Origin of the sequence: Amnibacterium sp. CER49, from assembly GCF_029846255.1 — a bacterium.
GTDB lineage: Bacteria > Actinomycetota > Actinomycetes > Actinomycetales > Microbacteriaceae > Amnibacterium.
This window is the reverse complement of sequence record NZ_JARVWQ010000002.1, coordinates 285,958-342,351: the sequence shown is the minus strand read 5'-3', so window position 1 is coordinate 342,351 and position 56,394 is coordinate 285,958. Positions and strand designations below refer to the sequence as shown.

The 56,394-nt window shown below is 72.4% G+C and carries 49 protein-coding genes and 1 pseudogene (2 of these 50 cut by a window edge); 23 read left to right on the top strand and 27 right to left on the bottom strand.

Annotated elements, in window-relative coordinates; translation table 11 throughout:
* Positions 1–690, bottom strand: partial view of a M36 family metallopeptidase gene (locus QDR37_RS11545; RefSeq protein ID WP_279713919.1) — the 5' portion only. It extends 378 nt beyond the left edge of the window; the window shows 690 of its 1,068 coding nt (coding positions 1–690); it begins with the start codon at positions 688–690; the stop codon falls past the left edge of the window.
* A 200-nt stretch (positions 691–890) separates the two neighbouring features.
* Between QDR37_RS11545 and QDR37_RS11540 the strand changes: the two genes are divergently transcribed.
* Together QDR37_RS11540 and QDR37_RS11535 are read left to right on the top strand one after the other, a co-directional pair.
* Positions 891–1,298: a TIGR03618 family F420-dependent PPOX class oxidoreductase gene (locus QDR37_RS11540; RefSeq protein WP_279713918.1), complete on the top strand. Its 408-nt coding sequence runs from the start codon at positions 891–893 to the stop codon at positions 1,296–1,298.
* The gene (locus QDR37_RS11535) at positions 1,295–2,320 is read left to right on the top strand and encodes an NADP-dependent oxidoreductase (RefSeq protein WP_279713917.1); all 1,026 of its coding nucleotides are present in this window, start codon (positions 1,295–1,297) and stop codon (positions 2,318–2,320) included. Before QDR37_RS11540 ends, QDR37_RS11535 begins: the two co-directional genes overlap by 4 nt.
* Before the next feature lie 64 nt (positions 2,321–2,384).
* Here QDR37_RS11535 and QDR37_RS11530 read toward each other — a convergent pair whose 3' ends face one another.
* From QDR37_RS11530 to rlmN, 4 genes are all read right to left on the bottom strand, one after another.
* Positions 2,385–4,121, bottom strand: a complete 1,737-nt coding sequence (locus tag QDR37_RS11530) for a hypothetical protein (RefSeq protein ID WP_279713916.1) — start codon at positions 4,119–4,121, stop codon at positions 2,385–2,387.
* Positions 4,122–4,203: 82 nt separating this feature from the next.
* Complete coding sequence (locus tag QDR37_RS11525; RefSeq protein ID WP_279713915.1) at positions 4,204–5,070, bottom strand: alpha/beta hydrolase; 867 nt, start codon at positions 5,068–5,070, stop codon at positions 4,204–4,206.
* Between the two features lie 52 nt (positions 5,071–5,122).
* Entirely contained in the window at positions 5,123–5,491 is a 369-nt protein-coding gene (locus QDR37_RS11520; RefSeq protein ID WP_279713914.1) for a VOC family protein, read from the bottom strand.
* 90 nt (positions 5,492–5,581) lie between these two features.
* On the bottom strand, positions 5,582–6,790 hold the full coding sequence (gene rlmN / locus QDR37_RS11515; RefSeq protein WP_279713913.1) for a 23S rRNA (adenine(2503)-C(2))-methyltransferase RlmN: 1,209 nt from the start codon (positions 6,788–6,790) through the stop codon (positions 5,582–5,584).
* Positions 6,791–6,872: 82 nt separating this feature from the next.
* Here rlmN and QDR37_RS11510 point away from each other — a divergent pair, with 82 nt between their 5' ends.
* Complete coding sequence (locus QDR37_RS11510; RefSeq protein WP_279713912.1) at positions 6,873–7,595, top strand: alpha/beta hydrolase; 723 nt, start codon at positions 6,873–6,875, stop codon at positions 7,593–7,595.
* A 25-nt stretch (positions 7,596–7,620) separates the two neighbouring features.
* On the opposite strand, the gene QDR37_RS11505 is transcribed toward QDR37_RS11510, so the two are convergent.
* Entirely contained in the window at positions 7,621–8,109 is a 489-nt protein-coding gene (locus QDR37_RS11505) for a hypothetical protein (RefSeq protein ID WP_279713911.1), read from the bottom strand.
* A gap of 94 nt (positions 8,110–8,203) precedes the next feature.
* On the opposite strand from QDR37_RS11505, the gene QDR37_RS11500 reads away from it, so the two are divergent.
* From QDR37_RS11500 to QDR37_RS11485, 4 genes and pseudogenes are all read left to right on the top strand, one after another.
* Positions 8,204–8,593: an ester cyclase gene (locus QDR37_RS11500; protein ID WP_279713910.1), complete on the top strand. Its 390-nt coding sequence runs from the start codon at positions 8,204–8,206 to the stop codon at positions 8,591–8,593.
* Positions 8,594–8,641: 48 nt separating this feature from the next.
* A pseudogene (locus QDR37_RS11495) lies at positions 8,642–11,586 on the top strand (glycoside hydrolase family 38 C-terminal domain-containing protein).
* Entirely contained in the window at positions 11,586–12,359 is a 774-nt protein-coding gene (locus QDR37_RS11490) for a hypothetical protein (RefSeq protein WP_279713908.1), read from the top strand. The pseudogene QDR37_RS11495 and the gene QDR37_RS11490 overlap by 1 nt, the downstream one beginning before the upstream one ends.
* Positions 12,360–12,417: 58 nt before the next feature.
* Positions 12,418–13,329: a LysR family transcriptional regulator gene (locus tag QDR37_RS11485; RefSeq protein ID WP_279713907.1), complete on the top strand. Its 912-nt coding sequence runs from the start codon at positions 12,418–12,420 to the stop codon at positions 13,327–13,329.
* A 29-nt stretch (positions 13,330–13,358) separates the two neighbouring features.
* Here QDR37_RS11485 and hisD read toward each other — a convergent pair whose 3' ends face one another.
* Positions 13,359–14,681 (bottom strand): histidinol dehydrogenase, encoded by a 1,323-nt coding sequence (hisD, locus tag QDR37_RS11480; RefSeq protein WP_279713906.1) that lies wholly within the window; start codon positions 14,679–14,681, stop codon positions 13,359–13,361.
* A gap of 231 nt (positions 14,682–14,912) precedes the next feature.
* Here hisD and QDR37_RS11475 point away from each other — a divergent pair, with 231 nt between their 5' ends.
* The 4 genes from QDR37_RS11475 to QDR37_RS11460 all read left to right on the top strand — a co-directional run bounded on the left by QDR37_RS11475 (position 14,913) and on the right by QDR37_RS11460 (position 18,317).
* Entirely contained in the window at positions 14,913–16,361 is a 1,449-nt protein-coding gene (locus QDR37_RS11475) for an APC family permease (RefSeq protein ID WP_279713905.1), read from the top strand.
* On the top strand, positions 16,358–17,185 hold the full coding sequence (locus tag QDR37_RS11470; RefSeq protein WP_279713903.1) for a nitrilase-related carbon-nitrogen hydrolase: 828 nt from the start codon (positions 16,358–16,360) through the stop codon (positions 17,183–17,185). Before QDR37_RS11475 ends, QDR37_RS11470 begins: the two co-directional genes overlap by 4 nt.
* A 78-nt stretch (positions 17,186–17,263) precedes the next feature.
* The gene (locus QDR37_RS11465) at positions 17,264–18,091 is read left to right on the top strand and encodes an alpha/beta hydrolase (protein WP_279713902.1); all 828 of its coding nucleotides are present in this window, start codon (positions 17,264–17,266) and stop codon (positions 18,089–18,091) included.
* Positions 18,092–18,146: 55 nt separating this feature from the next.
* Positions 18,147–18,317: a hypothetical protein gene (locus tag QDR37_RS11460; RefSeq protein ID WP_279713901.1), complete on the top strand. Its 171-nt coding sequence runs from the start codon at positions 18,147–18,149 to the stop codon at positions 18,315–18,317.
* 14 nt (positions 18,318–18,331) lie between these two features.
* Here QDR37_RS11460 and QDR37_RS11455 read toward each other — a convergent pair whose 3' ends face one another.
* The gene (locus QDR37_RS11455) at positions 18,332–19,768 is read right to left on the bottom strand and encodes a fibronectin type III domain-containing protein (RefSeq protein ID WP_279713900.1); all 1,437 of its coding nucleotides are present in this window, start codon (positions 19,766–19,768) and stop codon (positions 18,332–18,334) included.
* A 181-nt stretch (positions 19,769–19,949) separates the two neighbouring features.
* Between QDR37_RS11455 and QDR37_RS11450 the strand changes: the two genes are divergently transcribed.
* Positions 19,950–20,210, top strand: coding sequence for a hypothetical protein (locus tag QDR37_RS11450; RefSeq protein WP_279713899.1), 261 nt, complete (start codon positions 19,950–19,952; stop codon positions 20,208–20,210).
* Positions 20,211–20,280: 70 nt separating this feature from the next.
* Positions 20,281–21,267 carry a DMT family transporter gene (locus tag QDR37_RS11445; protein ID WP_279713898.1) on the top strand — a complete coding sequence of 329 codons (987 nt, stop codon included), beginning with the start codon at positions 20,281–20,283 and terminating at the stop codon, positions 21,265–21,267.
* Here QDR37_RS11445 and QDR37_RS11440 read toward each other — a convergent pair.
* Complete coding sequence (locus tag QDR37_RS11440; protein WP_279713897.1) at positions 21,186–21,719, bottom strand: GNAT family N-acetyltransferase; 534 nt, start codon at positions 21,717–21,719, stop codon at positions 21,186–21,188. The genes QDR37_RS11445 and QDR37_RS11440 overlap by 82 nt on opposite strands.
* Before the next feature lie 89 nt (positions 21,720–21,808).
* On the opposite strand from QDR37_RS11440, the gene QDR37_RS11435 reads away from it, so the two are divergent.
* Complete coding sequence (locus QDR37_RS11435; protein ID WP_279713896.1) at positions 21,809–22,348, top strand: hypothetical protein; 540 nt, start codon at positions 21,809–21,811, stop codon at positions 22,346–22,348.
* Positions 22,349–22,355: 7 nt separating this feature from the next.
* Here QDR37_RS11435 and QDR37_RS11430 read toward each other — a convergent pair whose 3' ends face one another.
* On the bottom strand, positions 22,356–23,009 hold the full coding sequence (locus QDR37_RS11430; protein ID WP_279713895.1) for a TetR/AcrR family transcriptional regulator: 654 nt from the start codon (positions 23,007–23,009) through the stop codon (positions 22,356–22,358).
* Between the two features lie 106 nt (positions 23,010–23,115).
* On the opposite strand from QDR37_RS11430, the gene QDR37_RS11425 reads away from it, so the two are divergent.
* Positions 23,116–24,699: an MFS transporter gene (locus QDR37_RS11425; RefSeq protein ID WP_279713893.1), complete on the top strand. Its 1,584-nt coding sequence runs from the start codon at positions 23,116–23,118 to the stop codon at positions 24,697–24,699.
* Positions 24,700–24,746: 47 nt separating this feature from the next.
* On the opposite strand, the gene QDR37_RS11420 is transcribed toward QDR37_RS11425, so the two are convergent.
* Together QDR37_RS11420 and QDR37_RS11415 are read right to left on the bottom strand one after the other, a co-directional pair.
* Complete coding sequence (locus QDR37_RS11420) at positions 24,747–24,995, bottom strand: SCO4226 family nickel-binding protein (RefSeq protein WP_279713892.1); 249 nt, start codon at positions 24,993–24,995, stop codon at positions 24,747–24,749.
* Between the two features lie 71 nt (positions 24,996–25,066).
* Positions 25,067–25,351, bottom strand: a complete 285-nt coding sequence (locus QDR37_RS11415; RefSeq protein WP_279713891.1) for a DUF1905 domain-containing protein — start codon at positions 25,349–25,351, stop codon at positions 25,067–25,069.
* 81 nt (positions 25,352–25,432) lie between these two features.
* On the opposite strand from QDR37_RS11415, the gene pepN reads away from it, so the two are divergent.
* Complete coding sequence (gene pepN, locus QDR37_RS11410) at positions 25,433–27,871, top strand: aminopeptidase N (protein ID WP_279713890.1); 2,439 nt, start codon at positions 25,433–25,435, stop codon at positions 27,869–27,871.
* Here pepN and QDR37_RS11405 read toward each other — a convergent pair.
* From QDR37_RS11405 to QDR37_RS11395, 3 genes are all read right to left on the bottom strand, one after another.
* Positions 27,868–28,695, bottom strand: coding sequence for a universal stress protein (locus tag QDR37_RS11405; RefSeq protein WP_279713889.1), 828 nt, complete (start codon positions 28,693–28,695; stop codon positions 27,868–27,870). The genes pepN and QDR37_RS11405 overlap by 4 nt on opposite strands.
* Positions 28,696–28,750: 55 nt before the next feature.
* Positions 28,751–29,140 (bottom strand): VOC family protein, encoded by a 390-nt coding sequence (locus QDR37_RS11400; protein ID WP_347882105.1) that lies wholly within the window; start codon positions 29,138–29,140, stop codon positions 28,751–28,753.
* A 97-nt stretch (positions 29,141–29,237) separates the two neighbouring features.
* Positions 29,238–30,209 (bottom strand): plastocyanin/azurin family copper-binding protein, encoded by a 972-nt coding sequence (locus QDR37_RS11395; protein ID WP_279713888.1) that lies wholly within the window; start codon positions 30,207–30,209, stop codon positions 29,238–29,240.
* Between the two features lie 399 nt (positions 30,210–30,608).
* On the opposite strand from QDR37_RS11395, the gene QDR37_RS11390 reads away from it, so the two are divergent.
* Positions 30,609–32,006: an FAD-binding oxidoreductase gene (locus QDR37_RS11390; protein ID WP_279713887.1), complete on the top strand. Its 1,398-nt coding sequence runs from the start codon at positions 30,609–30,611 to the stop codon at positions 32,004–32,006.
* A 31-nt stretch (positions 32,007–32,037) separates the two neighbouring features.
* Here the strand turns inward: QDR37_RS11390 and QDR37_RS11385 are convergent, their stop codons facing one another.
* The 3 genes from QDR37_RS11385 to QDR37_RS11375 form a co-directional block, all read right to left on the bottom strand.
* Positions 32,038–33,282, bottom strand: a complete 1,245-nt coding sequence (locus QDR37_RS11385) for a sigma-70 family RNA polymerase sigma factor (protein WP_279713886.1) — start codon at positions 33,280–33,282, stop codon at positions 32,038–32,040.
* A gap of 24 nt (positions 33,283–33,306) precedes the next feature.
* A complete protein-coding gene (locus QDR37_RS11380; protein ID WP_279713885.1) occupies positions 33,307–34,008 on the bottom strand; it encodes a YciI family protein in 702 nt (233 codons plus the stop codon).
* A 91-nt stretch (positions 34,009–34,099) separates the two neighbouring features.
* Complete coding sequence (locus QDR37_RS11375) at positions 34,100–35,533, bottom strand: HNH endonuclease signature motif containing protein (protein ID WP_279713884.1); 1,434 nt, start codon at positions 35,531–35,533, stop codon at positions 34,100–34,102.
* An 82-nt stretch (positions 35,534–35,615) separates the two neighbouring features.
* Between QDR37_RS11375 and QDR37_RS11370 the strand changes: the two genes are divergently transcribed.
* Positions 35,616–36,086 (top strand): group II truncated hemoglobin, encoded by a 471-nt coding sequence (locus QDR37_RS11370; protein ID WP_279713883.1) that lies wholly within the window; start codon positions 35,616–35,618, stop codon positions 36,084–36,086.
* Between the two features lies 1 nt (position 36,087).
* On the opposite strand, the gene QDR37_RS11365 is transcribed toward QDR37_RS11370, so the two are convergent.
* Positions 36,088–36,744 carry a response regulator transcription factor gene (locus QDR37_RS11365; protein ID WP_279713882.1) on the bottom strand — a complete coding sequence of 219 codons (657 nt, stop codon included), beginning with the start codon at positions 36,742–36,744 and terminating at the stop codon, positions 36,088–36,090.
* The gene (locus tag QDR37_RS11360) at positions 36,741–37,874 is read right to left on the bottom strand and encodes a histidine kinase (RefSeq protein ID WP_279713880.1); all 1,134 of its coding nucleotides are present in this window, start codon (positions 37,872–37,874) and stop codon (positions 36,741–36,743) included. The genes QDR37_RS11365 and QDR37_RS11360 overlap by 4 nt, the downstream gene beginning before the upstream one ends.
* Positions 37,875–37,981: 107 nt before the next feature.
* On the opposite strand from QDR37_RS11360, the gene QDR37_RS11355 reads away from it, so the two are divergent.
* Together QDR37_RS11355 and QDR37_RS11350 are read left to right on the top strand one after the other, a co-directional pair.
* The gene (locus QDR37_RS11355) at positions 37,982–38,950 is read left to right on the top strand and encodes a hypothetical protein (RefSeq protein WP_279713879.1); all 969 of its coding nucleotides are present in this window, start codon (positions 37,982–37,984) and stop codon (positions 38,948–38,950) included.
* A 4-nt stretch (positions 38,951–38,954) separates the two neighbouring features.
* Positions 38,955–39,173, top strand: a complete 219-nt coding sequence (locus QDR37_RS11350) for a hypothetical protein (protein ID WP_279713878.1) — start codon at positions 38,955–38,957, stop codon at positions 39,171–39,173.
* 4 nt (positions 39,174–39,177) lie between these two features.
* Here QDR37_RS11350 and QDR37_RS11345 read toward each other — a convergent pair whose 3' ends face one another.
* On the bottom strand, positions 39,178–40,641 hold the full coding sequence (locus tag QDR37_RS11345) for a glycoside hydrolase family 3 protein (RefSeq protein ID WP_279713877.1): 1,464 nt from the start codon (positions 40,639–40,641) through the stop codon (positions 39,178–39,180).
* Positions 40,642–40,734: 93 nt separating this feature from the next.
* Positions 40,735–41,391, bottom strand: coding sequence for a HEAT repeat domain-containing protein (locus QDR37_RS11340; RefSeq protein ID WP_279713876.1), 657 nt, complete (start codon positions 41,389–41,391; stop codon positions 40,735–40,737).
* A gap of 138 nt (positions 41,392–41,529) precedes the next feature.
* Between QDR37_RS11340 and QDR37_RS11335 the strand changes: the two genes are divergently transcribed.
* Complete coding sequence (locus QDR37_RS11335) at positions 41,530–41,976, top strand: hypothetical protein (protein ID WP_279713875.1); 447 nt, start codon at positions 41,530–41,532, stop codon at positions 41,974–41,976.
* Between the two features lie 9 nt (positions 41,977–41,985).
* Here the strand turns inward: QDR37_RS11335 and QDR37_RS11330 are convergent, their stop codons facing one another.
* Positions 41,986–43,017, bottom strand: a complete 1,032-nt coding sequence (locus tag QDR37_RS11330) for a diacylglycerol kinase family protein (protein ID WP_279713874.1) — start codon at positions 43,015–43,017, stop codon at positions 41,986–41,988.
* A gap of 230 nt (positions 43,018–43,247) precedes the next feature.
* Between QDR37_RS11330 and QDR37_RS11325 the strand changes: the two genes are divergently transcribed.
* Positions 43,248–44,474: an FAD-dependent oxidoreductase gene (locus tag QDR37_RS11325; RefSeq protein WP_279713873.1), complete on the top strand. Its 1,227-nt coding sequence runs from the start codon at positions 43,248–43,250 to the stop codon at positions 44,472–44,474.
* Positions 44,471–45,355: an RNA polymerase sigma-70 factor gene (locus QDR37_RS11320; RefSeq protein ID WP_279713872.1), complete on the top strand. Its 885-nt coding sequence runs from the start codon at positions 44,471–44,473 to the stop codon at positions 45,353–45,355. Before QDR37_RS11325 ends, QDR37_RS11320 begins: the two co-directional genes overlap by 4 nt.
* Before the next feature lie 882 nt (positions 45,356–46,237).
* Here QDR37_RS11320 and QDR37_RS11315 read toward each other — a convergent pair.
* The 4 genes from QDR37_RS11315 to QDR37_RS11300 form a co-directional block, all read right to left on the bottom strand.
* Positions 46,238–46,507, bottom strand: a complete 270-nt coding sequence (locus QDR37_RS11315) for a hypothetical protein (RefSeq protein ID WP_279713871.1) — start codon at positions 46,505–46,507, stop codon at positions 46,238–46,240.
* Positions 46,508–46,606: 99 nt separating this feature from the next.
* A complete protein-coding gene (locus QDR37_RS11310; protein ID WP_279713869.1) occupies positions 46,607–49,963 on the bottom strand; it encodes a DUF499 domain-containing protein in 3,357 nt (1,118 codons plus the stop codon).
* Between the two features lie 77 nt (positions 49,964–50,040).
* Entirely contained in the window at positions 50,041–52,863 is a 2,823-nt protein-coding gene (locus tag QDR37_RS11305; RefSeq protein WP_279713868.1) for a DUF1156 domain-containing protein, read from the bottom strand.
* Between the two features lie 166 nt (positions 52,864–53,029).
* On the bottom strand, positions 53,030–56,394 hold the 3' portion of the coding sequence (locus tag QDR37_RS11300; RefSeq protein WP_279713867.1) for a helicase-related protein. Its footprint extends 61 nt past the window's final position; the window shows 3,365 of its 3,426 coding nt (coding positions 62–3,426); its start codon lies beyond the right edge, outside the window; it ends in the stop codon at positions 53,030–53,032.

The window sequence follows — 56,394 nt, the reverse complement described above, 5'->3', positions numbered from 1 at the left end:
CGCGGCGGCGAGCCCGACGGTCACGCCGAGGTAGTCGCCGAAGGCCTCGCCGATCGCGCCGGCCTCCTCGCTCGCCCCGAAGCCGGGCACCTGCGCCGCGTGCACCGCGTGGCCGTACTCGTGCACGATCACCTCGGCGTCCTCGGCGTCATCGACGCCGCCCTTGCCGTAGCGGATGCGGAACGGCTGGTCGGTCTGGTACGAGTTGTCGCCGCCGTACTGGTCGACCTTCACGTCCTGCTGCTGCGCGTTCACGGGCGGCAGGGTCGAGCCGAACCCGAGCGACTGCAGGTACTCCTGCGCCTGGTTCACCCAGAAGTAGGCCATCACCTGCTCGAACTGGTCCTGGCTGCGGTCGTAGAGGAACGTGTTGGTCGCGCTCGTCGCGGGCGCACCGGTCGCGGACTCCACCTTCACCCATCTGCCGGTCAGGGTGCCGCTGCCGTCGAGGTTCCGCAGCTGCACCGTCGCGTAGGCGGACGACGGCACGGCGGCGGCGCTGTCGCCCGAGTCCGTGAGCGACTCGTCCCCCGTCGACTGCACGGGGTTCACCTCGAAGACCCGCGCGGTGCCGGTGGACCCGGCGGCGCCGACCGTCGACGGCTTCGTTCCGGCGTGCGCCGGCAGCGCGGCGGTCAGCAGCAGGCAGGCGCCGAGCGCGGCGGCGGGGAGGAGACGGATGGGGGTCAATCGAGCTCCTTTGCTCACGTGATCCGGACGCTGCCGGACGAGCGGCGCCGCTGCCGACGATCCGACGGCACACGGGCACGGTCTGTCAAATCCCGCTGACACGGATCGCACGCATGCTCCCGCTCCCGGGCGGCGCCGTGGACGATGGGCACTCGCAGCGCTGCGGCACCTCGCAGGCGGCGCGCAGCAGGATGCCCGTCATGGAACCCCTGCCGCAGGACGTCCTCGAGCTGCTCGCGAAGCCCAACCCGTGCGTGATCGCGGTCCTCCGCGCGGACGGCGCACCCGCGGGGGCCGCCGTCTGGTACCTGTTCGAGGACGGCGAGATCGTCACGAGCATGAGCGCGTCGGGTGCCCGGCGGCGCCGGCTCGAGCGCGACGCCCGCGTCTCGGTGACCGTGCTCGACGAGGCGGACTGGTACCGGCAGGTGACCCTCCACGGCGAGGTCGTGGACCTGCGTGACGACGTGGACGCCGCGGACATCGACCGCATCTCGCGCCACTACACGGGCGAGCCCTACGCGGACCACGCCTCCGGCCACGCGACCGCCCGTATCCGGATCACCGGGTGGAACGGGTTCGGCCTCGGCGTCGAGGGCGCGCGGTGACCGTGCCGACGACCGCGACGAGCCGGCAGTGGCGGCTCGTCGCCCGGCCCGTCGGCTGGCCAACCCCCGACGACTTCCGCCTCGTCGAGGTGCCGCTGCCCGAGCCCGCGGACGGCGAGGTGCGGGTGCGCAACGAGTTCGTCTCCGTCGACCCGTACATGCGGGGCCGGATGGTCGACGCCCCCTCCTACCTGCCGCCGTACCGGCTCGGCGAGACGATGACGGGCGGCGCGGTCGGCCGGGTCGTCGCCTCCCGCGCCCCGCAGGTGCCCGAGGGCGCGCTCGTGCTCTCGCAGTGGGGCTGGCGCGACACGGCGCAGGGCCCGGCCCGCGAGGTGCAGGTGCTGCCGGACCCCGCTCCCCTGCCGTCGTCCGTGTACCTCGGCGTGCTCGGCATGACGGCGTTCGCCGCCTGGGTCGGGCTCGTCGACGTCGCGCACCTCGCCGAGGGTGAGACCGTGTTCGTCTCGGCCGCCGCGGGCGCGGTCGGCTCGGTCGCGGGGCAGATCGCGCGCCGCCTCGGGGCCGCCCGGGTCGTCGGCTCGGCGGGCGGCGCCGAGAAGGTGCGGCGCGTCGTCGAGGAGTACGGCTTCGACGCCGCATTCGACCACCGCGACGGTCCCGCGAGGCGCCGGCTGCGCGAGCTCGCGCCCGACGGCATCGACGTCTACTTCGACAACGTCGGGGGCGAGCAGCTCGAGGCGGCGCTCTCGGTGCTGCGGCGGAACGGCCGCGTCGCGATGTGCGGCGCGATCGCCGGCTACAACACGGCCGAGCCGCTGCCCGGCCCGCGCAACATGGGCGAGATCATCACGAAGTCGCTGACGCTCCAGGGCTACACGGTGCCCGCGTACCTCGCCGGCTACCCCGCGTTCCACGAGCGGATGCGGGGCTGGATGACGGACGGCGGCATCCGTGGCGACGAATGGGTCGTCGACGGCATCGACGCCGCCGTGCAGGCGTTCCTCGGCATGATGCGCGGCGAGAGCACGGGCAAGGCGCTCGTGCGCATCTCGCGCTGAACGTGCACGCACCGCCGGCCCCGGCACCTGACGGTGCGCGGGGCCGGCGGCGTGTCGGGGTGGATCAGAACGAGGTGAGCGCGAGCGGCGCGCCGACACCCGACGGCAGGTCGATGCCCGCCTTCGCCGAGCAGGCACCCGCGACCCAGCAGCGGGTCGTCGACCCGGAGGTGATGTCGCGGAACTTCGCGGCGTTCGTGTAGAGCAGCGACGCGTTGCCGTACGAGCTCGCGTGGCCGGAGCGGACGATCATCGCGGTGATGATCGGGGTCGCGAGGCTCGTGCCACCGACCTGCAGCCAGCCGGTCTGGTTGTAGCTGTCGTAGACGGCGAGGCCCGTGTTCGGGTCGGCCACGGCGGCGACGTCGGCGACGGCGCGGTACGAGCAGAGCCCGGCGGTCTGCCACGTCGGCTTCGTCACGACCGCGGAGCAGCCGGACTGGCCACCCGACCACACGGTCTGCGTCCAGTTGGCGCTGCCGGTGGGCGCCGGAGCGGGCGCCGGCGCGGGCGACGCGGGCGTGGTGCTCGTCGGCGTCGGCGAGGCCGTCGTCGTGCTGGTCGGCTTCGGCGACGCGGTGGTCGTCGTGCCGCCGGCCTTCGCCGAGTCGCTCGCGAGCGTCTTCTTCGCCGCGTTCAGGCTCTTCAGCGCCGAGGCCGACTTCGCCGCGGCGACCGCGACGGCGTGCTGCGCCTTCTGCAGCACGACGCGGGCGTGCACGAGGGCGGCCCAGCCGGCCGTCGTGTGCACGGACTTCGCGTGCACGTAGGCGTTGTGCGCGGCGGTCTTCGCCGCCGCCGCCTTCGCCGCCGCGAGGTACTGCACGTGCTGCGCCTGCTTCAGCGCGGCCGCGTCCTTCGCCACGCGCGCCTTGTCGGCGGCGATCGTCTGCGGCGTGACGCTCGACTCGCTGACGAGCACGCCGTGCTTCGTCGCGGTCGACGCGACCTGCGCGTACGGGGTCGCGGCCATCGCGGTCGCGGTGGTGCCGCCGACGTGCGGCGAGCTCGTGCTCACCGGGTTCAGCGAGGTGCCGCCCACGGCGATCACGTTCGGCAGCGAGGCCGGCATGACCGCGGTCGCGTCGTTGCCGTCTCCCGCGGCGGCGACCATCGGGACGCCCGCGTGGGTGAAGTAGCTGGCGCTGAAGGTGGACCACGAGGCGTTGTCGGCGGCGCCGTAGCTGTTCGACACCGCGGTGGCGCCGAGGCGGACCGCCGTGTTCACGGCCGTGCCGAGGTCGGTGAGCGAGGCGCTGTTCGCCTCGACGACGAGGATCTTGCAGCCCGGGCAGGCGGCGGAGACGGCGTCGACGTCGAGCGAGGTCTCGAGGGCCCAGCTCGCATCGGCCGCCGGCAGGGTGGCCGTGCCGGTCTGGCCGACCTTCGTGAAGCAGCCGTTCGCCGTCGTGCAGGGCGTCATGCCCCACTGCGTGCGGTAGGTCGCGAGGTCCGCCTCGAGGTTCGGCGCGTCGTACGCGTCGACGATGCCGACGGTGCCGGTGCCGCCCGCGGTGATGCCGTAGGCGTCCTGGACGTCGGCCGGGTAGAGGCCGGAGATGGCCGTCCCGGTCGTCGTCGCGGGCGCCGCGGTCGACAGCGGGTGCGCGACGACGGCGTCGAGCGCCGCGGTGCCGGCGGCCTGGGCCCCCTGGGAGCCGACGAGCGCGACGACCGCGAAGGCGGCGGCGGGCACGGCGAGCACCGCGGAGCGGCGGAGCTGGGTGGAGCGGGCGGCACGGTGCCGGCTGCTCGGGATCCCGGTCGTCGGGAATTGCGACCGAGGAGAGTTCGTGAACATGGTCCCCCTATTTCAAGAAGGACACTATTGCTATTCAGGGCAATTTCTCAGTCGCCAATTCGGGGGCATTCCCCATGCGAATTCAATTCGCTTTCGGATGGTCCGATCGTCGAACGGTCTCGCGGATCAGCTCGGCGACCACCTCCGGCGCGTCGAGCGACGGCAGGTGCGCGGAGTCCGGCAGCACCCTGGGCACGGCGTCGCCCAGCCCTTCGGCGATCCGCTCGTACCACGGCAGGTCGGCGGGCACGTCGAGCGCGCCCCACGCCGCGACCACCGGCACCCGGACCGACCCGAGGGCATGCCACGTGTCGAGGCCCGAGTCCCCGGCGCTGTCCGGTGCACCGATGTCGAGGACGCGGCGGTTCATCGCGGCCGCGAGCTCGCGCGCCTCGCCCTGCACGCGCCCCTCCGGCTGGGCCGGCCCGTCGAGCCAGAGGTGCAGCTCGAGCCGCACCTGCTCGCCGATGTCGCCGTCCTGCTCCGCGCGCTCGAGCGCGCCGAACACCTGCGCGGTCGCCGGATCCAACTCGTAGGGCGTCTCCTCGCCCTCGTCGGTCATGCCGCTCACGCCGCCCGACAGCAGCAGCACCGAGGCCACCCGGTCGGGCGCGGTGGCCGCGAGGTCGAGGGCGAGCGCGCCGCCCATCGAGTTGCCGACGAGCACCGCCCGGTCGACACCCTGGTCGTCGAGCAGCGCGACGAGATCGGCGAGGTGGGTGAAACCCTCGTCCTCGCGGTCGAACGGCGTCTCGCCGAACCCGCGCCGATCGTAGGCGATGAGGTCGAGGCCGTCGCCGTCGAGCAGCCGCACGACGTCGCGGTAGGCCCGCCGGTCGGCGACGTTCGCGTGCAGCAGCACGACGACGGGCCCGGTGCCGCGTCCGGCGCGCTCGCCGTGCAGGGCGACGCGGTCGGTGCGGGCGACGGTGAAGGGTTCGGCGACCATGCGCCGACCGTCCCACCGGCCGCCGACAGCGGTCAAGCGCCGGCCGCTCCGCTCAGCGCATCTGGGTGATGCAGAGCACGTTGCCCTCGGAGTCGGTGAACCAGGCCGAGCGCATCTCGTCCGTGCTCACGACCCCGTGATCGGTCCGCATCCCGTCGATCTCGAAGTCGAGGAACTCGACACCCGCCTCGCGGAGCCGGCGCATCTCGCCGTCCAGGTCGTCGGTGATCCAGACCATCTGCGTGTTCTTCGCGGTGCCCGCGTTCTCGGTCTCGTACACCTCGAACTCCGTCGGCCCCGAGCCGTAGACGAGCATCCCGTCGTGCTCCTCGCGCGGGTCGAGCCCGAGCCGGTCGTGGTAGAAGGTCCGGAACCGCCGCAGGTCGGCGGCGGGCAGGATCGTGTGCGTCTCGGTGAGCATGGCGCGACCTCCTCGTTCGCGCGCGACCGTACGCCCGGCGCCGCGGCCGCGACAGGGCGCTCGGCCGGGACCTCCGGCCCTATGCCGTGCCTAGTCCTCCACGGCGGCGAGCTGGCCGCAGGCGCCGTCGATCTCCTTGCCGCGGGTGTCCCGGATGGTCGTCGGGATGCCGGCCGCCTCGAGGCGGCGCACGAACTCGTGCTGCACGGCGGGCTCCGACGCGGTCCAGATCGAGCCGGGCGTGGGGTTCAACGGGATCGGGTTGACGTGCACCCAGCCGGAGCCGCGCGCGTTCAGCTTCTCGGCGAGCAGGTCGGCGCGCCAGCCGTGGTCGTTCATGTCCTTGATGAGCGCGTACTCGATGGACACGCGCCGGCCGGTCGCCTCGAAGTAGGCGCGCGCGGCGTCGAGGGCCTCGTCGACCTTCCAGCGCGAGTTGACCGGGATGAGCTCGTCGCGGAGCTCGTCGTCGGGGGCGTGCAGCGACAGCGCGAAGGTGACCGGCACCTTCTCCTCGGCGAGCCTCTTGATCGCGGGCACGAGTCCGACCGTCGAGACGGTGATGTGCCGCGCGCTCATGCCGAGGCCCTCGGGCTGCGGCGCCACCATCGTGCGGACGGCGTGCATGAGGCGGGCGTAGTTCGCGAGCGGCTCCCCCATGCCCATGAACACGATGTTGCTGACGCGCTCCGGCGTGGTCTCGCCGCGGCGCCTGCCGCCGAGCTCGCCGTTCGCGAGCACCCGGTTGGCGACGACGACCTGCTCGACGATCTCGGCCGCCGACAGGTTACGGGTGAGGCCCGCCTGCCCGGTGGCGCAGAACGGGCAGTTCATGCCGCAACCGGCCTGGGACGAGACGCAGAGGGTGATGCGCCCGGGGTAGCGCATGAGCACCGACTCGACGAGCGCGCCGTCGTGCAGCTTCCAGAGGAACTTGATCGTGTCGCCGCGGTCCGTCTGGAACCGGCGCAGCTCGGTGAGCAGCGGCGGCAGCAGGCCGTGGACGAGCTCCTCACGGCCCGCGACCGGCAGGTCCGTCATCGCCGCGGGATCCGACGTGTAGTGCGTGAAGTAGTGGGTGGCGATCTGCTTCGCGCGGAACGCGGGCAGGCCGAGCTCGACGAGCCGCGCCTTCCGCTGCTCCGGGTCGAGGTCGGCGAGGTGCACCGGCGGCTTCCCGCGCTTCGGCGACGCGAACTGCAGCAGGGGGCGCCCCTCCGCATCGCGCTGCTGCTGCCAGCCCTCGGTCGCGGGACGCACCTGCGGGCGCGCGGACGGGGTGCCGAGATCGACGGGCATGACGTCAACGGTACGGGGCGCGGCGGCATCCGCTGCGGCAGGGTGGGCACCAGGCGTCCGCCCGGAGCGAAAGGAGCAGTCGATGCACCTGGCCGTCACGACGGAGGGCGACGGCCCGGTCCGGGTCGCGCTCGTGCACGGGGTGGTCGGCTCGTCGCTCGGCTGGCACGACCTCGTGGCGGCCGCCGAGGCCGCGGAACCGGGTCGGTGCACGTTCCTGCTGCCCGACCTCCGCGGGCACGGCGCCAGCGCCCGCGCGGATCGCTACCGGATGACGGACTTCGCGAGCGACCTCGTCGAGACGCTGCCGACAGGACTCGACTGCGTCGTCGGTCACTCGCTCGGCGGCCGGGTGCTGGCCGACGCCGTCGCCGCCCTGCAGCCGGAGCGTGCCGTCTACCTCGACCCCGGCTTCACCGTCGGGCTGCCGACGACGGGCCCCGCGGCCGCCCTGTTCTGGCACCTGCCGGGCCTCGGACCGGTGCTGAACCGGCTCTACCGGCAGACGGACCGGCGGTGGGGTGCGGACAACCGGGCGCGCGCCCGGGCCGGGCACCGCCGCTTCGATTCCGCCGCGCTGCTGCCGGTGCTCCGGGACGCGGCGGAGCACCCCGTCGTCCCCGCGCCCCCGGCGGTGCCGTCGACGGTCGTGCTCACCGACGACGGGTTCCGGGTGGTGCCGGATGCGCTGCTCGCCGCGCTGACGGACGCCGGATGGGACGTCCGGCGTCTGCCCGGCGTGCGCCACGACCTGCACCTGCAGGCGCCGGAGCGCACGTACGAGCTGATCCGCGACCTGCTCTGATCCGAGCTGCTCCGTAGGCCGGCTCTCAGGCGGCGCCCGCGTCCTTGCCCTGCCGGAGGCGGCGCCGCTCGTCGGCGAGCTCCGCGGACGCGCGCATCAGCGCGATCCGCACCTCGATCGCCGCACGGCGGGTATCGGTCTCGGAGACCGGCGGGAAGCCGAGCAGGAACGGCAGCAGCCGTTCCGCGAGCACGAGCCGCACCCGTCGGTCGGTGATGTCGTGCCCGAACCACCGCGGCTCCTCGAGGTAGTACGGCAGCACCGCGAGCACCACGCTCGCCGCGGAGATGCGGGCGGCGGCCCCGAGCGGGTCGAACTCGCGCTCCATCGCGAGGATCACGAGCTCGTCCTCGGTGAAGACGCGGTCGACGCGTTCCTCGAGGCACGCGCGCAGGTCGCGCTCCGCCGAGGCGTGCCGCTTCGCGCGCCGGCCGGTGAGGCCGTCGCCCGTCAGCGTGAAGAACGCGGCGAGCAGTTCGTCGGCGCCGGCGTGAGCGTGCACTTCGAGCTCCATGCGGGCACCCTTCCGCGGGCCACCGACAGCGCGCGCGACCGGAGCGCGTCCGGCGCTCAGGTCGGCGCGGAGCGGCGGACGGGAGACTGGGGCGGTGTCCCCCGCCGAGCTCCGCCTCTGGTACGAGGACTACCTCGACACCTGCAACCGGCACGACCTCGACGGCCTGCGCGACCTGCTCGCGCCCGACGTGCGCCGCGCGCACCTGCCCCGCGGCGCCGACGCGTGGCTCGGCGACCTCGACGCCCTCTTCGCCGCGTTCCCCGACTACCAGTGGAAGCGGATCACGCTCGTCGTCGAAGGCGACCGGATCGCGGCGCACCTCCGCGCCCGCGGCACGCACCGGGGCGCGTTCCGCGGGATCCCGGCGACGGGACGGCACGTCAACGCGGCCGAGTTCGGCTTCTACCGCGTCGAGCGCGGACGCATCGTGGAGTTCGCCGGCACGGCCGACGACGCCGAGCTGCTCGCTCGGCTGCGCTGAGACCGGTTGCTGGGAACGCGCTCAGCGGAGTCGCAGCACCATGGCGCCGTGCATGAGGACGCCCGGCTCATCGAGGCCCGCCTCGCCCGCTTCGTCGGGGAGCGCATCGAGCCCGCGGTCGTCCGCGCCCGCGTCGCGCTCGACGTCACCGCCTGGACCGCGCCGGGCGAGCCGGTGCCCTTCGCCGAGGCCGCCGCCCAGGAGTTCGCGCCGTTCGCGATCGGCACACCGTGGGGCGCCGCGTGGGGAACGACCTGGTTCCGCGTCACGGGCGCCGTGCCCGAGGGCTGGCACACCGGAGCAGGAACCCGTGTCGAGGTCGCCGTCGACCTCGGCTTCAGCGCCGCCCAGCCCGGCTTCCAGGCCGAGGCGCTCGCCTACCGCCCCGACGGCACGCCGCTCAAGGCGGTGCAGCCCCGCACCGCGTACGTGCCCTGGCGCGCGTCCGACGGCCCCGTCGACCTGCTGCTCGAGGCGGCCGCGAACCCCGACGTCGCGGGCGGCTGGTTCTTCCGGCCGACCGCGCTCGGCGATGTGACGACCGCGGGCGACGCCCCGCTCTACGTGCTCCGCGCGCTCGACCTCGTCCTCGTCGACGAGACGGTCGACGAGCTGCTCCAGGACGTCACGGCGCTGCGCGGTCTCATGGCCGAGCTGGAGCAGGACCGCAGCCGGCGGAGCGAGATCCTCCGCGCGCTCGAGCGGATGCTCGACGTGCTCGACCCGGTCGACGTCGCCGGCACCGCTGCGGCCGCCCGCGCCGAGCTCGCGGAGACGCTGTCGAGGCCGGCGACCGCGAGCGCGCACCGCGTCGTCGCCGTCGGCCACGCCCACATCGACTCGGCGTGGCTCTGGCCGACCCGCGAGACCGCCCGCAAGTGCGCCCGCACCTTCGCGAACGTCGTCGCGCTGATGGACGAGCACCCCGACCTCGTCTTCGCCTGCTCGTCCGCGCAGCAGTACGCGTGGGTGAAGGCGGCGCAGCCCGCCCTCTACGAGCGGATCCGCGAGAAGGTCGCCGAGGGCCGCTTCGTCCCGGTCGGCGGCATGTGGGTCGAGTCGGACACGAACATGCCCGGCTCGGAGGCGATGGCCCGTCAGTTCGTCGCCGGCAAGCGGTTCTTCCTGCGCGAGTTCGGCGTCGAGTGCACCGAGGCGTGGCTGCCCGACTCGTTCGGCTACTCGGCCGCCCTGCCGCAGATCGTCCGCGCCGCGGGCGCCACCCGGTTCCTCACGCAGAAGATCTCATGGAACCAGACGAACCGGATGCCGCACTCGCCGACCTCGCCCGCTCGGAGCGGCACTTCGCCGACAAGGGCGTCGCGACGACCGCGCTGCTGCCGTTCGGCTACGGCAACGGCGGCGGCGGTCCGACCCGCGAGATGCTCGGCTCGGCGCGGCGGTTCGCCTCGCTCGAGGGCTCCCCCGCGGTCCGCATCGACACCCCGAAGGGCTTCTTCGACGCGGCGGAGGCGGAGTACCCGGAGGCACCGGTCTGGGCAGGCGAGCTCTACCTCGAGCTGCACCGCGGCGTCTACACGTCGCAGCACCGCACGAAGGCCGGCAACCGGCGCAACGAGCGGCTGCTCCGCGAGGCCGAGCTCTGGGCGACGACCGCCGCGGTCCGCACCGGCGCCCCCTACCCGCGCGAGGTGCTCGACCGGTGCTGGCAGACGGTGCTGCTGCTGCAGTTCCACGACATCCTCCCCGGCAGCGCGATCGCCTGGGTGCACCGCGAGGCCGAGCAGCGGCACGCCGAGGTGACGGCCGAGCTCGAGGCCGTGATCGCCGATGCGCTCGCAGCGCTCACGGGGAAGGGCGAGCTGCCGCTCACCGCGAACGCAGCGCCGCACGAGCGGGACGGCGTGCCGGCGCTCGCGATCGCGCCGGCCGTCGCGCCGGCGGATTCCGTCGAGCTCACCGAGGTGCCGGACGGGCGACGGCTCACGAACGGCCTCGTCACGGTCGTCGTCGACGCCGAGGGCACGATCGCCAGCCTCCGGGCCGGGAGCCCCGATCGGCTCGGCCGCGAGGTCGTGCCGCCCGGCGCCCGGATCGCGGCCCTGCGGCTCCACACCGATCTGCCGAACCTCTGGGACGCCTGGGACCTCGACGCCCACTACCGGCGCAGCGTCCGGCCCGCGCCCGCTCCGGAGTCCGTCGCGGTCGAGACCGGCGACGACGGCACGATCGCGGTCGTCGCCGTGCGCCGCACCGCCGCCTCGACGATCGTGCAGCGGGTGCTGCTGCGCCCGGGCGCGCCCGAGGTCGAGGTCGAGCTCGATGTCGACTGGCACGAGCGCGACACCCTTCTGAAGCTGGCCGTCCCCGTCGACGTCCGCGCCGAGCAGGTCGCCGCCGAGACGCAGTTCGGCCACGTGCAGCGGCCCACGCACGCGAACACCTCCTGGGACGCGGCGCGCTTCGAGACCTGCCAGCACCGCTTCCTCCACGTCGCCGAACCGGGCTTCGGCGTGACCGTCACGAACGACGACTCCTACGGCTACGACATCGAGCGCGACACGCGGGAGGACGGGGGGACGACGACGACCGCCGGCATCTCGGTGCTGCGCTCCCCGCGCTTCCCCGATCCTGAGACCGACCAGGGCCGGCACGTGCTCCGGTACGGCATCGCGCCGCACACGGGCATCGCCGACGCGGTCCGGCTCGGGTACCGGCGCGGCGGTCCGGCGCGCGTCGTGCGGGGCGCGCACGGCGTGGCACCGCTCGTGACGAGCAGCGATCCGGCCGTCGTGATCGAGACGGTGAAGACAGCCGAGGACGGGAGCGGGGACGTCGTCGTGCGGCTCTACGAGTCGCTCGGTGGCCGTGCATCGACGGTGGTCCGGCTCGACGCGCACGTGCGCGACGTGCAGGTCACCGACCTGCTCGAGCGCCCGCTGCGCCCGGCCGAGCGGGCCGACGGGGGCGGCGTGCCGCTCGCGCTGCGCCCGTTCGAGATCGTCACCGTGCGCGTGGCGCTCGCCCGCTGATGCCCGCCGTCGCCGCACCGGACCTCGAGGCGCTGCGGCGGGCCTGCTACGCCCCGGGAGCGACCGACCACGATCGCGAGCGGTACCGCGCCGCACTCGCCGCGCGCGAGCCCGCGGCTCCGTCGTCGGGAGGCGCGGCGCCGCCGGCGCTCCGGCAGCGACCACGGCAGCGGCGGCGTCCGGCCCTGCTGCTCGCGCTCGCCGTCGCGGCCGGCGCGTGCACCGCGGCCCTCGCCGCGCCGCACGCGGCGCCGCAGGTCGCGTCGACGCCGAGCGCGTCCGGCTCGACGTTCGCCTCGACCTTCCTGCGCGCGCCGAGGACGGCCGCACCGGCGCCCCGCCCGAGCATCGGGCATGACGCCCGCACCGTCTTCCTCGCGAACCTCGGCCGTGGGCGGGCCGCCGGGATCAGCGGCTTCCTCGCGGCGAACCCGACCGCCGCCCTGCTCCACGCCGACCTGTCGACGATCGTCGAGCTGCACGGCACCGGTGCCGCGACCCGCACGATCGACTCCGACGCGTCGTGGGTGGTCCCCGGCCACGCGACCGTCCTCTTCGTGCTCGGCTCCCCCGCGCGAGCCGGCTGGGCGGCGTATCGGCGCTACACCTCGGGCGGCGGCTCGAGCGCCATCGCCGGCCGCGTCGGCACCCGCGCGGCCGGCGCGCTGACCGTGACGACCTTCGACTACGGCGCGGGTGCGCGACCGGTCCGGCTCACGGTCGAGGCGCCCGATGGCGTGGCGTGGGGCGCCGCGGTGCTGCTCACCCGCTGACCCCCTCGCGCCCGAAACCGCGTCGGGCCCGCGCTCGCGGCGCCCGTAGGTTGCTGCCATGACCCTCGTGCAGCTGCGCGTGTTCCTCGCGGCCGCCCGCCTCGGCTCCTTCACGGCCGCCGCGGCCGCGATGCACATGGCGCAGCCGTCGGTGTCGGAGTTCATCCGGCGCCTCGAGGACGCCTACGGCACCGTGCTCTTCGTCCGCGGCGGCCGCGGGCTCGTGCTCACCGCGGCGGGCGAGGCGCTCCTGCCGATCGCCGAGCGCACGGTCGCGGGAGCCGACGAGGCCGACCGCACGCTCCGCGCGATCACGTCGCTCTCGGGCGGCACCGCGTCCTTCGGGCTGCTGCGGAACGCGAAGTACTACCAGCTCGAGTCGCTCGTCGCCGAGTTCCACGCGCTGCACCCGGAGGTGCGGCTGCGGGTCATCGGGGTCAACTCCGTCGAGGTCGCGAGCGCGGTCGCGTCCGGCGAGATCGAGGCGGGGCTCGTCGTGCTCCCGGTCGACGACGAGGGGCTGCAGATCCAGCCGCTGCGCCGCGACGAGGTGCTCTACGCGAGCGCGGACCCCGCCCGGATCGCCGTGCCGCCGACCACCTCGGACCTCGCCGAGCGGCCCCTCGTGCTCTACGACGCGCACTCCGGCTGGCGCGACCCGACGCGGCGGCAGCTCGCCGACCGCGCCCGGCTCGCCGGGGTCCGGCTCGACGCGGTCGCCGAGGTGGAGCAGGTGGAGTCGGCGCTCGCGCTCGTCGCGGCCGGTGTCGGCGACACCTTCGTCTCGCGCGCCGTCGCGCAGTCGACCCCCGCGCAGTCCGTCGGCTTCACCCCGTTCGCCGAGCCGCTGCACGACACCATCGCGCTCGTGCAGCGCGCCGGCACGACCCTGTCCCCCGCGACCGCCGAGCTGCTGCGCCTCGCGCGGCGCATGGTCGAGTCGAGCCCGCTGCTCGAGCCGGTCGGCTGAACCCCGCCGGGGCGGAGCGGATCCGGGCCTCAGCCCTCGGCGCCCTGCCGCCCGAGCCGGATCGTCGCGGTCGCTCGGTGGGCCGCCATGCCCTCGGACGCCGAGATGACGTCGACCGCGTCGGCGAGCTCGTGCGTCGCCTCCCGCGCGACGCGCTGGTAGGTGAGCGGCTTCAGGAACCGCGCGACCGACAGGCCGCCGCTGTGCTTCGCGCCACCCGCCGTCGGGAGCGTGTGGTTCGTGCCCGCCATGCCCTTGTCCGAGTAGGCCACCGTGCTCCAGGGCCCGAGGAAGAGCGAGCCGTAGTTGCGGAGCCGGTCGTGGTACCAGGCGTCGTCGGCCGTGAGCACCTCGAGGTGCTCGGGCGCGAGGTCGTCCATGAGGGCCGCCGCGGTCTCACGGTCGTCGGCCACGGTGATCGAGCCGTAGTCGCGCCACGCGGCGCCGGCGATCTCCGCCGTCGCGAGCGTCTCGAGCTGCCGTTCCACCTCGGGCGCGACCGCCTCGCCGAGGGCGCGCGACGTCGTGACGAGCGCCGCCGGCGAGTTCGGCCCGTGCTCGGCCTGCCCGAGCAGATCGGCTGCGACGAGCTCGGCGTCCGCGGTGTCGTCCGCGATGACCGCCACCTCGGACGGGCCGGCGAGCAGGTCGATCGCGACCCGGCCGAACAGCTGCCGCTTCGCCTCCGCGACGAACGCGTTCCCCGCGCCGACGAGCATGTCGACCGGCGCGTCGTCGAGCAGCCCGAACGCCATCGCCGCGAGTGCCTGCACGCCCCCGAGCACGACGACCCGGTCGACGCCCGAGCACGCGGCGGCGTAGACGACGGCGTCGTTCGCCCCGCCATCCGGCTGCGGCGGCGTGCACGCGAGCACGGTCGGCACGCCCGCGACCTTCGCGACGCCGACGCTCATGAACGCGCTCGCGGTGAGCGGGAACCGGCCCGCGGGCAGGTACGCCCCGACCCGGCCGACCGGCACGTGCTTCACGCCGGTGACGAGCCCCGGCACGAGCTCCGTCTCGAAGTCGGCGAGGTGCTCGCGGGTGACCCGCGCGAACGCCTGCGTCCGCTCCGCCCCGAGCTCGATCGCGGCGCGGAGGTCGGCCGGCAGGCGCTCCCCGCTCGTCCGCACCTGCTCCGCCGTGAGCTCCGGCACCGACTCCTGGCGGTCGAGCCGCCTCGCGTACTCGAGCACCGCGTCCATCCCCCGACGCTCGATGTCGAGCAGCATCGCCGACACCGTCTCGACGACCTTCGGGTCGCGCTGCGCCGCCGGGGCGTCGACGCCCGGCTGCTTGACGAAGGAGTAGCGGCCGCTGAGGTGCTCGAGCACCGAGGGGGTGTAGCGCATGCCGCGAGCCTAGGAAGCGCATCCCCGACGTCCCAGGCGCACCTGCCGCTGCTCGGCATAGGGGAAACCTCTGCCTCGGCGCCGATGCTCGGCCGACCCGCAGGTTCCGCCTATGACGCCCCAAGGTTCCGGTGGACTTGTCGCACGGGGCCGTCGTCCCTAGCCTGCCCCCAGCGCGCGGAACGCCGACCGGCAGCGACGCCGGCCCGCGCCCACATCGAGGAGGACTGCATGACGGTCGAGACGTCAGGGACGGGCACGTCGGGCGCGGCGTCGGGCGGAGGCCTGAAGCGCGAGCTGAAGGTGCTCGACGCGGCCGCCTTCTCGATCGGCCTCATCGGGCCGGTCGGGGCGATCGCCCTGCTCGGCACCGGCGCCGCCGGGATCCTCGGCAAGGGCGCCACCTGGGCCTTCATCTTCGCGCTCGTCGGCGTCGCGCTCGTCGCCTACTGCTTCGTGAAGCTCTCCCGGTACATCGCGCACACGGGCTCGGTCTACGCGACCGTCGGCCTCACGCTCGGACCGCGCGCCGGGTTCGTCGCCGGCTGGGCGCTGTTCCTCGGCTACTTCGCGATCGGCGCGGGCTCGACGATCGAGATCGGCCTCTTCTTCACCCAGCTGCTGAACGATCTCGGCATCAAGGCGAGCCCCGACTGGCTGCTCGTCGCGATCATCGCGATGGTGCTCGTCGTCGTCGTGATCCGCAGCGAGGTGCACATCATCACCCGCGTGCTGCTCTACGCCGAGCTGATCGGCGCCGCGCTCGTGACGATCCTCTCGATCATCATCCTCATCCGCCTCGGCGTCGGCGCCGCCCCCGGCGACCAGCACCTCAGCTGGCAGTTCCTCGCCCTGCCGCAGGGCACGGACATCTCGACGATCGCCGGCGCCGCCGTGTTCGGCTTCCTCGCTTTCGCCGGCTTCGAGGGCGCGGCGACCCTCGGCGAGGAGACGACGCACCCGAAGCGCGACATCCCGCGGGCGATCATCATCGCGGTCTCGGTCGTCGGCGCGTTCTACCTGCTCACGATCATCGCCCAGACCCTCGGCTACGGCACCTCGGACGCCGAGGTGAAGCACTTCGTCTCTGCCGGCGCGCCCTTCGGCGACCTCGGCCGCGCGTACGTCGGCGCGTGGCTCGCCGACCTGCTCACCCTGTCCGCCACCGTGAGCCTCTTCGCGATCTCGGTCGGCACGCTCTCCGGGGCCGGCCGCGTGCTCTTCGCCCTCGCCCGGGGGGCCGGCATGCAGGGCTCGGTCGCCCGCGTGGCGAAGAACGGCGCCCCGATCGTCGCCCTGTTCACCTCGGCCGGACTCGCGACGGTCGTCATGATCGTCATCCGGATCTTCGGTGCGCCGGTGCTCGACGCGACCTTCTACGCCCTCACGATCGGCACGATCGCGCTGCTCGTCGCCTACGCCCTCGCCACCATCGGCGCGACCCGGTTCCTGTTCTTCGGCGGAAGGACCAGCACGCCGAAGTGGCAGATCGTCGTGCCGATCCTCGCGTTCGCGCTCGTGCTCTACACGCTCTACAAGAACACCGTCGGGGTCACGGGGGCCTACGTGTGGTTCCCCTACCTGGTGCTCGTGTGGCTGCTCGTCGGCATCGGCATCTCGTTCCGGCCCGGCCTCGCCGAGCGCACGCGACAGAGCCTCGAGTCGTCGGACGTGCCGTGACCCGCGTGACCGCGGTGCAGCTCGCGCCGCGGGTCGGCGACCTCGTCGGCAACGTGCAGCGGGCGACGACGGCCCTCCGCGACGCGCTCGAGCAGGGCGCGGACGTCGTCGTGCTGCCCGAGCTCGCCACCTCCGGGTACGTGTTCGAGACCGAGGACGAGGCGCGAGCCGTCGCGGTGCGTCCCGACGCCCCGTTCTTCGCCGAGTGGGCGCGGCTGCTCGGCAGCCGTCCCGGCGCGGTGCTCGTCACCGGCTTCGCGGAGCTCGCCGACGAGGCGCTCTACAACTCCGCCGCGGTCGTCACCGCGGACGGCGTGCAGGCCGTCTACCGCAAGGTGCACCTCTGGGACCGCGAGCGGGTGTTCTTCCGGCCGGGGAACGCCGCGCCGCCCGTGCTCGACACCCCGCACGGTCGCATCGGCGTGATGGTCTGCTTCGACCTCGAGTTCCCCGAGTGGACGCGGATGACGGCGCTCGCGGGCGCCGACCTGCTGGCCGTGCCGACGAACTGGCCGCTCGGCCCGCGTCCCGAGGGCGAGCGGGTGGCGGAGGTGCAGATCGCCATGGCGACCGCCCGGATGAACCACGTGGCGATCGCCTTCGCCGACCGCAGCGGCCGCGAACGCGGCGTCGACTGGTCGGAGGGCACGGGCATCGTCGGCGCGGACGGCTGGCTGCGCGACAGCGCGGGCAGCGGCACGGGCAGCGCCTCCGCCGACCTCGACCTGCTCGAGTCCCGCGACAAGGGCCAGACCGAGCTCGTCGACCTCTTCGGCGATCGCCGTCCCGACCTCTACCGCGGCCTCGAGGGCGCCGGTTCCTAGCGATCGCCGCGCGCCCGGCGCTGGCGCTGCCGAGGTCCGCGCGGCAGGCTGAGGCACCGGCGAGGTGAGGCGGGCTGCATGGCGGGGACGCTCGAGCCGACGCGGGTGCCCACGGCGCTCGGCGAGCTCGCCGTGCACGCGCTCGGCGCCGGGAGGCCGACCGTGCTCTGGCACGCACTCTTCACCGACGGCTCGAGCTGGGGCTACGTGCTGCCCTCGCTGCTCAAAGGGCGACGGCTGCTCGTCGTCGACGGTCCGGGCGCGGGCCGCAGCGCACGCCTGAGGCGCCGCGTGCCGTTCGCTTCGGCGGTGGGCGCGGCGGGCGAGCTGCTCGAGGCGCTCGCGCCGCGCGAGACCGTGGACTGGGTCGGCGACGGCTGGGGCGGCGCCGTCGGGATCGCGCTCGCCGCGGATCGGCCGGAGCTCGTCCGCAGCCTCGTCGCGATCGCCGCGCCGCTCGAGCCGCCCGCGGGCGAGGAGCGCCGCCGCCTCCGCCGGCTGCTGCGACGGCTCTTCCTGCTCGGCCCGATCCCACCCGTCGGCCCGGCGCTGCTCGACCGCCTGGTCGCGCCCGAGGCGCGCTCGGATCCCTCGAGCGTCGGGGTGGTGCTCGACGCCGTGCTGCTCGCCGGCCGAGTCAGCGCCGCCCGCGCCGGGTCGAGCTTCCTGCTCGGGCAGCCCGATCTGACCGCGCTCCTCCCCCGGATCGACGCCCCCACGCTGCTCGTCGCGGGCGGCGACGACCCGTCCTGGGGCAGCGCCGACGTCGACCGCGCGGCCGCGCTCGCACCGTTCGCGCGCTCGGCGGTGGTGCCGCGCAGCCGCGTGCTCGTGCCCGTCGAGCAGCCCGCGGCGCTCAGCACGCTGATCCAGGGCTTCTGGGCCTCCCTCGAGACCCCGGACTGACGGGCGCCTCCTCACGCTCACCGCCCGCTCAACCGCACGGCGGAGGATCGCCGCCATGGACCGCGACAAGAACGACCCGAAGGACCCGCTGCGCGAGGAGCCCGAGGAGCTGCAGGACCCGACCGCCGGCCAGGACGGTGACCTGCCCTTCCCGGGCATGCCGGCCGCGAGCGGGCCGATCACCGGCACCGACCTCGACGGCGAGCAGGACGACGCGAAGCGCTGACCTGAGCGGTTGCGCTAGCCGACGCTGAGCAGCACCGGCGCGCTCGTGCCGGCCGCGTTCACGGCGCGGATCGAGACGGTGTAGCGCTGCCCCTTCACGAGCCCCGCGAACGTGAAGGTGCGCGTGGCCGCGGAGGTGCGGGTGACCGGCATGAGCCGGCCGCTCGTGTCGGTGCCGCTGCGGTGGACCGTGTACCACTGCACCGGCATGCCGCCGGTCGAGCCGACCGCCGACCAGTGCAGCGTCACCGCGTGCGCCGTCGCGCTGCTCGTGACGCGCACCGTGCCGCCCCAGAGCGGCGCGGTCGCGGCGGCCACGGTGCGGACGACGGCGGCGCCGGCGCCGTTCGCGGTGACGGCCCGCACCGTCACGGCCGTCGGCCGTCCGGCGACGAGCCCGGTCACGGTGTACGAGCGCGCGCTGGCGGCCAGCGGCACGCTCGTCGAGCCCGCGGTCACCGTGTAGCCCGTGATCGCGGAGCCGCCGGTCGACGTCGGGGCCTGCCAGGTCAGGGTGACGGCGTGAACGCCGCGGCGGACGCCGAGCGCGGTCGGTGCGGTCGGCACGGGCTGCGCGCCGACGCCGGTGACGAAGCCGGTGGTGGTGGTCGCCTCCTGGCTCTCGGCCTCGACGAACGACCAGTCGAGCTTCGCGCGGCCGGCGGCACCCCACTCGGTGCCCCACGAGTTCTGGATCGTGACGCCGGTCGCGTCGTAGCCGAGCGCGACGACGCTGTGACCGCCGAGGACCTGCTGGCCCGACACGTCGGCCTCGCCGAGGGTCGAGTCCGTGGCGTCGAGCGCCTCGAACGCCCGGTAGACGGGGAACGCGAGGTGCACGGGGTGTCCCGCGGCGAGCTGGGCCTCGATCGCCGGCTTGGCTGCGGCGCCCGGAGCGGTGGTGCCCGCGTAGAGCACGACCTCCGGCGCGAGGCGGTAGCGCGAGGCGGACGCCCGCTCGGCGGCCGTCGGGCCGTGCTGGAAGTCGTAGGCGCCCTGCAGGTAGTCGTCCGCGAGGTCGATGCCCTGCTCGGCCGCGACGCGGTACACGTCGGACGTGTACTGGCCGCCGCCGTCGGACGTCGCGGCGAGGTGCACCTGCGAGTAGAGGTACATCGGTGCGAAGTCGAGTGCGACCCCGGCCTTGCGCGCGTACCAGCCGGCCATCGTCCAGCCGACAGCCCACGAGGTGCAGGAACCGAGCACGCCCTGGTCGCCGACGGGCGGAGCCCAGGCGGTGAGGTCGACGGACGCGGGGAGCGCCGTCTGGACCATCGGCCGCGCGGCGGCCGTCGGAGCGGTCCCCGGACGCAGCACGGCGCCGGTGCCGTGGTGCGCTGCGTCGGACGGAGCGGCGCCCGAGGGCAGCGGCGCGGCGACGGCCGGCGTCGCGATCCCGGCGGGCAGCAGCACCGCGGCGAGCATCGCGAGCGCGCGCAGACCCTTGTTCATCGAATTCCCCCGGCGCGGCGGATCCCGTTCCTCCGCGCGGGGTCGACGTTAGTTCCCGCAGACGATCCGCCGATATGCCGCATCCGAGGGGCAACGCCTGGTGCTCGGCGCGCAGCGCTCATCCGGACCGCTCATCCCGCCTTCTCATCCCGCTCCCCGGCGTGGACGGCAGGCTGCCGCCATGTCGAGCACCGAGCAGCACCCGCCCGAGATCGAGCAGCCCGGCGCGCTGCCCCGTGAGCAGCCGGCGCAGCAGGCCGACCCGCAGGAGCGATCGGGCGACCGGCCCGGGGCCGAGCAGGACACGTACGGCGAGCCCGGCGAGCAGGCGCCGACGACCGGCGACGGCGAGGCCGTGAACGACGAGGACCTGCCGCTGCCGAACCGCCCGGCGAACGAGCGCCTCGCGAGCGACGACCTCGACGGCGAGGTCCCCGACTGATCCCGGACTGATCCCGGGCTGCGCCGACCACGTCGGGCAGGCGCACATCCCATGCGCCTAACGTCGGCGCATGGTGGTCGGGGGCGTCGTCGCGGCGTTGATCGGCGCGGTGGTCCTGGCCCTCGGGGCGCAGTTCCAGAACCGCGGGGTGCGCTCGGTCGACGAGCGCAGCCCGGAGGGCGTGCACTCCGGGTTCAGCCTCCGGCAGCTGCTCACCCTCGTGCGCACCGGCGGCTGGCTGCTCGGCACATCGTTCCTCGTCGTCGCGATCGTGCTGCAGCTCGTCGCGCTGCTGCTCGCCCCGCTGCCCGTCGTGCAGCCGCTGGGAGTGCTGTCGCTCGTCGCGACCGCCCTGCTCAGCCGCCCGCTCGACCACTCCCGCCTGCACCGCCGCAACGTCGTCGGCATCGTGCTCTGCGTCATCGGCATCACGGCCTTCGTGCTCACCGCCGCGGCCTCGACCCGCTCCTCCCCCGCCGGCATCCCGGCGGTCGTGCCGGTGCTCGCGCTGCTCGCCGCCGTGCTCGTCGTCGTCGGCGTCGGCTGGCTCGTCGGACGGAAGCGGATGCCGCCGCTCGCCTTCGCGCTCGGCGGCGGCGTCTGCTTCGGCTTCGTCGCCACCCTCATGAAGATCGTGCTCGACCGCGCGGGCGCCTCGCTGCACCACGGGAGCCTCGTCGACCCGACCACGCCGTTCACGCTGCTCGTCGTCGCTGCGGCGGCGGTCGCGGGGCTCGCGGGCATCTCGCTCGTGCAGATCGCCTACGGCTCGGGCTCCCCCGACATCGTCGTCGCGGCGCTCACCGTCATCGATCCGCTCGTCGCCGTGTCGGTCGGCATCGGGCTGCTCGACGAGGCGCGGGGCGCCCCGCCGTGGAGCTTCGTCGTCTTCGCGGTCGCCGAGGCGGTGGCGATCGGCGGCGTCCTGCTCATGGCGCGCAACCCGCCGACGCCGATCGACGAGCCGCAGCCCGATCAGGCCCGGGACGCCGCCGGATCGCCGGACGCCGCCGAGGCGGCGCCGCCCGCTCCGGAGGCCGCGAGCTCGAGCACGTAGCGGAGCGTCGGGCCGTCGCGATCGACCTCGTGGAAGCCCGCCCGCGCCAGGGTGCGCCGGCAGCGCTCGTTCGACTCCTCGGTCGTCGCCCGGACGATCCGCGCCCCGAGCGACCGCCCCGCCAGCTCGAGCGCCGCGCGGACCATGCGGCCACCGAGGCCTCGGCCCCAGTTCGAGCTCGGTCCGATGCTGAAGCCGAGCTCGATCTCGCTGAGCGAGAGCCGCGTCAGCTCGACGACGCCGACGACGCGCTCGCCCTCCACGGCGCCGAGCCACGTCACGCCGCGCCTCGGCGCCTCGATCGCGCGCTCGAAGTAGCGGAGGTGGTTGTCGCCGTCCGGCAGGGACCATCCGGCCGCCCGCCGGAAGACCTCGTCGCGGCCCCAGGACGCGAGCACCGGGGCGTCGCCGTGGCGAAGCGGACGCAGCACGACGGTGCTCAGGTCCGTCATCCCGGCCTCCCGCATCGCTCGTCGGTCAAGATATCCAAGTCCCCGGACGGATCGACAGCCGATGCTTCCCCGGGCGCTACCGTCGCACCATGGCCGGCCCTCCCGATCCTGAGCGCGCCCTCGCCGAGTTCGAGCAGCGCCTCGACCGCAGCGCCTTCGGCTGGGCGACCCGCGCCTCCTACCGTCGGGAGAGCGCCGAGGAGGACGTCGCGCTCCGCGCCGCGACGAACCTGCTCACGAAGGCGTCGCGGCGGCTCGATCTCGGCCAGGACACCGCGGCGCACGACCTCGCGCGGCGCGCGCTGGCTCAGGGCGCCGGCGCCCTCGCCGCCTCGCTCCTCGTCTTCGACGCCCTCACCGGGCGGATCGCGCGTGGCGGCGACGACGTGCTCGATCCCGTGCTCGTCGAGCTCGGCACCCTGCCGGCGCCGATCGCGCTCGAGCTCGCCCGGAACCTCGACTCCCTCGTCGCACTCGGCGTGCCCCCGGCGCTCGAACGGCGGGTCCGCGCGGTCGTGCCGTCGGCGCCCCGGTTCGACGAGCCGCTCGAAGCCCTTCCCGATCCGGACGAGCGGCTCCGCGCCGTGCTCGATCTCCTCCGTCTCGCCGAGCGGATCCGCCGGGGCTAGACGGCGGTCAGCGCGGCTCGCCCGGCGCCAGACCGAGCGCCGGCAGCACCACGCCGTCGATGATGGACAGCGCCCAGTCGCGGTCGACCGGCTTGCGCTGGACGATGGTGCGGAACGCGGTCATGGACGGGGCGATGTGCGCCACCGTGTCGATGTCGGTGCCCGGGGCGATCTCGCCGCGGTCGCGGGCGCGCTCCATGAGCAGGCGGTTCACGCGGGCACGGGGCTCGACGATGGCCTCGTTGACCGCGTCGGCGAGATGCGGGTCGCGGGACAGCATCGAGACGAGCCCGCCCATGACCTGCGCCTTGCGCTGCGCGTCGTCGAGCGAATGCGGCCGGATCAGGGCGACGAGGTCGCCGCGGAGCGTGCCGGTGTCGGGCAGCTCCTCGAGGGTCGACGGCGCCTGCTTCATGCACGCCACCGCGTCGATCACGAGTTCGGCCTTCGAGGGCCAGCGGCGGTAGACGGTGGCCTTGCCTGCCTTCGCGCGCGTGGCGACCATGTCGACGGTCATGCCGTCGTACCCGCATTCGGCGAGCACGTCGACGGCGGCGGCGAGGATCTCGGGATCGCGGGAGTGGTCCCGCTTGCGGCCCGGCCGGCCGGGCTGGTCTGCCGCGACCTCATCGGGGCCGAGCACCTGATCGGTCTGCGTCATCGCGGACGTCTCCTCCATCTCGGGCCCGATCATACCATATTGCGACACGGACACGTTCAGGAACTGGTCATATCCGGAACCTGACAGTTCCGTATAGTCTTCGAGCATGACCTCGCTCCAACCCCCCGCTTCCGCCGGAGCCCCGCAGCCCTCGAACCGCCGCTGGTGGACGCTCGCCGTCGTGGCGCTCGCCCAGCTCATGGTCGTGCTCGACGCCACCGTCGTGAACATCGCGCTCCCGTCGGCCCAGGCCGACCTCGGCTTCGGCGACGGCGACCGCCAGTGGATCGTCACCGCCTACTCGCTCGCCTTCGGCAGCCTGCTGCTGCTCGGCGGCCGCCTCTCCGACCTGATCGGCCGCAAGCGCACCTTCTTGCTCGGGCTCGTCGGCTTCGCCCTCGCCTCCGCGCTCGGCGGCGCCGCGCAGAGCTTCGGTCTGCTCGTCGCGGCCCGAGCGCTGCAGGGCGTCTTCGCCGCCGTGCTCGCTCCCACCGCCCTCGCGGTGCTCACCACCACCTTCACCGTGCCGAAGGAGCGCGCCCGCGCCTTCGGCGTCTTCGGGGCGCTCGCCGGCGCGGGCGGCGCGGTGGGGCTGCTGCTCGGCGGCCTGCTCACGCAGGACCTCGACTGGCGCTGGAACCTGTACATCAACGTGTGTGTCGCGGTCGTCGCCGTGGTCGGCGGCATCCTGCTCGTGCCGAGCGCCCCGCGCACCGGCCCGCGCCCTCGCCTCGACGTGCCCGGCACGCTGCTCGTCTCGGCCGGGCTCTTCGGCCTCGTCTACGGCTTCTCGAACGCGGAGTCGGACGGCTGGGGCTCCCCCGCCACCTGGGGCTTCCTCGCCGCCGCGGGCGTGCTGCTCACGGCGTTCGTCGCCTGGCAGCGCCGTGCGGGCCACCCGCTGCTGCCGCTCGGCATCCTCCGCGACCGCAACCGCAGCGCCGCCTACGCCTCGGTGATGGTCGCCGCGATCGGCATGTTCGGCGTCTTCCTGTTCGTCACCTACTACGTGCAGACGACCCTCGGCTACTCCCCGATCCAGACCGGCGTCGCGTTCCTGCCGATGATCGGCATGCTCGTGCTCGCCGCGCAGCTCGGGACGAACCTGCTCGTGCCGCGCTTCGGCCCGAAGGTGCTCGTGCCGATCGGCATGGCCCTCGCCGCCACCGCGATGGTGCTCCTCTCCCGCCTCGGCGTGCACAGCGCCTACGCGCCGGACGTGCTCGTGCCGCTGATGCTCATGGGCGCCGGGATGGGCTCGATCATGCCCGCCTCGATGCAGACCGCCACGCTCGGCGTCGACCGCCGCTACGCCGGCGTCGCCGGCGCGCTCGTGAACACGAGCCAGCAGGTCGGCGGCTCGATCGGCACGGCGCTGCTCAACACCCTCGCCGCGACCGCCGCCACGGACTACGTCGCCGCGCACCAGCCCGCGACGGCCTCCGCCGCGAAGGCGGTCGCCGCGGCCGCCGCCGTGCACGGCTACGGCGTCGCGTTCTGGTGGTGCGCCGGCTTCTTCGCCTTCGGCGCGGTGCTCGCAGGCGTCGTGTTCCGCCGCCGCTCGCAGGGCCTCAGCCTCACCTCGACCCCGAGCACCGCAGGGCCGGTCGCCTCGACGCCGAGGCCGGGCACGTCCGTGCCGCAGCCGCGGCTCGAGGCCGCCGCGGAGCCGATGCTCATCGACGTCTGACGGACGAGGACGAGGCCGGGCTCCTCGGAGCCCGGCCTCGTCCTCGCCTAGACCTGCACCGGCACCTCGTACACCTGGTCGGTGGCGTGGCCCGCCCGCTCGTGGATGCGCATCACCGCCTCGCGCGACGGCCCCGAGGAGAGGCAGAACACCTTGCCGCTCTCCGGGTCGAGCCACGCCTTCTCGAAGTGGACGCCCTCGGACGCCTCGATGTCGAGGTCGGCCTGGTGCGCCTCGGCGAGCTGCTCCTGCGTGACGCCCACGAACCCGTCGTGCACGTCGATGAATGTCGGCATGGCGTCAGCGTCCTCCGACAGCGGCCGTCGGGACGGGCCGTCCGGCCCGGGTCGGAGGTCCCGCACGCGGCTCAGATCCGCAGCGACACCTCGACCACGTCACCGACACCGACGCCCTCCGCGTCCTGCAGCAGCTTCTTGATCGGCACCACGTAGCCGCCGTCCTTCGGCCAGAGCGACGTGCGCGCCTCGGTCGAGCCGATCCGCACCCTCGCCGGGATCATCCCCCAGCCGTAGGTGACCGTCGGCGCGAGCCCGGCGAGCACCGCGGCCTCCTCCTCGGGCACCGTCACGAAGTGGAACGGCGCGGGTCCGCGCCAGAACCACACCTCGCCCGAGAACCGGAGGTCGACCACGGGGCCACTCTCGCACTCCGTGGGGTCCCACCATCCGCGCAATAGCCTGACGAGCGGCCGCTGCCCGATCGAGGAGGATCCATGCCCGCCAGCCTGACCCGCGCCGAGGCCGAGGAGCGCGCGGCGCTGCTCGCCGTGGAGCGCTACGACATCGACGTCGACCTCACCGGCCTGCTCGACGGTCCGACGATCCGGGCGACCTCGACGATCGCGTTCACCTGCCGGACCCCCGGCAGCAGCACCTTCGTCGACGTCGTCGCCGACGTCGAGCGGGCGAGCCTGAACGGCACCGAGCTCGACGTCCGCACCGTCGCCGACGGGCGTCTGCCTCTGCCCGGCCTCGCTTCGTTCAACGAGCTCGTCGTTGTCTCGAGCCAGTCGCACACCGACGCCGGGCAGGGCGTGCTGCGGACGGTCGACCCGAAGGACGGGCTCGTCTACCTCTGGACGACGTTCGAGCCCGACGAGGCCCGACGGCTCTGGGCGTGCTTCGACCAGCCGGATCTCAAGGCCGTGCACCGCTTCACCGCCCTGGCGCCCGCGACGTGGACCGTCACGAACAACAGCGCGCCCGAGAAGGTCGAGCCGGAGGGCGACGCGAAGCGCTGGACGTTCCTGCCGACCCCGCCCCTCTCCCCCTACGTCACCGTCGTGAACGCGGGCCCCTTCCACCAGGTGCGCCGCACCGTCGGCGGCTACGACCTCGGCCTCTACTGCCGCCAGTCGCTCGTGCCGTTCCTCGAGCGCGACGCCGACGAGCTCTTCGACCTCACCGCCCGCGGCCTCGCCTGGTTCGGCGAGCGCTTCGACTTCCCGTTCGCGCAGCAGCGGTACGACCAGGTGTTCGTACCCGACATGGGCGGCGCGATGGAGAACTGGGGCAGCGTCACCCACACCGACGCCTTCCTCTTCCGCAGCGCACCGACCTTCCGGCAGCGCTCCGGCCGCGCGAACGTGATCCTCCACGAGATGGCGCACATGTGGTTCGGCGACCTCGTGACGATGCGCTGGTGGGACGACCTCTGGCTGAACGAGGCGTTCGCCTCGTGGGCGGCGACCTGGGCGATGGTCGGCGCGACCGAGTACACGGACGCGTGGGCGACCGACCTCCTCGACTCGAAGCTCGCTGGGTACCGGCAGGACATGGGGCCGGCGACGCACCCCATCCGCGGCGACGTGCCCGACGTGCAGCAGGCGATGGCGAACTTCGACGACATCACCTACGACAAGGGCGAGGCCGTGCTGCACCAGCTCGCCGCCTACCTCGGCGAGGACGCGTTCGTCGACGGCCTCCGCGCCTACTTCCACTGGCACGCCTGGGGCAACACGCGCCTCGACGACCTCATGTCGTCGTTCGCCGCCGCCTCCGGCCGCGACCTCGGCGCCTGGACGACCGACTGGCTGGACCGCGCCGGCACCGACACCCTCGAGCTCGCAGGCTCGACGCTCGTCGCCACCGCCCCGGACGGCGGCCGTCCGCGACCGCACCGGCTCGAGATCGCCGGCTTCGACATCGCGGGCGACGAACTCGTGCCGGCAGGCCGCGTGTCCGTCGAGGTGTCGGGCCGCGAGACGCCGATCGAGCTGCCCGGCGGATCCGTGTCGCTCGTGAACGCCGGCGACCTCACCTTCGCCGCGGTCCGTCCCGACGCCGCGTCGCTCGTCGCGCTCCGCGCGCACGCGGCGAAGCTGCCCGACGCCCTCTCGCGCACCCTCGCGGTCACGACGTTCTGGGACATGCTCGTGAAGGGCGAGCTCGAGGGCGAGGCGTTCGCCCACGTCGTCACGGACGTGCTCGCGGTCGAGACGAGCCCCGCCGTCGTCGAAGGGCTGCTCACCCTGGCGCTCTCGGCCGTCGAGCTCTGGACGCCCACGGACCGGATCCCGGAGCTCGCCGCCCGGCTCGCCGCGACCGCGGAGACCCTCGCGGAGTCCCGGGAGCACCGGCAGCCGGCGCTCCGCACGCTCGCCGCGGTCGCGACCGAGCAGGCGCAGCTCGACCTGCTCGAGCGCGCCGCCGCGGACGACGTCGACCTCGCCTGGCGGGTGCTCATCCGGCAGGCCGAGCTCGGCCGGCTCGACGACGCCGCGGTGACCGCCCTGCAGGAGCGCGACCCCGACCCCGACGCCTTCGCCTCAGCGCTCGCCGCCCGCGGCGCGCGGCCGGACGCCGAGGCGAAGCGCGAGCTCTGGCAGGCGATGATGATCGAGCGCCGCGTGCCCGCCGGCCCAGCCCGCGGCCGCGTCGCCCGCAGCTTCTGGCGGCCCCTGCAGGGGGAGCTGCTCGCCGAGTACCCGATGCGCTACCTCGAGGTGCTCGCCTCGTTCGGCGACGCGGGCATGCTCGGCCAGCTCGGCATCATCCGCGGCATGTTCCCGTTCGCGGTGCTCGACCAGTCGTTCCTCGAGGCCGCGACCGGCGCCGCGCACCAGGACGGCGTGAACCCGACGGTACGCACCACACTGCTCGACGGCGTCGACACGGGCCGCCGCATGCTCGCCGCCCGCGACGCCGGCTAGGAGGCCTGCGCGAGCTCCGTGCCCGGTGGCACCACGACCACCGGCGCGGGGCTCAGCAGCATGCCGCCGTGCGTCACCGGCCGCCGGTCGCGGGGCGCGGCGTCGTCGCGGCCGATGACGAGCAGCGACGCCGACCGCGCCTCCGCGAGCAGCACGTCGGCGGCGCGGCCGCGGAGCACGTGCTTCGCGACCGGCAGCCTCGGGTAGCGCTCCTTCACGGGCGCCAGCGCGTCGTCGACCATCCGCTCGAGGTCCCGCAGCTCGCGGGCCTGCGCGACGGACTCGCCGGGCAGCGCGCCGAGGCCGACGCCGAGCAGCGGCTTCGGCACGTGGACGGCGACGAGCCGCTGGTGCCGCCGCGTCGCCTCCTCCGCGGCGCTGAGCACGACGCACGGGTCGTCGTGGGGACCGGCGATGCCGACGACGACCGCGCTGCCGCCGCGGAACGCCTGCGGCACGACGGCCACCGGCCCCTCGGCATCGAGCACGACGCGGTAGGCGGTCGACGTGCGGTGCCCGAGCCGCGACTCCTCGTGCTCCCGGCCGCCGAGCACGAGCAGCGCGTCGGGCGCCGTCCGGCCGGCGAGGGTCTCGACCAGGTCGCCGTGCTCGTGCGCCACCGCCACCGCCGCACCGGGCCGCTGCCGCCGCAGCGCCTCGGCCGCCGCCTCGGCGTCACGGTGCGAGGGATCGGCGCGGCTCCCCCGCCCGTCGACCTCGACGAGCTCGATCCGCTCCGCCTCCGGGTAGTGCCGTCCCGCCCACTCCAGGGCCTCGCCCGCCGCCGCCGAACCGTTCCAGGCGACCACCACGCGCCGCGTCATGGAGGCAGTGATACGCCCGACCGCGGGCCGTGTCCAGAGCGCGCGGTCGAGCAGGTCAGACGCCGCGCCGCCAGGCGAGCTCCTGCAGCTCGTAGCTGTTGCCGTCCGGGTCGGCGAAGCCGGCGTAGCGCACGCCGCCACCGACGTCGACGGGCTCGCTCACCGCGACGCCGCGCCCGCGCAGCTCGGCGATCGCGCCGTCGAGGTCCGTCACGACGAGGTGCAGATCGCGGATCGGGCCCCCGTCGCGCTCGTAGACGGGCAGCCCCGAGCCGAAGCCGATGGAGCACGCCGAGCCGGGCGGCGTCACCTGCACGACCCGCACCCCGGGCGCCGGCTGCACGTCGTGGTCGAGCACGAAGCCCGCCTGCGCCGTGTAGAAGGCCTTCGCGCGGTCGACGTCGGCGACCTGCACCACGACCAGCTCGAGCAGCATGTCCACCATCTCGTCCTCCAGTTCCTCGGCGTCGTCGCGCCATCGTCAGCACGACGAACGGCGCGCGCCCCGGAGGACACGCGCCGCCCGTCTCGTGCAGATGGTGTCAGTCCTCGACGACCACCTTGCCGACCATCCCCATGTAGTCGTGGAGCGCGCAGATGTAGGAGAACGTCCCCTCCTTCGTGAACGTCACGGTGAAGCTCGCGCCCGGCGGCTGGATCCCGGAGTTCAGGTTCCCTCCGGCGTAGTGCTTCGGGTCACCCGACGGCGGGAACGGGTTCGGGGGCTCCTGACCGAACGTGACGGTGTGGGGAGCGCCCATCCCGATGTTCGCGAACGTGACGGACTGCCCGACGCGCACGTGCACGGTCGGCCGGATGAAGCGCATCACCATCGCGGTCCCGTCGTCGTTGCCCTCGAGCACCCTGTGGTTGCTCGCGTGCTCGGCGGTCTCCTCCCACAGGTCGTAGCCGTCGCTCAGGATCCGGTTCGCGGCACGGACGCCCTGCGCGTCGTACTGACGCTGCGTGTACGGGTAGTGCGCCCCGGCGCGCTGCACGTGGACGACGCCCTTCATGGCGGCGCCGTGGAGGAGGCACCAGTAGGTGAAGGTGCCGCGGTGCGGGAAGCGCAGCGAGTAGCTCTGCACCGGGGTGATGCCGAAGCCGAACTGCGCCTCGGTCGTGAGCACGCCCGAGTTGTAGTAGGAGTGCCCGTCGTACGAGGAGCCGCCGACCACCGTCGTCTGCTGCGGGTTCCCGGGGTTGAACGGCTGCGTGCTCGCGAGGGTCTGCCCGGCGGCGAGGAAGGTCACCGTGTGCGGCTCGGCCGAGTTGGCCACCCAGTGGACGGTGTCGCCGGCGTCGATCCAGATGTTCTTCGGCAGGTACGACATGCCCTGGATGGCGAGGTCGTGCGACTGGTTGCCGGCGAGCACCCGCCAGGTGACGGGATGGTGGTGCGCCGGTGAGGTCGCCGCGCCCATCAGCGCGGCGGGCAGGAAGAGCGCGATCAGGAAGGCGAGGAGGAGCTGCAGGACTCTGCGCTCCCGACGGTACGTGGGAGAAGGCGACATCGGCCTCTACCTCTCATGCTCGAGGTTCTGCGATGCCGCGCCGGCAGAGGGCGGCGCGGCGGAACCGGGCGACCGGATGCTCGATCCGGCGTGGCCGGCGGGCCCGTCTCGAGGGCGGGGACGTCCCAGGTGCTGCTTCGACCCGCCGACGCGTGGTCCCGGTCCTCAGACCGCCGCGCGCGACGCTCCACCCATCCACGCCTCACAATCGGCGCCGGGCACGCGGCCGCGGAGCCGTCGTCACGCTGGACCCGCCGCGCAGGCGCCGCAAGAGGGCCGAAGGTCCCGGGATACGCAGAACCACGTATGGCCTCGCCCTGCGCCGCGCCCCTAGCGTCGGTGCGGCGTGCGGCGACGCGGCCGCACCTGAGCATCGCGGGAGCACGGATGACGGTCGCCATGGCCATCGCGGATCTGCAGGACGAGGTCGAGGGCCGGGTGCTCCGGCCCGGGGACGAGGGCTTCGCGGAAGCCGCGAGGCCCTGGAACGTCGCCGTGCAGCACGAGCCCGACGCCCTGCTCGAGGCCGCGAGCGCCGCGGACGTCGCGGCCGGCGTGCGCTGGGCGGCGGCGCAGAAGCTGCCGATCGCCGCGCAGTCCACCGGGCACGGTGTCACGGACGCGATGTACGACGGGCTCCTCATCAGCACCCGGCTGCTCAAGGACGTCGAGGTCGACATCGCCGCCCGCACCGCCCGCGTCGGCGCCGGCGTGCAGTGGAAGGACCTGCTGCCGAAGATCGTGCCGCACGGCCTCATCGCCCTGAACGGCTCGAGCAGCGACGTCGGCATCGTCGGCTACATCCTCGGCGGGGGCCTGCCGGTGCTCGGCCGCGCGTTCGGCTTCGCGGCCGACTTCGTGCGCAGCATCGACGTCGTCACCCCGGACGGCCGCAGCCGCACCGTCGACGCCGGCCACGACGCCGACCTCTTCGCCGTGCTGAAGGGCGGCAAGGGCAATTTCGGCGTCGTCACCGGCCTCGAGCTCGACCTCATCCCGCTGACCGACTTCTACGGCGGCAGCATCATGTACCCCGGCGAGGACGCCGAGGAGGTGTTCACCGCCTTCCGCGCCTGGGTCGCCGGGCTGCCCGACGACGCGTGCCCGTCGATCGCGCTCCTGCGGCTGCCGCCGGAGGAGTTCATCCCCGAGCCCATCCGCGGCCGGTTCCTCGTGCACCTCCGCTTCGCCTACCCCGGCACCGCCGAGGAGGGCGACCGTCTCATCGCCCCGATGCGCCACGTGTCGACGCCCGTCATGGACATGGTCGGACCGCTCGGCTACGAGCAGGTCGACCTCGTGAGCATGGATCCGGCCGACCCCCTGCCCTTCGAGAACGGCGGTGCGCTGCTCACCGATTTCGACGAGGACGCGCAGCGCGCGCTGCTCGACGTCGCGGGGCCCGGCAAGCAGTTCCCGGCGCTGCTCGTCGAGCTGCGCCTGCTCGGCGGTGCCCTCGGGAAGCCGTCGCCGGTGCTCGACGCGGTCTCGGGCCGCGACGCCGCGTGGATCACGCAGGCGGTCGGGGTGCTCGCGCCGCCGATCGCCGCGATGGTGCCGGACGCCATCGCCGCGTTCCTCGAGGCGCTCCGCCCCTGGTCGACCGGGCGGACGCTCGTGAACTTCCACGGGCGACCGGGAGACGCCGAGGATCGGGCCCGCGCCTGGAGCCCGGACGCCTACGACGCGATCACGAAGGCGAAGCGCCGCTACGACCCGGACAACCTGATGCGGTTCGGGCACGCCGTGCAGCTGCCCTCCGGCGAGCCGGCCGAGGCGGCGCTGCCGCTGCTCTGACGCCGCCCGAACCCGCCGGCGCAGGACCTGCTCAGGGACGCGGGCCGGGCGCGACCTCCGCGAGCCGTCGCTCGAGGAAGTCGCGCTCGGCCCCGTTGCGCACGAGGTCGAGCGCGCTGCGGTAGGCGGCCGCCGCCTCGCCGTGCCGGCCCGCGCGGCGCAGCAGGTCCGCCTCCGCGGCGGGCAGGTAGTGGTTGCCGGGCAGCGCACCCGTCGCGCGGAGCCGGGCGAGCGCGCCGAGGCCCGCGTCGGGCCCGTCGGCGGCCCCGACCGCGATCGCCCGCGCGAGCGCCACGTAGGGCGACGGCGTGAGCGACACGAGTGCGTCATACGAGCGGAGGATCGCGTGCTTGTCCGCCGCGTCGCCGCGGGCGTGCTCAGCCGCGATCCGCGCCTGCAGCAGGTAGGGACCCGCCGGGCCGCCGAGCCGGTCGGCGGCCTCGAGCGCGCGCCGGCCCTCCGCGATCCGGTCCGCGTCCCAGCGGCCGCGGTCCTGCTCCTCGAGCGGGACGAGCGCGCCGTCCGCCGTGGTCCGCGCCGCGCGGCGCGAGTCCTGCAGCACCTCGAGCGCGAGGAGGCCGAGCACCTCCGGCTCCCCCGGCATCAGCGTCGCGAGCACCCGCGTGAGGCGGATCGCCTCGCCCGACAGCGACGGCCGCACCACGTCGTCGCCGCCGCTCGGCGCGTAGCCCTCGGTGAAGAGCAGGTAGAGCACCGCGAGCACGCCGGCGAGCCGCTCGGGCAGGGCGGCGCCGCTCGGCACCCGGTACGGGATGTGCGCGCGCTGGATCTTCTGCCGAGCCCGAACGAGCCGCTTCGCCATCGCGGGCTCGGCGACGCCGAAGGCCGCCGCGATCTCGTCGACCGTGAGGCCGCAGAGGGTGCGCAGCGTGAGCGCGACCCGCGTCTCGAGCGGCAGCGCCGGGTGGCAGCACGTGAAGACCAGGCGCAGGCGGTCGTCGGGCACGTCGTCGGGCTCCACGGCGTCCTCCTCCCCTCCGCTGCCCCGGGTCTCCTGCAGCGCCGCGATGGACTCGAGCGCCGAGCGTTCGGTGGCGGCGCGCCGGAGCCGATCGAGCGCGCGGTTGCGCGCGACGGTCGTGAGCCACGCGCCGGGCGAGCGGGGCACGCCGTCGCGCTGCCAGGTGACGGCGGCCGCGGCGAACGCCTCGGCCGCGGCGTCCTCGGCGAGCGCCCAGTCGCCGGTGACGCGGACGAGGGTGGCGACGACGCGCCCCCACTCGTCCGCGAACGCGGCAGCAAGCGGCTCCGTCACGACGACAGCTTCATGATCCAGCCGTCACGACATCACGAGCGGGCGGACCTCGATCGCCCCGATGCGCGACGTGGGGTGGGTGGCGGCGAGCTCGAGGGCCTCGTCGAGGTCGTCGACGCGCACGAGGTCGAAGCCCGCGATCTGCTCCGCCGTCTCGGCGAACGGTCCGCGGGTGATGAGCGTCTCGCCGTTGCGTACCCGGACGGTCGCGCTCGTGTCGGGCTCGTCGCGGAGCCGGTCGCCGCCGAGCGTGGCGCGGCGCTGCTCGATCCTGCGCACCCACTCCGTCGGGTCGCCGGTCTCCCGGGTCGCGGTCTTGATCAGCTCGCGGTCGGGCACGTGCAGGAAGAGGTAGTCGACGCCGGACTCGCGCGGCGCGGGCACGTCGTCGGCGTCGTCGACGAAGCCCTCCCACACCTGCCGCACCTCGATGGCACCGAACTTCGCGACCGGGTGCTTCGCGGCGTAGGCGACGGCCTGCTCGAGGCTGTCGGCCTGCAACCGGTCGTAGCCGGCGACGTACTCCTTGACCTCGGCGAACGGGCCGTCGGAGACGAGGGTCTCGCCGTCGCGGACGCGCACGGTGGTCGCGGTGCTCGGGTCCTCGGCCGGGTTGCCGTCGAGGCGCATCCCGGTGCGGGCGCCCTCCTCGACCCAGGGCTCGACATCGGCGTCGGCGGCCACGGGCAGGTCGGGGTCGACGCGGACGAGCATCAGGTACTGCATGGGTTCCTCCTCGGATCGTCGCGCCCGCAGGGGCGCTCATCCGTACGACGGACAGCACACCGGCCGGAGGACACCCGCCGCAAGATCGATCTCAGAACGGGCAGTCGTCGTCGGCGAAGACGCCGGTCGGCCAGAGCTCGCGCGGCGCGGGCTCGCCGGGTTCGAGCGGCGGGTCGGTGATCGTCCGCCTCCACGGCGATGTCCAGACCACGGAGCCATCGGGCTCGAGCCGTTCGGACCAGAGACCCATCGACTTCAGCAGGTGCATGCTGCGGCAGATGCCGACGAGGTTCGCGGCGTTCGTGCCGCCGCCGTGCTGCCACTCCTCGGCGTGGTCGAGATCGGTGAGGCGCCCGCACCGAGGGCACCCGGCGTCGCGGCACTCGGGATCTCGAAGGCGGATCCATCTGCGGAGGTCCGCAGGGGGCCGGTAGGTGGTGCGGTCCATCGTGAGGCGGATGCCGCGGATGGGGTCGGTGAGCACCCGGGTGAAGCTGGGGGCCGAGGCGGCGAGCTCGCGGGCCTGCTCGAGGTCGATCGGGCCGTAGCCCTCGAGCACCGCGGGTGCCGTGTCCTTGCCGAGCAGGGAGAGCACCGGCACGGTGAGGAAGAGCTGGACCGCGACACCCCGACGGCACGTCACCATGGCGTCCGCCTCGGGCAGCCGCATGCCGGCCTGCAGCCACTCGTTCACGAGGTCGACGACGATGTCGAAGCGGAGCCGGCCGATCGACCGGGTCTCGCCGGCCTCGCCCTTCGCCGCCACGGCGGATGCGGTGAGTGCGGCGTCGATCGCCACGAGCTCGGGTGCCGGGCCGCGGATCGTGAGCACCGCCTGGCCGTCGTCGAGCGGCTCGAAGTCGACGCGCCGCCCCGCGTCGGCCGCCTTCCGCCGCTCGGTCGCGGTGTCGATGAGCAGGCGCTCGCGGGCGCGGCGCAGGCGGTCCTTGAGCCGCGCGGCGTGCGTGCGCTCGACGAGCTCTGCGGCGACCGCGTCGTACTCCGGCATCCGGTCCCGAGGCACGCCGAGGTTCTGCGCCACGGCGAGGTCGACCGCGCGCCACGGCGCCCGGCCCTCGAGGAACGCGCGCCAGGTGAGCGGCATGGTCGTGCGGACCTCGATCGCGGTGTCGAGCTGTCGCCCGAGCGCGCCCTCGGTGGTGCCGACCTCGGCGGCCGCCTGCTTGAGGAACGATCGCGCGGCGGAACCGCCGCGGCCGCCGTGGGTACGGCCGAACCGCGCGACGACATCGGCGAGGGTGAGGTCGTAGGCCGCCAACAGCGCCTCGACGCGAGTCGCCTCCGCGCGCCGCACCTCGCGCTCGGCGGCCTTGAGCGTGTTGAACACGGCGTGGATCGGGTCGTCGTGGTCTTCGAGCTCGGCCTTCAGCGCTTCCGGGTCGCAGCGCGCGGTGTCGGCCCAGTACGCGAGCTCGATCGAGTGCAGGGAGGCCTCGAGCCAGAGCAGGTCCGAAGGCACGTCGGCGCGCGGCCGCTCGGCCTGCGCAGCCCGTTCTTCGAACATGTGTTCACCTTCTCATCCCCCTCCGACAGCCCTTCGGCTCACCCCCCTGCCCTTCGTCGCGCCCTCGTGGCACTGTTCCTGCATGCCCACGCTCTTCGAGGGCGCCGGCGGCTTACCCGGCCTGCGCCGCCTCGCCGACGCGTGGCATGCGCGCGTGCTCGCCGACCCGGTCGTGTCGCACGCGTTCTCGCACGGCTTCCGGGACGACCACATCGAGCGGCTGGCGGCCTACTGGGCGGAGGCGCTCGGCGGACCGCCGGAGTACACGGAGCGCTACGGCACAGAGGCGGACGTGGTCCGCCTGCACAGCGGCAACGGGCCGCACGACGAGATGAACGAGCGCGCCGTCGCGTGCTTCGACGCCGCGCTCAGGGACGTCGGCCTCGATCGGGACGAGCGGCTCGCGACCGTGCTGCACGACTACTTCGCCTGGGCCACCTGGAACTCGATGTACCGGCACCACGGATCCACCGACGAGGGCCCCCGCGACCTTCCCGTGCAGCAGTGGTCGTGGGACGGGCGGGTCCCGGGTGCGGGCGTCGAGGAGTCCTGACTCAGTCGCGCGGCAGCCCGGCGTCGAGCGCCGCGACCACGGCGCCGACGCGGTCGCGCGCCCCGAGCTTCAGGAGCACCGCGGAGACGTGCGTCTTCACGGTCCGCTCCCCCATCCGCAGCGCGTCCGCGATCTCCTGGTTGCTGTCGCCCCGGCACATGCGTCGCAGTACGTCCGTCTCCCGCGGGGTCAGCGACTGCAGCAGCCGCGCGTCGTGCCCGCCGGGCCCGGAGGGGCGCCGCGCGCGAGCGATGACGCGCGGCAGCACCCGCGGGTCGATCCACGAGCCGCCGGCTGCGACCGCCCGGACCGCCGCGATGAGCGCCTCGGCCGGGCTGTCCTTCAGCACGAAGCCGTCGGCGCCCGAGTCGAGCGCGGCCTCGAGCACCTCGTCATCGTCGAAGGTGGTGAGCATCAGCACGGCCGGGGCGCCCGGCTCGGCCTTGAGGCGCCGCGTCGCCGTGGGCCCGTCGGTGCCGGGCATCCGGACGTCCATGAGCACGAGGTCGGGTGCGTGCCGCGCGACCGCGACGAGCGCGGCCGCGCCGTCGGGCGCCTCGGCGACCACGGTCAGGTCGTCCTCGGCGCGGAGGATGAGCGCGAGACCGGCGCGCACCATCGCCTGGTCGTCGGCGAGCACGAGCCGCAGCCGGCTCACGCCGCGCTCCCGGCCGCCACCCGCAGCGGCAGCGAGCACGAGAGCACCCACTCGCCGGCGACGGCGGCGCCCGTGATGCGGCCGCCGAGCGCTTCGACCTGCTCCCGCAGCCCGACGAGGCCGTAGCCGCCGGCGCTGGGCCGGGCCTCGGACGAACCGATCGGATTGCGCACCAGAACCTCCACCGCATCCCCGCCGACCGCGACCTCGGCCTCGATCCGCTCGCCCTGCCTGGTGTGCCGCGCCGCGTTCGCGATACCCTCCTGCACCACCCGGTAGACCGCGACCCGGACCGCGAGCGGCAGCGCGTCCTCATCGCCGTCGACGCGGAGCTCGACGGACCGACCGGCCGCGCGGTAGGCGTCCGCGATCGAGGCCAGTTCGAGCGTGACGACGGGCCGGTCGCCCTCCTCGCGCAGCAGCCCGACGACGCCGCGGATGCCGTCGAGCGCCTCGCGGCAGACGCGTTCCGCTTCGGCGAGCGCCTCCTCGGCCGCTCCGGGGTCCGCGCGGAGCACCCGTCGCGCGCCGCCGACGTGCAGCACGACGACGGTGAGCGAGTGCGCGACGAGGTCGTGCACGTCGCGGGCGATGCGCTGCCGCTCCTCGCGCGCCGCCGCGGTCGCCAGCCGCCCGTTCACCGCGCGGAGCTCGGCCGCGAGGCGGTTCGCGCGCCGCAGGAGCAACCCGATGAGCGCGCCGAACAGGTCGCCGAACGCGAAGTAGGGCGCTCCGTACGCCCACGGGTCGATGTGTCCGAGCGCCGGCAGGAACGGCAGGACGACGACCACCGCGGTGACGAGCACGAGCAGCCGTCGGTCGTCCGAGCGCACCGCGAAGCGGCTCACCGCACCCGTGGTGAGGAAGGTGACGACGCCGGCGTGGTTCCCGAGCACCACCGGGACGACGGGAGCGATGGCGAGGAGCGTGAACAGCCAGAGGCGCGGGCCGCGGCCGGCGGCGGCGAGCGCCCACGGCAGGAGCGCGAGCGCGATCAGCGGCAGCTCCCACCAGCGACCGGCCGCCTCGACGACCGCGAGGGCACCGGCGAGGCCCGCGAAAGCCGCGTAGATGCGGTCGGTGCGCAGGCCGTCGGCGTCACTCGCGGCGTCGGGATCCTGGCCGTTCATGCGCCCAGCGTCCCGCATCCGGGGCGGATCCGCCTCGTCCCGCAGACGGAGACGCCCCTGCCCCGAGGGCCGATGTGCCCGGTGCGGCGCGAGAGCAGCCTCGCCCCATGACCACCTCGCCCCTGCTGCCGGCCACGGCCGCCCTGCTGCGCGCACGCCGCCTCGAGCCGCGCACCGTGTTCCTCCTCGGCGCCGGCATCGCCGCCGTCTCCCTCGTCGTCGCGCTCGCGGGCCTCGTGCTCGACGCGCGGACGATCCAGGGCGCACCCGCCTGGCTCAAGCCCGCGAAGTTCGGGATCTCGATCACGATCTACATGGCGACGCTGCAGTGGATCGCCTCGCTCGTGCGCGGCCATCGGCGCCTCCTGCTCGCGATCGGCACGACGCTCGGCGTCGGGCTCACGGCGGAGCTCGTGCTCATCGACCTGCAGGTGCTGCGCGGCACGACGAGCCACTTCAACGTGAGCAGCCCGTTCGACGCCGTCGTCTGGGAGTCGATGGGCGGCTTCGTCTCGCTGGTCTTCCTCGCGACCGCGGCGCTCGCGCTGCTCGCGATCCGCATCCGGGGCACCGACGCCGGCATCGCGTCGGGCCTGCGCTGGGGGCTGCTGCTCGCGCTGCTCGGCATGGCCGAGGCCGGCTTGATGATCGCGAACACCACCTGGAACCCGGGCGGCGGCCACACGATCGGCGCGCCCGACGGCGGTCCCGGCCTGCCGCTCACCGACTGGAGCACGCTGCACGGCGACCTGCGCATCGGTCACTTCGCCGGCCTCCACGCGCTGCAGGCGCTGCCGATCCTCGCGTGGCTGCTCGCCGCGTTCACCCCGCTCGACCTGCGGACCCGGGTCCGCCTGGTGCGCGTCGCGGCGGCGGGCTACGCGAGCGTCATCGGACTGCTCGCCTGGCAGGCGCTGCGCGGCCAGCCACTCCTGCGTCCCGACCTGCTCACGGTGAGCGCGGCGACCGCGCTGCTCGCCGCCGTCGCCGCGGCCGTCCTCCTCGTGCTGCGGACCCGTCCCCAGACCCTCGAGGCGCCGCGTCCAGCCGCTGTTCACGCGGACGCCGCAGCCTGACCCCATGTCGATGGCCGAACCGCTGATGCCGCATCCCGAGGACCCGGACACCGCCGGCGACGAGCACCGCGACGCGCCCGTGCAGGAGCCGCACGGCGAGCCCGCCGAGGCGAACGACACGCTGACGAGCGCGGGGCGCTCGCGCGAGGAGCGGGACGAGCTGCCGCTCTTCCCCGGCGGCGCGGCCTCTCCGGAGCGGGTCGTCGAGGAGACGCCGGAGTAGGCGCTCAGGCGGTCAGCAGCTCGAGCAGCGCCTGCCCCACGGCCCGCGAGGCGCCGAAGGTCGCGATGTCGGCGTAGCGCCGGTCCGGGGACGGCCAGCCCATGTCGACGGAGACGACCTCCATCCCGCGCTCCCGCAGGTCGTCGACGATCCAGCGCACCGCCGGGTGCCGGTGGTTGTCGCGGCCGATCACGAGCACCCGCGGAAACGGGCTCTCGATGCGGTGCTCGGTCGTCGCATCCACCGGCACGACGGGCCAGCCGCCGAACCGCCGGGCGGCGTCGGACCCCGGATCGGCGGCGACTGCCGCGAACGGCCCCCAGACCGACTCCCCCACGGCGACGTTCGGCTTCGTCTCGAGCCGCAGCACCGCCCAGTCGCCGCCCTGGTGCAGCCGCCGCCGGGCGCCCTCCGACACGTCGAACGTCGAGGCGATCCGGCCCGGATCGAGCACGCCGGTCGCATCGGACGGGGTGTGCGGTACCGCCAGCCCGCGCACCCGACGCGCGGCATCCGCGAGCCGCTCCTCCGCCAGCTCGCCCGATCCGACCGCCGCGACGATCGCGTCCTCGATGCCCTGGATCTGCTCGTCGGTGTTCCGAATGCCGATGCAGAGCAGGTCCGCGCCCGCGGCGAGCGACCGCACGGCGGCCGCCGGGATCCCGATCTCGCCCGAGGCGCCGGCCATGTCGAGCGCGTCGCTCACGATCACGCCCTCGAAGCCGAGGCGTTCGCGCAGCAGGTCGGTGAGGATCGCGCGGCTCATCGTCGCCGGCGTCGTGGGGTCCAGCGCCGGCAGCACGATGTGCGAGGTCATGATCGTCGCGACGCCGGCGGCGATCGCCGCCCGGAACGGCACGAGCTCACGCGCCTCGAGCACGGACAGCGGCACGCCGACGACCGGCAGCCCGTGATGCGAGTCGACCGCCGTGTCGCCGTGACCCGGGAAGTGCTTCGCGCTCGCCGCGACGCCCGTCGACTGCAGCCCCCGGATCCACGCCGCGACGTGCCGGGCGGCGAGCTCCGCGTCGTCGCCGAAGCTGCGGGTGCCGATCACGGGGTTGTCGGGGTCGACGTTCACGTCGGCGCTCGGCCCGTAGTCGAGGTTCACGCCCGCAGCGACCAGCTCGAGGCCGATCCGCCGCGCGGACGCCTCGGTCGCGACGAGGTCGTCGAGCCGCCCGAGCACCGCGTTGCCGGGCTCCGGCGAGCCGCCGCGGGCGTGGAGGCGGGTGACGTCGCCGCCCTCCTCGTCGATCGCGATGACGGCGTCCGGCCGTGCGGCGCGGATGCGGTCGGTCAGCGCCCGCACCTCCTCCGGCGTGCCGACGTTCTCCGCGAACAGGCAGACACCGCCGAGGCCGTCGCGGAGTCGCCGCTCCACCCAGTCCGGCAGCGCAGCGCCGGCGAAGCCCGGCTGGATCACGGTCGCGGCGTCGCGTCGCAGGTCGCTCGAGTTCCGCGGCATGCACCGATTGTGGCGGGGCCAGTCGGAGGGTCAGCCGCGAGCCCCGTTCTCCTCGGCACGGCTCGTGATGCCGGGCTGCGGGAACGGGCGGCGTCAGTCGGCGGTGCTCCTCGGGGGCGCGGCCACCTCGAGCGCGAGACGCTCGGCCTCCTCCACCGCCGTCGGGAAGCTCGGTGCGAGACCGTCGAGCAGGAGCAGCGTCGCGCGCGAGTGCACGCGCACGAGGAAGGCGCCGGTGGCGGCGCGGTGCTCGAGCGGATCCCGGGCGGACTCGCCGAGGCGCACGAGGGAGTCCGAGAGGGTGCGCCAGCACTCCCTGCTGCGGAGCCCGAGCTCCGTCGCGAGGGCGGCCGCGAGCGCAGGACGCTCCCCCATCGGCGTCAGGGCGACAGCGGCGCGCCAGGCGGCGCGAGCGACCTCGTCCTCCTCGTCGTGCAGCAGCGCAGAGGTGAGCGCGGGCAGCGCCCGCGGGTCGCCGATCTTCGACAGCGTGTGCAGCGACTGGCTGCGCGCCTGCGGGAACGGTGACGACAGCTCCTCGACCAGCAGCGGCACGGTGCGATCCGCGGGGAGGCGCGTGAGCGCCCAGGTGAGCATGTCCCGCACGAAGAAGTCCGGTTCGATGCCGCAGCGCTCGACGAGCAGCTCCGCGGCCGGCGGGTACGGGCTCGAGCCGGCGTCCATCGCGGCGCGCATCCGGGCGGACCCGTCGGCGGCGCGGAGGCGCAGGGCGAGGTCCTCGAGGTTCAACGCTGCCCTGCCGGGGAGGCGGGTCGGACGGTCATCCCTCCATGTTCGACGGAACCGCCGAGGACGCTGCGCGGATGACGCCCTCCGTCGAGCGACGCACGACGAACGGGGGTGCCGTGACCCCGTAGCGTCGACGCCGTGAGCACCCTGACCGAGGTGGGCGACCGCGAGGGCTGGCGTTGCTGGCTGTGCGACGAGCCGGTGGATCCCGACAGAAGCGTGAACGATCCGCGCGGCCCCAGCATCGACGCCGTCACGAGCGCGAAGCCGAAGAAGGGTGCGCCGGCACCGGAGCGGCTCGCGCACCGCGCCTGCAACACCCGCAAGGGTGCGGTGAAGGCGGTCGTGCCGTGGCCGTCGCAGCTCTTCGTCGTCGATCCCGCGCCCATCGTGGAGACCGTGGAACGGCTGTCCCGCAAGGGCGGCCGCGAGGTCGTCGCCCGCTGCCCCACGCGTGACGACGCCGAGCAGGCCGGCGAGTGGCTCATCGACCGGCTGTCCCGGCTCGCGCCCGAGCTCCGCGTCGCAACGACGATCCAGCCCGGCGGCGGCCAGTTCCTGCTGGCGCTCGCGACCGCGCGATAGGCGCGGAGCTCAGGCTTCGGCTGGGGCGAGCTCCTCCGCCGGCTGCTGAGGCTTCTCTGCGACGTCCGCGGGCACCCGGACGGTGAGCCCGCCCGCGGCGACGCGGATGACCAGGCCGACCGCCTTCCCGAAGGGGTCGCCGTCGAGCTCGACCTCCTCGGGACGGCTCAGCCGCATCCGGAGCGTCTTCCCGCGCAGGTAGTTGAGCGCCTTCACCTCGCGGGTGCGGAACCGCCGCCCGAGCGGCGTGCGGCTCAGGACGCCGTTCTCCCAGACCACCTTCACGATCACCTGCAGCCAGCCGATGATCTGCTCCGGGCGGAGGATCACGACGTCGAGCTGGCCGTCGTCGACTGCCGCGTCGGGCAGCAGCAGGATGTTGCCGGGCAGCGAGCCGGCGTTGCCGACGATGATCGTGTGGGCGCGGTACCGCCGCACGCCCTCGTCGTCGAGCTTGAAGCGGAGCCGCAGGACGTTCTTGTCGCGGAGCACCGTGACGAGCGCCTTCACGTAGGCGAGCCAGCCGACCTTGGCCTTCAGCTCGTCGTCGGTGGCGGCGAGCATCTTCGCGTCGATGCCGAAGCCGGCCATCACGAGGAACGCGTGGCGGGTGTGGCTGCCGTCCTCGCGGTACACGTCGGCGAGGGCGACGTCGATGGAGCGGTCGCCGCCCGCGAAGGCCGCGTGCACGGAGTGCTGCACGTCGTTGAGCGTGAGGTCGAGGTTGCGGGCGAGCAGGTTCCCCGTGCCGGAGGGCAGCAGGGCGAGGGACGCCTCCGAGCCCTCCAGCACCTCGGCGACCGCGCGGACCGTCCCATCGCCGCCGGCGGCGAGCACCATGGTCGCACCGGCCTCGAGGGCCTCACGGGCCTGCCCGCCGCCCGGGTCCTCCTCCGAGGTCTCGAACCAGAGGGTCGGCTCCCAGCCGGCCGCGTGCTCCTCCGCCTCGACGATCGGGCGCAGCTCGTTCACCTCGATCTTCACGGGGTTGTAGACGACGGCCGCGAGGCGACGCCGCCCGGAATCGGTCGGTGCGGTCATGAAGGGCTCCTCGTCGTCGTCGCCGGGTGCTGTCCCGACGCGGCAGCCAGTGTTCCGGACCGGACCGGACAAGCAGCGCGCCTCTCCACAGGCGGAGGGGGCTCGCAGCGGACTGCCAGGGCCGAGGCGGGCCGTCGGCCTCTTTCCGGCCGACCTGTCACACCGACGGCTCCGCCGGTGTCTCGTGTTCGAACCCCAAGACAGTCTGGTTCTCAGGACAAGGAGACCCCGTGTCGAACCCCATCTCCGTCGTTGTGATCGGCGGCGGCTATGCCGGCGTGATGGCGGCGAACCGCCTCACGAGCCACCAGGACTTGACCGTGACGCTGCTCAACCCGCGGCCGCGCTTCGTCGACCGGATCCGGCTGCACGAGCACGTCGCCCGCGGTTCCGAGGCCGAGCTCGACTTCGCCCGGATCCTGAACCCCCGCGTGAGGCTGGACGTCGGGAGCGCGACGCGCATCGACAGCGCCGACCGCATGGTGGAGCTGGAGGACGGCGACGCGCTCCCCTACGACTACCTCGTCTATGCCGTCGGCAGCACGTCCGCCGCTCCGCGGGTGCCCGGTGCGGCGGAGCACGCGCTGCCACTCGCCGGCCTCGAGCAGGCCCGCCGGCTCCGGGAGGCGCTGCTGGCGTCCCCGGACGCTCTGGTGACGGTCGTCGGTGCCGGCCCGACCGGGATCGAGCTCGCGGCCGAGCTCGCAGAGTCCGGCCGCCGGGTAACCCTGCTCTGCGGCACCCTGCTGGCCCCCTCCCTGCACACTCGCGGCCGTGACGCTGTCGCGCAACGACTCGCTGACCTCGGCGTGACGGTGCTGCAGGGCGACGGCACCGAGGTGATCGCGGTCGACGCGCACAGCGTCACGCTCGCCGACGGGCGAACAATCCCGAGCGGCATCACGGCCTGGGCCACCGGCTTCGGCGTCCCAGAGCTCGCCCGCCGCAGCGGCCTCGCCACGGATGCCGCAGGCCGCCTCCTCACCGACGAGACGCTGACGAGCATCGACGCCCCGCGGATCGTCGCGACCGGCGACGCGGCGTCCCCCTCGGACGCGCCGTACCGGATGAGCTGCCAGGCGGCGATGCAGCTCGGTCCGCAGGCCGCCGAGACCGTGCTCAGCCGGATCGACGGCAGGGCGCCACGCCCGGTCGAGGTCGCCTTCGCCGGCCAATGCCTCAGCCTCGGCCGCAGAGGCGGGCTCTTCCAGGTGTCGGGGCGGGACGACGTCCCGACGCCCCTCGTGATCCGGAGCCGCGGCGGCGCGGCCTTGAAGCGGACGATCTGCGGCAGCATCCGCTGGGAGCTCGCGATGGAGGCCCGTCACCCCGGCGCCTTCCGCTGGTGGTTGCGCGAGCCCGCCCGCGGGAACCGCGTCGCCGACGTGCAGCACGACGCCACGATCGCCATGCTCGACGTCCATGAGCACGCGGTGGCGACGAGCGGGGACGCATGACTGACCCAGCCACAGACGCATTCGTAGCGCACCGCAACCTGCTCTTCACGGTCGCCTACGAGCTGCTCGGCTCGGCCGCGGACGCGGAGGACGTGCTGCAGGAGACGTGGTTGCGCTGGTCCGAGGTGGACCTCGCGGAGGTGCGCGATCAGCGCGCGTACCTCGTCCGCATCACGACCCGGCAGGCGCTGAACCGGCTGCGGACCGCGCAGCGGCGCCGCGAGACCTACATCGGGCAGTGGCTCCCGGAGCCCCTGCTCACCGGGCCAGACGTCGCCGAGGACGCGGAGCTGGCCGAGCAGCTGTCACTGGCGATGCTGCTGGTGCTCGAGACGCTCGAGCCGCTCGAGCGGGCCGTGTTCGTGCTGCGTGAGGTGTTCGACGTGGGCTACGACGAGATCGCCGCCGCGGTCAACCGCTCCCCCGCTGCCGTCCGGCAGATCACCCATCGGGCGCGCGAGCACGTCGCCGCTCGCCGTCCGCGGGTGAACGTTCCCTCGAGCGAGGTCCGGACCGCGCTCGACTCCTTCCGGCGAGCGATGGAGACCGGCGACGTCCAGGGTCTCCTCGATGTGCTCGCCCCCGACGTCACGCTGGTGGCCGACGGCGGCGGGATCCGACAGGCGGCGCTGCGTCCCATCCTCGGCGCGGACAAGGTGGTTCGGTTCCTCTTCGGCGCACTCGGCAAGGCCGGCGGCATGGTCACCGTCGACGCCGCAACGGTGAACGGCGGCCCGGCTCTCGTGGTCGCGCTCGACGGCGAGGTGGATGGGGTGCTGGCAGCACGAGTGGAGTCGGGCCGCATTTCGGGCCTCTACTACGTCCGCAACCCGGAGAAGCTCGCACGGCTTGCGGCCGAGACGCCGCTCCTACGGCACTGAACGCCACGCTGTCTGCCCTGCTTTCGCAGCAGAAACGCTCCGGGCGCGCTACTCGACTAACGTCAACCGTCTCCTCGCTCACCTCGTGCGTGAGCGCCTCACTTGTCGTAAACCGGGTTGTCGTAGTACTGGTCGCTTTTTGGCCCGTATGTGACGGCGGGCAGTCCCGCGAACGGTCGCACTGCGTCCGCTCCCGCAGCTCCAACCGTGGGCGTCGCCTGTGGCGTCCTCACGGAGCGGAACCTGGAACCCCACGTCTGCCGCACCGCCAGCTCAAAAGCAGCCTGCAGCTTCAAGACTTCACGTAGCCGTGTCGCGCGGACCGGACTGTTGAGCGGGAGCGATTCGCACTGCTTGAGCGACTGCCGGTGCTTATCCCGGACCCATGCGATCGAGTCGGCGGCCGTCCTCGGAGCGCGAGTGGACAGCGCCGTAGCGATCTCCCTCTTCATCGTGCGGTGCCGTCGAGCGCCCTGTTGCTTGCTCTTTGCCTTGCCGCGTCCGGTCGCAGCACTCCTCGCAGCCAGCGACTTGCGCACCCAGGCGACGGCAGACCGTGACAGCGGGGAATCGACCAACCGGACGCTGAACCCCCCGCTGCGGAGGGTACGCAGTATTACTGGTTGAGGAAGGCCAAGCTCTTTAGCGAGGACAGCCACCGTCGTGGCGGGGGCCCGAGGACCGGTCCTCCGTTCGCTCGGCGACCGAGTCGAAAGAACATCCCCGGGCCTCGCTGTCCGACGCACGCGTTGTTCATACCAGGGAACGCGCTTGCATAGAAGAGGCGATTTCAACCTCGACGAGAATTGCTCCTGCACGCTCGCGATCGTGAATGGGGGCGGCGCCGGCGCGGAGCAGGTGCTCGAGCTCGCCCGTCTCACGTCACAACTTGTCGATCCAGGTCTCCTCCTCACGATCCGCCCATGCGTTGCCGGTCGAGACCCGCGTTGCCTGGTCAGCGCGCCGGTTGAGTTGAATCAGGAGCGCCTGGGCCTGTCGGTTGTCGAGATCCTGTGGCGAGGTGATGCGCTGACCCGTGAGTGTCTCAACCAGCGCGAACTGATCCTTCGCAGCTGCCACACCGAGGCGGGCAAACGCATCTCGCAGGGCTGCCCGTTGCCGATCCGACATCCGTTTCGGCGCATTGCCCACTTCCTCCGGGCTCGCTTCAAATAAGGACAGTTCTTCGGACAGGATTTGATCCTCTCAACAGATGGGGTAGACAGGATGGCCAGTACCGGCGCCCGGGCCTTACTCCGTTTCGAACTCGTTGGTGGTGAACTTCAACGTGGATGCGTTCTCCCGGATGGTCCTGAGCTGCTGCTCGGTGAAACCTCCAGGGAGAACAGCGTCAATCGCGAGCGAGATCTTTAATTGCGCACCGGACGCTGCGAGGTTCGCCAGCACCTCGGCTGCGACCTTGGCGAAGTCGGCCGAGTAGCGATCCGCATTGATGGGTACGCTGCCGACGTATCGGGTCGGGACCCGCTTCGCAGGGTGCGTTGGCGGTTGATCGCCGACGAACGACCGTGGCGGAGTACTTGGGTCCGCAGGAGCAACTACATCCCGCTCACGATCGGACGAAATGGACGCGCGGTCAGTGTTGCGCTGTGCCTCGGCAGGCCCCGGCTTGACGATCAGACTCGCATCGGACAACGGGCTTCGTCCGGTCTCGCCAGGGAGCCAGAGCCCCGTGTAGCGGCCTGCTGACTCGTCATACCCATCGGCAACAGCGAATCCCTCGAGCTGCCAGAGCAGCGGTTGACCGTCGATCGCGTCGGTCAGGACGTCACGGGACCGAAGCCGCGGCATGTACGGGTACTGCGCGTAGAGGCTCCACAGCGCGCCGATGGAGATGTGGCCCGTCGACCAAGCCGCTGGCACTTGGGTATCTAGCGCCAGGCGGATCGACCGCGCCGCATGCTGCGTCGAGTAGGCGCCGGCACTGCCGAGCTTTTTGGCGACGCGCTCCGCAAGCGAGCCAGCCTGCCCGTCGACCTTCACCTCCTCCAGCTGGAACGGCGAGCCGGGGTCGGGCGAAACCGGGTTCAGCACCCACACGTAGGTGAGCGCTAGGCGATCGTCCACGGTGCGGCTGAACTGCTGGCACTTCTCCTCGGCCTGAGACAGCTGCTGCGGCGTGAGATTGAGCTCGTTCGCCTTCGCGGTGATCTCCTTCCAGGCCAGGAAGGACCTCGCTGCCTGGTCCAACTCGGCCAGGCGCTCCTCGTCGGGCGCGAGGAACACAACCATGTTGCGGTTGGTCCGGTTCCCCGTTCCGCGCCGCTCCGTCGCTTGCTGAGCGAAGTTGAGGGCCGCGGAATCGGCGATCTTGCGCCGGTGAGGGAACCTCGGGTGCAGGACGACGAGCCTGGCCTGGTCGATGTCCGGGATGTCCGCTGAGTCGGTCGGGCCGACATGCACGCCCGCGAAGTCGGACCGAAGGCGCTCCTCGCTGCGCAGACGCTTGACGATCTCCGCCCAGACGTCCTCCTGGTGCAGAGCCTCCGCTGCGTCCTTCGCTCGGCGGGTGATGTTGGCGTGGGTGTCGTACCAGTGCTTGCCGGCGGACGAGTAGTAGTAGGTCGTCCGATCGCCGAGCTGCGTCAGCGCGGAGTGGAAGTTGCCGACGATGTCGCCAGGGACCGCAGCGCCGATGAACACCCGCTGCGTGTCGATGCCCTTGTGCGCGGTGCCGATGGTGGGTGCCGCGCCGAAGAAGACGGTGCGCGCGAGACGCTTGGTCACCGACCGCTGCCCAAGCACCGGCTTGTCGCCGTCGATGCGCGCCGGCTCGGAGTTCTCGCCGTCCACGTCGGCATCGATGACGGCCTTCCATGAGTCCTGCAGGTACTGGGTCAGCTCAGCGTTCACCGAAGCGACAGCGAGCGGGACGGAGCCCGGCAAGATGAGCGGTCCCTGGTCCTCTCCGGCCCAGAGCGCGTGAATGACAGCGTTCATCAACCGAAGCACGCCGCGGGTACGTTGGAACCGTTCGAGCGATGACCAGTCCTCGTACAGCCGGTCGAACAGCTCCGGATGCAGCGGGTAGGTTTGCTGGATCCGTCGCTCGTACTGCGGGTCGCGCGCCTCCTTCGGAAATTCCAGCTGATTTGCGCGATAGAACTCGCCGAACGCCTTCGATGTCGCGGCGATCTGGGCGAGCGCCTTCGCGTCCTCCGCTTCGAACAGGCGCTGCTTCACGATGCGGTAGGCCTCGTCGCTCGAGGCGGGCCGCCACTGGTCGGCTACTCGACGCACCACATTCTGCAGACGCTTGAGCGCCTCCATGCCGTTCGAGCCGCCTACCTCTTCCGCCGCGCCAGGTACCTCAGCGCTGTCGTCACCGTCGTGCGAGGCAGGGATGGAGATGGCCAGCAGCACGCCCGGAGTGGACTTCGCGGCCTCGGTGAGCGATTGCGCAAAGGTGAACTGCGTGTCGAAGGTGCCGCCCGCGAGATCCTCTCGGCCATAAAGCTGACGTGCGTAGGCGACCCACTCGTCGATCAAGATGACGGCGGGTGCGTACTTCGCCAGCAGCACGTGAAGATCGCCGCCAGGATTCGTGTGCTTCTCGTCATGCTCACGAACGATCTCGTAGCCGTCCCGCCCGCCGAGCTGCCAGGCGAGCTCGCCCCAGAGCGTGTGCACCCGAGTGCCGTCGGCCTTCGCCTCCCCTTGAGGTGCGAAGTGGTTACCAACGAGCGCTACTCGTGTCGCGGCGATGCCCTCGGCGGGATACCCGTTCGCCGTTAGCAGCTCCTGCGCGGCCTGCGGGAACCGCTCAAGCGGCAAGCGACCGGCCAGGTGCCACAGCGCGAGCATCGAGTGCGACTTGCCGCCGCCGAAATTCGTCTGCAGGTTCACCACTGGCGACGCGTTGGCGTCCCCGGACAGCCGACGCACCGCTCGGCCAATCAGGTCCTGCAACCCCTCCGTGAGATACGTGCGTGCGAAGAACTGAGCCGGGTCGGCGTACTCGCCGCTCGTCAAGCCTGAGCCCCGCGCAACCTTGTAGAGGTCCGCCGCGAACTCGCTCGACTGAAAGTTGCCGGTTGCCACCTCGTCTCGCGGCTTCAGCACCTGACGCCAGGGCGCAACGCCGGAAGTGCCTGGCACGACGGTCAACGTCTTCAGCGTTCGGGAGTCCTGCTTCTCCGTAGCGATGCGGCGGAGATCAAGGCGGATGGCATCAACCTTGCCGGCGGCGGATGTTCGTCCGACAGCCGTCAGGAGCAGTCGGGCGTAGTCGAGCGCGCGAAGCGCAGAGTCGTCGTCGAACGAAGCGTTGTGCGCCCATTGATTACGGGTCTCGCGAAGGAGGCTGGCGTACGCCTCATGCTCTCTGGTGACCACACCCTTGAAGGGGTACCAGCCCGGCTTGACTCTGCCCGTCAGCCCCTCAGTCAGCATTCGGAGCTGAAGCCCAGGGTCCTTTCGACTGTAAGACTTGCCGGTGATTCCCTTTTCCTGGTCGGCCAGCTTGACCACGAGAACCCAGTCGGAGTCACCGATCTGCGGTGACAGCAGCTCCGTGATGAAGGGATCGAGTGCCTCCGCAAGAATTTCGAACATCCGTCCGATGCGATCCCGATTTGATGTCGCCATATAGATACTTTCTGCACAGCAGGGCGGTTCATTGCCGCCGAACGTAGTTCGACGACGTTGGGTTGGCAGCGGAGTGGTTAGATCAAGTCACTAAAGTCGAGCGTGGCGTCGGTTGCCGCAGGATAAGCCGTTCGACCCGAATCAAGCAGTTCTGACCATGAGGTCGCCACTCCATTGAACGATATCGCGTCACGCGTCCAGCCGTTCTTCTCGGCTACCTGGAACAGCAAATATGCCAGCTCCTTCACGAGGTCTAGATCCACCGCCCCGTCCGAGCGACGGCTCGCCTCGTGCAGGAACGAGCCCGCTGCCGGGATGCCCTTTGTCTCCTGGATGCGGATCGTGTGCTGCAACGCCTCCCAGGCGGACGTGTGTGGGTCAGTCGCGATGTCGTAATCCTGGGGCAACTCATCGGGCTTGAAGAGCCGCACCTTCCCCGCTCGGGCAACCAGGATGCCACTGCGTTCCATCACCGTCACCGCGGTAGCCCGGGCTCGCGCCAGGTCCTCGGCGTTACCGAAGGCACCTGCCTCGTATCCGTTGCCCCGATACCAAGCTATTGCGAAACGTGTGGTTGAGTCGAAGTCGCCCTCCTGCTCGGTCAGCAACTCATCCAGTACCTCATTTATCCGCCCAAGCGCCGCACGCACGGTCATCTCGGAGCCGTCCGACTCGATGATCTTTGCGTACCGAGAGAACACAGCCATGCCGGGGCCGATAGCAGACTGAGGCAAATCCACTGGCGCGATCCCGCCCTGCTGCAATTCCCGAAGAGCGGGCCCCAACTCCCGCTTCATGGCAGCGATGAACCCACGCCGATCAGTTATGGGAGCAGATTCACCCCGCGGACGTAGTGCCAGCACCACGGAAGATGCAAGGGCGTTCATCCCTGACGCCATCATACGATTGCTCAATTCCGAACGAACTGGCCAAGTCGCGGTCACGGCCCATCCAGCGCCGACCATGCTGCCCAGGATGGTTTCCCAACCGGTCGAGCTGGTACCGGTCGCATCACTCTCGGACTGCTTGAACGCGTAGTAAACAGTGATTGGGTATTCGTCCGATGCCGACCGCCTCGCTCGCTCGAATACGCGCTTGAAGCCAGTCTCGAAGAACTGCTTCGCCGCTTCTTGCGTGCCGTGCCTGTAACGATTGGCTACAAGCTCATCACCCTTCGGCACCGCTACCGTCTCAAACAGAGACGGGTGGGTAGGCCGTAGCGCTCTTCGCAACCACACATAGAAATAGTCCGACAGGTCGGAATACCCTATGTTGTCGTAGTACGGCGGGTCAGTCGAAAGAATCAGGTGGTCATAGTTCCGTGATGACGCATCGGCCTGACTGACGTGAGCAACGCGCCCACCCCTCCACGCCTCAAGCGACTCAACCGTCCACTCGACCTGACTCAAGAAGTTTCCAGTAGACGATGAGAAGATGTTGGCCTCAGCAAAGTCCCATGTCATCGGGATCGCCTGGCGACCAAACGTGTTCCGAATCTTACCCATGGAATTGTCCCATGTACTAATCGTCGACGAGCGGTCGGCGGTCCGGCTCACCGCCATTCCGAGGTAGGTAGCGACCGCTGACGCATACTCGCGACTCAGTTGATCCATCTCATGAGCATGCGGGTGGCCAGCAACCACTAAGTTCTTGCAGTCCCGCTCAATACGGTCCGTCAGCTCATGCACGAGCTGAACAAGCGTCAGAAGCGCTGTCAATTGACGCGGCGTGAACAGTTTGCTGAACGTCGTTAGCCCATAGATGGGAGCCTTGATATCGCGCGGGTAGTATCCGAGAGGTTCATCCGGAGCGCCCTCAGGAATTGGCACATCGGCAGCGGCGGACATTTCGACAGTCGGTGGAATATAGTGACGGCGGCGATCACCCTCCGCAACCTGCGCGATAAGCGTCCTTCCAAGCCCCTCCGAGGACCCCTGCTGACGGATGTACTGCAGAGATGCTGCGCCACCGCAGGCAATGCACACCGCACCAGTTCGACTAACCGTTCCGGCCGCGATGTCAAACGTCGCCGTGGACGGGTCGTGCGATACGGAGTACTGGATTTCTCGAGAGGTGACCAACGGGACTATGAATGACTCCTGCCCGCCCCGTCGAGATAACCACCAGGAACTCACCAGTGGCATCTCGATGCCACATGCCGGGTTCGGACATTTCACGGTGCGTGCCCAGATCCAGGCGATGACGGTCGCGTCCCCACCGCCCCGCAGTTTCGCCTTCGGGTAGAGGCGCCCAATGCGCCTTTGTGCCTCGTCACGCATCCACTTGCCATATCGCCGGACGTCCTCTGCGAGGCCGGTTGCCTCAGGCCAACTGGTACGTGTGGCTGCTGCGCCGGGAAACACAGGCTCGTGCCCAGCAAACCTCGGCGGGATCTCGATAAGAGCCTTGTTGATCAGAACCGCAACTGGGTTCAAGTCACTCGCATGGACTTCGAGCCCAAGGCGTTGCGCTTCCAGCGGAATGGTGCCGCCGCCTGCAAAGGGGTCGAGGATTGCCGGGGGGTTGCCGTTGGTCGACTTCAGAATCTCGGCGCGCACGGCGTCGAACAGGGCGTCATCGCTGAGGTTATCCCAGTTGACCATGCGCGCCATCAGGTCGAACAGGCGCTCACGCTCCTGCTTGATCCGATGACTGGCCCAGCCCGCCGCGTCCTCGTAACCGCTCTCGCGTGCCTCGGCGAGGAATTCGTCCTCACGCACGGACGGGTCGTCCACCAACTGCGCGAACAGCACCGCTCGCGCGGTCGCGAGGGGGCGCCGCGCCCACCAAAGGTGCAAGGTGCTGGGATGCCCATGGCGAATCGACTTCTCACGCGCCGACTGCTTGTTAATTTCATCGAGCGGGATCGATACCTCGATCAGCTTCCGCTTCAGTGCCAATGCGTTCCTCCGATGGCCGCGCGCAGCCGCAGCGCGGGACGTCCGAGCCTACGGGCGCGGTGCGACATTGCCCGGCTGAGTGAGCGTGTCATCAGGACTCGGTCTCGCCGCTCCACGCTGGGCAGCGCTTAAGCGACTCCTGCGCCCGTTGACGTGGCTGCGAATGTCAGAACGGCTGCGCTCCGCGTGCCCACCAGTCGTCCCACGAAAGGTTCTGGGAGACAACGTCGAAGTCGGTGAGCCAGCTGGGCTCGACTCCGTTGAAGGCGTTGCCGATGTACCGCACCTGATCGTGCTGTGGGCCACGATTGCTCACCCGGACCAAGGCGAGCCGGTGGTTGGGTGACGCGTTCAGTGCAGTCAGCACCTCTGTGCGGGTGATCGTGAAGGTGTCGGAGCCTTCGATCCGAGCCTTGACCTCGATCCGGAGACTAGCGCCCTCGGTGGTCCGCGAGAGCACGTCGAAGCCGGGGTTGTTGTGCGCTTGCTCCTCCGGCTTACGCCCCAGAGCACGCTCGGCCGCCAAAACTGCATCGACTCCGCGGCGCTCGATCGCTGCGCGTGCAGCGGCGCTTGCAGCTCCACCGATGGACGCTTCGCTGGTCGCTGCCGGCACAACTAGGGCGATCGCTGTGATGCGAGGCGTGACCGGCGACATGGTGAGCTGCTGGTCGATGAGCGCGACCCGGCTCTCCCTGCGCTGCTCCAGCTCTTCGGCACGCCGGCGGAGGGTGTCGGCGGAGTAGCGGACCTTCTTGCCGGCCGCGGCGTCCGCGTCGGTCTTCAGCGCTTCGGTGTACAGGCGGTTGACCTCCCTGGTCAGCCGAATGATCACCCGCTGGCGCACGCGCTCGTACTCGAAGGAGCGCCGGCTCGTGACCTCCTCAGCGAACACCGGCAGCTGCTCGGCGATCACCCACGAGACGGCGTCCTTCTCGCGGCTGGCGAGCCATGGAAGCCCCACGCCTGCGGAGCGCTCCGCCTCAGTGGCAGGCGCGTAGTCGAGATACGGGGCAGAACCGCCCTCGCGCACCGCTCCATGGGCACCAACGACGGAGTACCCGAAGCGCTTGCTGACGGTCTCGCCAGTGGCGTCACGGACCTCGTTCAACACCCCGACCAGCAGCGTCGGCTCGGTGATCGCATCCGACGTCAGCACCGTGCCGCGATCCAGCATCGGACCGAACTGGTCGATCACGAGTTGCAGCACGGCGTCGTGCAGCGGGTGACCCGGAGCGAGCAGTTCCGCTCGAGGCGTGCCCTGGACATCGATCGTCGTGACGTCGAAGGTGACCCGTTCGTAGCGTCGGGCAACCGGCGCGCGTCCTGCGCGCTCCCGTACCTGCGCCGGAACGTGAGTGATCTCGTACCGGCCGCGCTCGCGCCGTTCGATGCGCCCGCCCGCGCGGTCGAACGCCTCAAGGAACGCGTCGCGGATGAAGTGTGGTTGGAGGCGCTTTGCTTTCGCGTCCTCCATCTGGCGGCGCAGCACCTCGAGTTCGCTCGGAGCCAACGCTTCGGTCGCCAATGCCTCGTCATCGAGCAGCTCGCGCAGCCCGGCGGACACGCCCGCGTCGATGACCTCCCACATCTTCGCCTTGACCTCGGGCTGCTCGCCGTACCGGATCGCCTCGCGGAGCACCGAGGTGAGCGACAGGTTCCCGAGCGAGGTACCAAGGACGTTGAAGATCTCCCCCTGGTACGCGGCGCGCTGCTCCTCGATCTTGTCGAGCAGCCGGATGTACACCTCGCCCTCGCGCGTGTCCTCGGCGACCAGGTTCCAGAGCCGGCACACCTCGGTCTGGCCGATGCGGTGGATGCGGCCGAACCGCTGCTCGATGCGGTTCGGGTTCCAGGGCAGGTCGTAATTCACCATCAGGTGAGCGGCCTGCAGGTTCAAACCCTCGCCAGCGGCGTCCGTCGCGATCAGGATCTGCACGTCAGGGTTCGTCGTGAAGTCAGTCGTGATCCGGCGGCGCTCGTACCGCGGGACCGCTCCGTGAATGGCTACGACGGCGTCACCGCGCCCCAGCAGCGCAGTGATGCGCCGATGCAGGTAATTCAACGTGTCACGGTGCTCGGTGAACACGATGAGCTTGCGCGGCGAACCGTCCTGGTGCGTAAGCACCTCTCCTTCGATCACGCCGCGGAGCTCGCGCCACTTCACGTCCTGCTGGCTTGCGAGGAGCCGACTCGCGAGCCCCTCGAGCCGGCGCAGCTCCAGCACCTCCGTCTGAAGTTCCTCTGCCGTCCGGGCCGCAGTGGCAGCGTCGACGAGCTCGTCCTCGGTGCGCTCGAGCTCCGCGGCATCGAGCTCGTCGACATCGACGTCCTCCCCCGAGAGCACAGGTGCTGCTTCGGGTCCATGGTTTACCCCCTGCACCGCCTCAAGGCGGAGGCGTTCGAGTCGCTCGGCGCGGCGCCGGAGCGACTGGTAGATCGCCTCGGGGCTCGAGGCGAGCCGCCGCTGCAAGACGGTGAGCGCGAAACCGACCGTGTTCCTGCGCTTGCCGTCGAGCCGGTCGGCAAGGTTCATCCCGTTGCGGACGTACTCGGTGACCTCCTCGTAGAGGCTCTGCTCCGCGGGCGAGAGCCGGTAGGCGACCGTGTCGGCGATGCGCTCCGGGAAGAGCGGCCGTCCGTCGAACGTGACGAGCCGCTCCTTGACCATGCGGCGCATCAGCCCGTCGACCGTGCCTGGCTGAGCACGCCTGTCGCCAGGACCGGCAAAACGGTCGCGATCTAAGAGCGAGAGGAAGGTCTCGAAGTCCTCCTCCTTGCCGTTGTGCGGCGTCGCAGTCATGAGGAGGAAGTGCCTTGTGCGCTCGCTGAGCAGCTCGCCGAGCGCGAACCGCTTGGACGCCTTCAGCTCGCCGCTGAACCAGCTCGCGCTCATTCGATGGGCCTCATCGACGACGACCAGGTCGAACTCGGACTGCTCGAGCTGGTCAAGGAGCAGCTCGTTCCGGGCGAGCTGGTCCATGCGAGCGATGAGGAGGGGCTTCTGCTCGAACACCGTGCGTCCTGCGCCGCTGTCCTCCGCACCGGGAGCCAGGATCTCGAACTCGAGGCCAAACTTCAGCGCCAGCTCGTCCTGCCACTGCTCGACCAGCCCACCGGGAGCGACCACGAGGCAGCTGCGAACGTCCTCGCGGAGGATGAGCTCCTTAATGTACAGGCCCGCCATGATCGTCTTACCGGCGCCGGGGTCGTCGGCGAGCAGGAACCGCAGCGGCGTACGCGGGAGCAGCTCGCCGTAGACGGCGCGGATCTGATGCGGCAGCGGCTGCACGTCGCTTGTCGCGACAGCGAGCATGGGGTCGTGCAGGCCGGCGAGCATGATGCGCTGCGCCTCCGCGGCGAGGCGGAAGTCGCGAGCATCTGCGTCGAAGGGACGCCCGGCCTCGAGGTGCGGCTCGACCCGTGACTCATCGGCTCGGTACAGCACGACCTGACCGAGCGCTCCGTTGTCGTCACGGTAGGTGACCTCGAGCGCGTCGGCGCCGTGCTTCATCGCAGCCAGCACCTCCA

Bases quoted from the DNA above. Each gene is read 5' to 3' on its own strand.
- QDR37_RS11345 (WP_279713877.1), bottom strand. From the start codon at position 40,641: ATGCCGCGGAACTCGAGCGACCTGCGACGCGACGCCGCGACCGTGATC.
- QDR37_RS11460 (WP_279713901.1), top strand. From the start codon at position 18,147: ATGGACCGCGACAAGAACGACCCGAAGGACCCGCTGCGCGAGGAGCCC.
- QDR37_RS11370 (WP_279713883.1), top strand. From the start codon at position 35,616: ATGCCCACGCTCTTCGAGGGCGCCGGCGGCTTACCCGGCCTGCGCCGC.
- QDR37_RS11520 (WP_279713914.1), bottom strand. From the start codon at position 5,491: ATGCTCACCGAGACGCACACGATCCTGCCCGCCGCCGACCTGCGGCGG.
- QDR37_RS11360 (WP_279713880.1), bottom strand. From the start codon at position 37,874: ATGAACGGCCAGGATCCCGACGCCGCGAGTGACGCCGACGGCCTGCGC.
- pepN (WP_279713890.1), top strand. From the start codon at position 25,433: ATGCCCGCCAGCCTGACCCGCGCCGAGGCCGAGGAGCGCGCGGCGCTG.
- QDR37_RS11400 (WP_347882105.1), bottom strand. From the start codon at position 29,140: ATGGTGGACATGCTGCTCGAGCTGGTCGTGGTGCAGGTCGCCGACGTC.
- QDR37_RS11395 (WP_279713888.1), bottom strand. From the start codon at position 30,209: ATGTCGCCTTCTCCCACGTACCGTCGGGAGCGCAGAGTCCTGCAGCTC.
- QDR37_RS11435 (WP_279713896.1), top strand. From the start codon at position 21,809: ATGGCCGGCCCTCCCGATCCTGAGCGCGCCCTCGCCGAGTTCGAGCAG.
- QDR37_RS11380 (WP_279713885.1), bottom strand. From the start codon at position 34,008: ATGCAGTACCTGATGCTCGTCCGCGTCGACCCCGACCTGCCCGTGGCC.
- QDR37_RS11530 (WP_279713916.1), bottom strand. From the start codon at position 4,121: ATGTTCACGAACTCTCCTCGGTCGCAATTCCCGACGACCGGGATCCCG.
- QDR37_RS11525 (WP_279713915.1), bottom strand. From the start codon at position 5,070: ATGGTCGCCGAACCCTTCACCGTCGCCCGCACCGACCGCGTCGCCCTG.
- QDR37_RS11350 (WP_279713878.1), top strand. From the start codon at position 38,955: ATGTCGATGGCCGAACCGCTGATGCCGCATCCCGAGGACCCGGACACC.
- QDR37_RS11455 (WP_279713900.1), bottom strand. From the start codon at position 19,768: ATGAACAAGGGTCTGCGCGCGCTCGCGATGCTCGCCGCGGTGCTGCTG.
- QDR37_RS11475 (WP_279713905.1), top strand. From the start codon at position 14,913: ATGACGGTCGAGACGTCAGGGACGGGCACGTCGGGCGCGGCGTCGGGC.
- QDR37_RS11440 (WP_279713897.1), bottom strand. From the start codon at position 21,719: ATGACGGACCTGAGCACCGTCGTGCTGCGTCCGCTTCGCCACGGCGAC.
- QDR37_RS11490 (WP_279713908.1), top strand. From the start codon at position 11,586: ATGCCCGCCGTCGCCGCACCGGACCTCGAGGCGCTGCGGCGGGCCTGC.
- QDR37_RS11540 (WP_279713918.1), top strand. From the start codon at position 891: ATGGAACCCCTGCCGCAGGACGTCCTCGAGCTGCTCGCGAAGCCCAAC.
- QDR37_RS11420 (WP_279713892.1), bottom strand. From the start codon at position 24,995: ATGCCGACATTCATCGACGTGCACGACGGGTTCGTGGGCGTCACGCAG.
- QDR37_RS11310 (WP_279713869.1), bottom strand. From the start codon at position 49,963: ATGGCGACATCAAATCGGGATCGCATCGGACGGATGTTCGAAATTCTT.
- QDR37_RS11375 (WP_279713884.1), bottom strand. From the start codon at position 35,533: ATGTTCGAAGAACGGGCTGCGCAGGCCGAGCGGCCGCGCGCCGACGTG.
- QDR37_RS11445 (WP_279713898.1), top strand. From the start codon at position 20,281: ATGGTGGTCGGGGGCGTCGTCGCGGCGTTGATCGGCGCGGTGGTCCTG.
- QDR37_RS11465 (WP_279713902.1), top strand. From the start codon at position 17,264: ATGGCGGGGACGCTCGAGCCGACGCGGGTGCCCACGGCGCTCGGCGAG.
- QDR37_RS11430 (WP_279713895.1), bottom strand. From the start codon at position 23,009: ATGACGCAGACCGATCAGGTGCTCGGCCCCGATGAGGTCGCGGCAGAC.
- hisD (WP_279713906.1), bottom strand. From the start codon at position 14,681: ATGCGCTACACCCCCTCGGTGCTCGAGCACCTCAGCGGCCGCTACTCC.
- QDR37_RS11320 (WP_279713872.1), top strand. From the start codon at position 44,471: ATGACTGACCCAGCCACAGACGCATTCGTAGCGCACCGCAACCTGCTC.
- QDR37_RS11505 (WP_279713911.1), bottom strand. From the start codon at position 8,109: ATGGAGCTCGAAGTGCACGCTCACGCCGGCGCCGACGAACTGCTCGCC.
- rlmN (WP_279713913.1), bottom strand. From the start codon at position 6,790: ATGCCCGTCGATCTCGGCACCCCGTCCGCGCGCCCGCAGGTGCGTCCC.
- QDR37_RS11355 (WP_279713879.1), top strand. From the start codon at position 37,982: ATGACCACCTCGCCCCTGCTGCCGGCCACGGCCGCCCTGCTGCGCGCA.
- QDR37_RS11405 (WP_279713889.1), bottom strand. From the start codon at position 28,695: ATGACGCGGCGCGTGGTGGTCGCCTGGAACGGTTCGGCGGCGGCGGGC.
- QDR37_RS11450 (WP_279713899.1), top strand. From the start codon at position 19,950: ATGTCGAGCACCGAGCAGCACCCGCCCGAGATCGAGCAGCCCGGCGCG.
- QDR37_RS11390 (WP_279713887.1), top strand. From the start codon at position 30,609: ATGGCCATCGCGGATCTGCAGGACGAGGTCGAGGGCCGGGTGCTCCGG.
- QDR37_RS11510 (WP_279713912.1), top strand. From the start codon at position 6,873: ATGCACCTGGCCGTCACGACGGAGGGCGACGGCCCGGTCCGGGTCGCG.
- QDR37_RS11330 (WP_279713874.1), bottom strand. From the start codon at position 43,017: ATGACCGCACCGACCGATTCCGGGCGGCGTCGCCTCGCGGCCGTCGTC.
- QDR37_RS11485 (WP_279713907.1), top strand. From the start codon at position 12,418: ATGACCCTCGTGCAGCTGCGCGTGTTCCTCGCGGCCGCCCGCCTCGGC.
- QDR37_RS11425 (WP_279713893.1), top strand. From the start codon at position 23,116: ATGACCTCGCTCCAACCCCCCGCTTCCGCCGGAGCCCCGCAGCCCTCG.